The following is a 57,671-nucleotide window of genomic DNA, read 5'->3' as shown; positions in this document are numbered from 1 at the left end:
GCGGGTAACTCGATCGTCAACAACTTACCCCAGACCGCTGCCGTGGTGCAGCCTAAGGCGGAATCGCTCCTAAAAGTCCTGAAGTGCGGGAGCGATCGCACATCAGATCCTGAGCTGGAGTGGTTCCCTTGCAGTGATGCTGGCGGTGGGCCAGTTGAAGACGCGATCGCTGCTAGTTGTGGTGACGATGACCGTGGGGCTGGTGCTGTGGCGGTGGCGCTATATGGGGTGATGGTGCTGGGTGGGGTAGCGATCGTGTTCGGGCTGCGGAGACCGGGTGCGTAATAAACTATCTCGAGCTAACTTTCTACTCTTCGCGTGCATTCGGTTGCGGCGGTCTCCCTCCTTTCTTCCCATTGCTTCTCGCAGCTCGAGCTTTAGCACTTGACTTCGACGCCCCGCCCCGCTTGCCCAGCTCAGACATCCATTGACGCATTCCAAAAAAGCCTTGTATCAGGTGAGGAATGCTCAGGTCAACGTCAAGGGTCTCCCACTGCAACCCCGTTCCCAGGGGAGTAACCCTTACCTTCGCAAGCTGCTGAGGAGACGCCTTTGCAAGCCCCTGTCCCAGCTGGCGTGGAAATCCGAACTCAGTGCCATTGTCGAAACACACGACGACCATATCTCTCGGTTCGTCATACCAAGCCTCTACAGCCCGCGGTTCGGCAGACGCCTCAGTTACCATCTTTGCGCGGGACAGCTTATCCAGCATCTGCGCTTCTTCAAAGGGTGCACTAGACATGTATCTCCCTCCACCGCTCGAGCAACTGACTCTGGTTTGCTTCATGAGCCTGAGTGCTCTGAGCGCGTTCTTATTGTCCATCTGGACATCCAGAGGTTCCGGCCCGTCTTCGAGGCTAGAGATATCAACCCTCATCTCCATGCCTGCCTTGTAAACGTGAACGTGGGCTGGCTCGTGGTCGTTTGGGTACACGCGAACTTTAAACCCATCCTTACGAAGAATTTGCACGTTCCTTCACCAGTGGGTACACCATAACCTAACTGCTTGGGTTTTAACGATCGACAATACAAGAGCCCATAATCGTAATTTTTTAATTCGAGAGGGGGGAAGCCAAACAGGACGGGGTGTTCGCCTATTTCCGGTTAGCAGGCGATCGCTTCTTGTTGCGAATAACCCGCGATCGCTCTCAGTAGTACAAGCAAAAGTAGTACGAAAACGCAAAATTCTGAAACCCCAGCAACGCAAAAATCCAAAATTTCAGCAACGCAAAATTCTAAAATGCCAAATTTTTGCGTTGCTGAAACGCCAGAAATGCCAATTCCGAGCTCAAACGAGTCGAACCACCCTACACCAGTTTTAAGTTGACTGCCAGTTACTCAACGCGGAGATCGCTCGCCACCTGCGCGATCGCGTCCTATCTGGCACACTGGGAGCGATCGCGTTAAGCAATCTATGTCGCGCCAACCCCACGACGACCTCGCCAAACAGTTCCTCGCCGACCTCCTCGAACCCCTCGGTCGCGCCACCTCCAGCTTCGACGTCTTCGACGAGACCCGCCAGGTCGATGTCTTTTTCGTCCCGGCTTCCCCCTCAACAGACGCGCCGTCGTTGTTGGGCTTATTCGGTCGCATCGGCACCGTACCCTGTGCCCTCGAAATCTTCCGGAACGCCCCCGAAGACAGCGACATCGAAGACAGCCTGAATAAGCTCTACGGTCTCCGTGCCGACCAGCGCCGACGGTCCGATCGCGGTGAGGATACGCCCGCAGAACTGCCCCAGCTCTGGGTACTCTCGCCCACCCTTTCGGATGCCTTTCGCGATCGCTTCAGCGCGACGGCTCGACCCAACTGGCTACCGGGCATCTACGCCGGACCCGAGGGCTACCGCATCAACCTCATCGCCATCCACCAGCTCCCGGTAACGCCAGAAACCTTGATGTTGCGCGAGCTGGGTCGCGGGCGAGTGCAGCGTGCGGCGATCGAGGAGGTTCGCGCGCTACCGGGGTCGCCGACCGTGGCGCGGGTGCTGGAGCTGCTTGAGAACTGGCGCTACACCATCGAGGTCCGGCAAAATAGAAACCAGGACGACGAGGAAGTGCTCATGAACTTGTCACCCGCATACTTACGATGGCGTGAAGAGACCAGACAAGAGGCGCGCCAGGAGAACGCGCGGGCAAGCGCCGAGAATCTCATGCAGCTACGTTACGGCACCCTCGACGACGAATTGGCTCGGGCGGCTACCGCGATCGCGCAGTTTCCAGAGACCGAACAAGCGCGAGCCTTACTAGCGATCGCTACTCAAACACGCGACGAGTTCTTAGCCCGCTTCGGACGTTAAGCACACTTGCTAGAAACAAGCACTGCTGCCGCACGCTGTCTGTGGTGGAGTCAAACGGGCGATCGCTACTGCACGCGCGTGCCCCCCTCTTCTGGTAGGGTGACGGCAATGTTGCAGTGGGTGAGTTTGGTCTGTGGCGGAAACGAAAAGCAAGGAAGAACCCCTTGGCGGGCAGGGGCTTCGGGAAACCTTGGAAGCGCAGCGGAAGCAAGTTGCCGTGGAGCACCACCAGGCAACCGGAAAGCTCGTGTACCTGCAGTGGGGAGCGGACGGAAAACCGGAAGACTCAGGAGATCGTTATTGGCTAGAGGTTGAGGAACAAATATCCCAGAAACATTTCTGCCGCCGGTTCTTCTTCGACAGCCTTTCATTCACAAAGGGTTTCTGCCGCTGGTTCTTCTTCGATTTCCTTCCAGTTTCGTTGATTTATGAACGTTTAGTGCATGCTAGAAAGAGTGGATTCGCGTTGTGGCTGCTGGGAATTCACTTTGCCGCCTTTGGCTTGGCACTCAGTCGTTACGAGGCTCGTCGGGACGCAGTTGAAACGCGCTTAACGGTTATCACAGCTCAACTTGCTACTGACTCTAGACTGACAACCATCGAGAGAGCCGTGCAGCTACAAAGGGACCATCGAATCCCACTGGATCCAAACAATGTGCAGGAGTTCTGGCGAGTCTATATCTCTCTTTTTGGGGAAGAGCAGCAGAACAAAGAAATTATTTATGAAATCGGGGGACTGATCGCAGCAGAAGCTGTTAGTGAAGTTGGGCTAAAAAGAGCCAACCTGGCGGAAGCCAAGCTGGCTTTTGCCAACCTGGAGGGAGCCGACCTGGTTTTTGCCGACCTGGAGAAAGCTAGCCTGGTGGGAGCCAACCTGGCTTTTGCCAACCTGGAGGCAGCCAACCTGAAGGAAGCCAACCTGAAGGAAGCTAGCCTGGTGGGAGCCAACCTGGAGGACGCCTTTCTGGTTTTTACCGACCTGGAGAAAGCTAGCCTGGTGAGAACCAACCTGGAGGAAGCTGACCTGGTTTTTGCCAACCTGGAGGATGCCAACCTGGTGGGAGCCAACCTGGTGGGAGCCAACCTGGTGGGAGCCAACCTGGTGGGAGCCAATCTTAAGGGAGCCAATCTTAAGGGAGCCAACCTGTTGAGAGCCAACCTGTTGGGAGCCAATCCGAGGGGAGCTAACCAGGGGGAATCAGAGCTGCGGGCACCCAACCTAAGCGAAGCCGCCCACCTCTGCCACACCCACCTCCCCTCGGGCATAGTTTCCTTCAGAGACTGCCCAGACCAGGCACCAGATGGGCACAAGGAACCACTGCCCTATGACAAGAGCCCATAACTGTCATTATCAGTATTACCAGTGACCCCCCCGATCGCCAAAGCACGCAGACCCCTCCTCTGGTAGGCTGGCGGGGATGTCGGGGAGAGGAACAGTAAGTGAGCTGGCGAGATAGCGGACCGGACAAGCTCGACGACTTTTGGAACTGGATAAAGAACCCACACAACCGTAGCTTGGCCGATCGGTGGAAGGATTCTGCTGCAGCTAAGCGCCACCGCGCGACCGAAAAGCTTGCCTATCAGTTGTGGGAGGCAGACGGTAAGCCGGAGGATTGCGGCCATCGCTATTGGCTTGAGGCTGAGAAACAAATAGTCCAGAAGGATGTTCGCCGCTGGTTTTTCTTCGATTTCCTTCCGGTCGGGTTGATTTATGACCGGTTAGTGCACGCCAGAAAGAGTGGATTCCTGTTGTGGCTGCTGGGAATCCACTTTGCTGCCTACAGTTTGGCACTCAGTCGTTACGAGGCTCGTCGGGACGCAGTTGAAACGCGCTTAACGGTTATCACAGCCCAACTTGCAACCAACTCTAGGCTGACGGCTATCGAGAGAGCCGTGCGGCTACAAAGGGACCATCAAATCCCACTGGATCCAAACAATGTCCTGGAATTCTGGCGAGTCTATTTCTCTCTTTTTGGTAAAGAGCGGCAGAACGAAGAAATCATTGATGAAGTCCGGGAACTGATCGCAACAGAAGCTCGCTCTGGAGCCAACCTGGGGGGAGCCAACCTGGTGGGAGCCAACCTGGAGGGAGCCAACCTGGTGGGAGCCTTCTTGTGGGCAGCCAACCTGGAGGGAGCCAACCTGGTGGGAGCCAACCTGGAGGGAGCCAACCTGGAGAGAGCCAACCTGGAGGGAGCCAACCTGGAGGGAGCCAACCTGGTGGGAGTCAACCTGGAGGGAGCCAACCTGGTGGGAGCCAACCTGGTGGGAGACACTCTAGGTAAAGCCAGTAACCTCTGTTTCATCTCCGGTTACCCGGGCGCAATTTTCCGCGGATGTAGACCAGAAGTCAGATGAGCACGAGGAACCACTGCCCTGCGACAAGAGCTCATAGCAACAATTAGCGGGATTAGCCCCCCCTATGCCTGGCGAGGTGTCAATCGCGCGATCGCATCAAGCGGACACCCGCCGAGATCGAGGAGATGACTGTTGGCGTTTTCCCCTCCGAACCAGGGGGCGATCGTCGGAGTGTTGAGCGATCCATTCCAGGCAGCCAACAATTACATCTGCGTGGCATCTGCGGTCTTCTCCAGGCAGTTTGCAATGGCAATTCAACTGCAGGCGATCGCCCGCCCGCAGGCGATCGAGCAAGCCTAGCAAGGCGTAGACCACTTTTTCGGAGGTCGGTTGCTTCCAACTTGGCGCAAGGTACGGATAGCCAGTTTCCAAGATCTCGTCACATGCAAATTCTTTGTCGTGCACGATCGCGATCGGAGCGACTACCTCGTGCCCCCGGCCTCGAATCGCCGCACGCAGCAGCGACTTAAGCCAGATCCGGTAGCACTCGACAGACCTTTGGCGCAACCGCTCATCGCCCTGGAGATCGAAGGGATTGCCCAGATCTGACCGGCGATGACAACGCCTAGGGTCGCAAGAACCTGCCGCACGCTTTGCCTCCCGCTGCCAATGCTTTTGCTCTCTGCAATCGCCCAGCGCAGCCTTGGTTGCAGCACTAATGTACTGAATTCGTGTTCCAAGGATTCCCTGCTGGCGGTGAGACAGTTTGTAAAAATCTTGCACTCGGGCGATCGGGGGTCCTGTTCGGGCAACATTCCGGGGGTGGGAACACCCCGAGCTGTTCATAAATAAAGAGATTCAAGCTAGGGGCTGCGGTGGTGGTCGAAACGGGGCTGCAATATGTGGAGCAGTTCGGCACAGCAGCCGGGGTGGCAGCGTTCATCAAAGCGGCTGGCAAGAGCTGCAGTTCTCGCACGGTCGAGAATTGGGCAGCTAAGGGGCAAGTCGAGCACGGCAGGCAGGGGTGCGGGCTGATTGGCACTCTTAAGGAGGCGATCGCCCAGTTGGTGACAACACATGAGGGACAAAAGAGCCCGTCAGCCCCAAAGCGGGTCATAAACCGCGCGCCTTTCAACACAAGAACCTCGATGCGCCAGCAGATCAATTGCGTCGACTCAGGTAGCTATTGAACATGCTTTCCCGAAAAACTCGACGTACCGCCCTCGCTCGCGACGAGGATGGAGACTCCACGCATCAGGGAATCTCGGCGGCGCGAACGCTAGGCTTGCCCTTGCCAAGATTTCCCCGAACGGGGGCGGGCCGATCGCGTGAGGCAGAGTATTGTTGGGGTATAGCGCGATCGCCACCTCGGTAGCCCGAACAACTGATTCGTAAACTCCACCGAAGTCCGCAGATAGTAAGGGAGCTTCTGAGGTTTGGACGTCGCCTAAGCTCACTCAGAAGCTCAGAGCTTGCAGGCGATCCAGTCCCTTAGGGTTTACTTTACGAACTAGCTTTATCCCGACGGCTCCGGATCCGTTCGAGAGCGACCCATGTTCAAGCAAATTGTCGTCTGGCTCCAACGAATCAAGCTCTTGCTGCACCAGCATCTAAACCAGTATCGTCAAGAGATATCCGCCGCGATCGACCGCGCCCGCCCGCTTGTCTGGAGCGTAGTACCCCACGTAGTCCCCCAACCCACAACCCATCCCAAAGGCTGGTTGCATCTGCATCACGAACTGATGCGAGATGCGAGTTGGTCGTTAGAGTACGTCGTCACGATTCTCAGCTCCAGTCTGATCGCAACCTTTGGTTTGATTTCTAACAGCACCGCCGTCATCATTGGGGCAATGCTGATCGCACCGCTAATGACGCCGCTTAGGGCTCTTGCGTTCGGCGCTCTTGAAGGCGATCCGCGCTTGTTTTACAAGGCTGCCGTTGCAACGCTCGGCGGCACGGCTCTCGGTTTTTTTGTGGCATACGGCACCGGCGAGCTGCTCGACGTCCAGGAGTTTGGCTCGGAGGTCCTGTCGCGCACGCAGCCAAATTTGGTGGACTTAGGCATCGCGCTAGCTGCCGGTGGGGTCAGCGGCTTTGCAAAATTACGCCCGCAGGTCAGTGACACACTGGCCGGCACCGCGATCGCCGTGGCGCTGATGCCGCCACTCTGCGTGGCCGGATTGACTCTTTCCCAGGATCTCTGGGCATTCGGTCGCGGGTCGATATTGCTGTACGCGACCAACCTGCTAGGCATCGTGTTGGTGTGCATGATCGTGTTCGTCCTTTCCGGATACGCCCGCCTTACCAACGCATTCTGGTGGACGCTGGCACTAACACTGCTCCTTTTTACGCCGTTGGGAACGAGTTTCGCTCGCCTTCTCAAACAAGATCGACTGGAAAACGCGATCGCCGAGACGCTAGTCCGCCGCACGGTCACGATCGGACAGCCCGAGGTAGAGTTGCTGCGGACGCGGGCGGATTGGACTGCCAATCCGCCGCTCGTCTATCTCAGCGTGCAATCGGCGGTGGAAATTACGCCCAAGCAAGTTCGCCTAGTCCAGGAGTTTGTCAGCAGTGAAATCGATACCGACTTACGTCTGATTTTCCTCGTCAGCGAGACAGAGGAAATCACCGCGGAAGGCGAAGAAGAGTTACGAAAAAAGGACCCACCGGCAATTGAATAACGGCTGCTTGGAAGTTATCGCAAACCCGACGCTAGCACGACACCACTTTGAGCGGCCTCTCCGAGTTACCGTGACGGACATATTCAAGAGCTAGGTGCGGCGAAAATGAAGCTCCTCAAAAGTATGGAAGACGCATAGTACAGGGGCTTGGCCAACCGAGCGGAGAATTCGCACCGAGCAACGCGAGTGAGGGAAAGTCGGCTGGGTCGGTTTAAATCTCAAGATCGTGCCCCGGCTTCCGGTCAACGTCGAACCGATACGAGGACTTTTCCACCTTCATCAGCACAAACTGAGCGCAGGATAATATTGGGAGGTCGCGAGTCATATGCAAAAGCTGGCGGGATTGGATATGAATGAACGCGGCTGCGTAGTCAACGGACTGAGGCATTCATCCGATAAAATTGCGGCGGTTTTCTGAAGCATGCTGTTAAGTTGACATTGCCCCAGCGATCTTTAGGTCGAGATATCTACCCTTAGAAGTAGTAGGAAAGGTTGCGGAAGACAAACGCCGCCCCCGTCGTTTATCCTGAGGGTGCGCGTTTACCGAACTTTACATGCGCAGCGCGCCACGTGCCATCCGGATAAAGCGCCCGTTAGGGTGCCCAGTAGAAGTACCCGATGAAGTGCATTATCAACCGCCGCGCTCAATTCTTTGCCAGTCACCGCTACTGGTTGCCCGAGCTGAGCGATGACGAAAATCGAGCGAAGTTCGGGACGGGCAGCCGCTTCCCCGGTCACGGTCACAATTACGTTCTCTACGTCTCCCTAGCCGGCGACATCGATGGCTGTGGCATGGTTATGAACCTGTCCGCCGTCAAAGCCGCGATCGCCGAACACGTTACTCGACAGCTCGATAATACCTACCTGAATACGGTCTGGCCGGAGTTTCAAGCCGCCTTACCCACCACCGAGAACATCGCGTACGCTATCTGGCAGCGACTCGTGCCGCACTTGCCGCTTACGGCAGTGCGCCTTTACGAACATCCCGAGCTCTGGGTCGATTACCGAGGCAACGACATGCAAGTTTCCCTCACGCACAAAACCCACTTCAGCGCCGCCCATCGTCTCGCCCGCTCCGACTTCAGCGAGGCTGAAAACTACGCCACCTATGGCAAGTGCGCCCGCCCAAACGGTCACGGCCACAACTACCACTTGGCGGTCACCGTGACCGGCGATATGGACCCACGCACGGGTATGTCCGTCGACCTGGGCGCGCTGATTCAGGCGATCGACGATCGCGTTACCGAGCCGCTCGATCACACCTTCTTGAACCTGGACATTCCTTACTTTTCCGAGGTCGTGCCGACTGCTGAGAATATCGCTCTCTACATCGCCCGCCTGCTGATGGCCCCCGCGCGGGACTTAGGCGTTACCCTCGAAACCATCGAACTGATCGAAAGTCCCAATAACTCCTGTACCATTCACTGCCGCCAGCTTGCCCCCGAACTTGCCTTGAGCGAAGCACCAGAGCCGCGTTTCGCCGTCCATTAAGCGCGATCGCGATCGCCGTACCGAACTGCGTTTTAGGTGTCGTTGGAAAATCCTTCGCGCCAGCCACTGAAGGTTCTGAGGCTTCTGATAATATAGGCAGAAAGCTGGCCGACCTCTAAAGAGGGCTAGCATCCGGCATATTAAGATGTCTCGACTTAGAAAAGGATAGGTCAAGCATGGTGGATCCCAACGTTCAAGCTGCGGCGCAGGAGTTCGAAGAACAAAAACCCGCATTCGCAAATGCAGATGTGGGCGGCATGCTCACCTCCCCAAGTGCATCGGCCCCCTCCACCGATCAACCTTGGAAGGTATATGCAGAGACGACGAAAGATATATTAGGCAACCTGCGCGGTTATGTCGTCGAGTTCTTCGTCGAGTTTCGCGAGCCTCTCGTCACGCTGCTACTTATCTTGCTGGCAGCAGTGGCGGTTGTCATGACTCGGGCGCTGCTTGGGGCGCTTAACAGTTTCCCATTGCTCTCCCCGCTCTTCGAGCTGATCGGCTTCGGTTACAGTGTCTGGTTTGGATTCCGCTACCTTTGGAAGCAAGACACCCGCCAAGAGTTGTGGGCAAATCTCGGCAAGCTTGTTGATGAAACGTTCGGAAGCAGTGCTGCATCCTAGAACCGCAAACTGCCGTGCGGTTCGCGATGCTCCGAATGAAAATGAGCGAATGCCAGTAACGTAATATCACTAATCGCGATAGAGTTCTAACTCTCTCGCGATTTTATTGCTGCTTGTTATTTTTTGTAATTTTTTATCAACGTCGAAACCGATCTCGATACGCTCGGGCGAAGCGGTTGCACGTTTACAAGTGTTGAAGATCTCGCTTCAAGATCTGTCCGATTAAAGCTGCAGCCACTCACGGTAGCGCTGGTAAAGTTGATGCGCGGCGGGGTATGCAGAGTTCGGACTGAGAAAGTGGGAGAACTCAAAGGTTACGAGTTTATTGATGCCCGCGCGATCGCCTTGTTCGAGTTTGTAACGCAGCTTGCGAAAGTCGATCGGGGGAAACTTGATAGGCATATCGCGATCGAAACTTTCGACATTACTCCAGGATTGCAGCCCGTACCGACGGGCGAGGTTGCAGTTGGCTTCTAGGTAGTGGGGCAGCTCGGCAAGCGGCACGTTGCCGTCTTGGAACGCAACGATATCGACCAGTCCCTCGATACGGGCAAATACCGATTCCCATTCCTGGATGTGGCGCTCGAGGGAAATCGCTTCGGTCCCGAACTGCTTGATGCCTTTGATATATGGCGAGATCAGAATGGGGACGTCGCACAATCCGCACAGGTGTCGCGACAGATCTTCGTAGACGTGCATAACGTTATTGTCGTAAGTATTAATTTCGTGGCAGAAGTACCAGCCGCCAAATGCCTTGCGATCGCCATAACGTTCGTAGAACTCGTCGCAGAAGGCTTTGTTGATCTCGATTTCCTCCCGATACTGGCCGCTGTGCCAGTAATGCCCGGAATCGTAAGTTCCGAAGAAGAAACGCATGTTGCAACGTTCGGCTTCGGTGAGAAACAAATCCACTAAGTCGGTGTAGACAGGCAGAATGCCGACGCGATCGCTTAGCACTTCAGAGGCGAAGGTTGCCTGGTGTTTATAGCCCGCGCGAATAAGAATCACCGTATCGATACCGATCGCCTGCATGGCATCGAAATCCCGCGCCCACTCTTTCGCACCCCAGTTCTGGGCCGGGATGTCGTGAGTGATTTCGTCGATAAACGTACCGGTGATATGCAGCATGAAAACCTTGTGGCAAGCGCTCCAGATACGGATACCTTACCGCTCTAGAGGCAATTGCCAACTGCAGCCCTTGCCCCGGCGCTGATGAAACTACTCACTTACTGTGACTGCAGCATAATTAACAGTCGGCAACAGTTCCAACAATTGCGGCGTCTGCGGAGGGAGCAGCATGCGCTTCGGTCGGTACAACTCGCTGCAGTGCCGTGGCGATCGCGATAAACTCGGGCAGAGGTAAAAGCGCTTGGCGGGCGACGCCTTACGAGAGGATTGCCAGCATTACGTTCGACGATCGATGAGCATGGTTTAGGAGTGTGCGGGCGAGCGCGCCAAAAAACGATGAAACGATACCTTAAACGCTATCATTTGGTGCTGTTCGTAGCGCTCGTTTTGGCAATTGCCGGGTGGCGCTGTCGCTCTGTCATGCTCGTTCCAAAGGCCGTTCTCGTCCTAGGTGGTGCCGAGGAGCGAGAACGCTACGCCGCCCAGCTGGCTAAGCAATATCCCGAACTGCCGGTGTGGGTATCATCTGGCAGCCCCGCATGGTATGCCGAGCTAATTTTTAGCAACGCCGGTGTCGCGCGCGATCGCTTGCACTTAGACTACCGAGCGGTCGATACCGTCACCAATTTCACGACCCTCGTCGGCGACTTGCAAGCCAGCGGTGTCGACAGCGTCTACCTTGTTACCTCCAAACATCACATGCCGCGCGCACGTCTGGTTGGCGAAATTGTTTTAGGCAGTCGCGGTATCGCTGTCAAGCCGATTGTCGTACCATCGGTTAATCCGCCAGCCGAACCTCCACCTAAAACCCTGCGCGACACCGGCCGAGCCTTGTTCTGGCTGACCACCGGTCGAACGTGTGCCGCTGGTGATGTTCACCATACAAGCACAAGCAATCCCTCCGGTGGGCATTGTCAACTTAACGGTGTGCTTCAGAAAATCGACACTAATTATCGCGGGGAAGCATCGGATCGTTGACTACGCCACCCCGTTCATTCCTGTCAATTCCCGCCAACTTTCACATCGCTGGCTTATGACCTCCCAATATCTGCTCGCTCAGTTTGTGCTGACTGAGTGGAAATGTCCTCGTTTCGGTTCGAAGGTCAACCGGAAGGCCCTGGTCAACCGGAAGGCCCTGGGTTTGACTTGGAGATTTGAACCAACCCATTCGCCTTTCCCCACTCGCGTTACTCGGTGAAAGTTCTCCGCGCGGTCGATCGAGCCCTCGTGCTATTACCCCCCCCTTTAAGCAGCTTCTTTTTCGAAGCACCGCAGCTCTTGAGTTTGTCCGTGACGATAGCTCGGGGAGGACACTCCTGGGGCTTGAGGGTTTTGCGCAAGAAATTGTCGGCGGCTGCCTCGTCTTGTCGTCTCTGCATCAGAATGTCGATGACCCGACCGCGCCGGTCGACAGCTCGCCAGAGATAGTACGACTTGCCGTTGATTTTGATGAGGTCTTCGCCAAGAAGCCACCGATCGCAGGTCTGGGGCAACGGCGGCGAATTTTTGTTAGCCTCTGCTTCGGCAAACTTTCGGCACCACTTCCGAATCGACTCGTAGGCGACCTGGATGCCGCGGTCGACCATCATCTTCTCCATGTCACAGAAACTGAGGGGGAAGGAATCCGACGAGCCAAACTCAGTTGGAGATGATTTCTGCGTGGAAGTGCTAGCTCTAGTAGGAGATATTGCTCATCGGGCAAAGGTCTCACGAACCGAGACACAAGGCAACACGGATGAGTTATCAATCCCATCGCGAGGCATTCGTCCGGCCGTGGCTTAACTTTAGTGTCGCCGGGCGTAAGCCAGATTACGACAGCGATCGCGCAGATTTCGACGCAATTAATGGGAAGATATGCCGCTTGCCGATGCTGTTTCCCCACCGCGTCTGTTTAGGACCGAGCGACACTCGTCTGCGCGTTCTCCACGAACCGGGCATCGATACCGGCGCGCTCGCACCGCAGTTCGACTTGAGCGCGTTCGACGCGCCGGACCTATTCTTCGGGGAGCTGGCAGTGTCTGCGGCAGCTACAGCTGGCAACCAAACAACCGTTACCGACGCAGGACGCTTCGGAGCAGTCGAGATCGTGCAATCTATAGCAAATGGTTGGCGATCGCGTCATGAAAACATTGTCACAACTCGTGCGTGCGCCACGTCATCAGGTTGTGGCGAGGATACACGAGCGATGTTGCCAAGCTGCGAGATTACTATCCGAGCTCGCAGCTTGGTAACATTTCTTGTTTTTGTCGCGTTTGTGCCGAGCTGCGATGGTCTGAAGGACTTGTGGATTCAGAGCTTACCACGGCAAACGGGAACCATCCCACGAGTAAAATTCACCCGAGCAGTGGGTATCGAGTCCGTCGATAACCGTGCGTAACTGCGCGACCGTCTGTTCGATCGGGAACAACTTCTCCGGCGGCACGTTTTTCTGAAAGGGCTGAGAAAGGCGCGTGTTCGTCGTGCCGGGGTGCAGCGCCACCACTATCGCCTGGGGACTCTTGCGGCGATACTCGTTCGCGATCGTCCGCACGAACATATTCAGGGCTGCCTTCGACGCGCGGTAGCCGTACCACCCCCCCAAGTGATTGTCGCCAATGCTGCCGAGCTTGGCCGAAATCGTTGCCAGCACGCTGCGTTCGTCGTGGGTCAAGAGCGGCAGTAGGTGCTTGGCCAGCAGTGCGGTCGGAATACTATTAATCGCAAAGTAGCGCGACAGGTGCTCGGCATCGAGCTGGCGCAGGCTCTTCTCCGGACGCAGTTCTGCATCGTGCAGGATGCCCGCGCAGTTAACAACTAAATGCAAGCGATCGCATGTTGCGCCGATCTCGGCAACGGTGGTGCGGATTTGGGCTTCATCTGTTGCATCGAGGGGCAGGCAGAATAGCTTTCCCTCAGAGCGCCGCTCGCGATCGCGCAGATCGATTGCTGTTTCCGGGTGACGAAAGGTCGCAAAGACGCGCGCGATCGCCGGATCGCCCAGCAAGCTATCCACAAATCCCAACCCGATCCCGCGGTTCCCCGCGACGATCAACGTGTTGGCAGGCGATCGCTCGACCATCGATTTAGCATTCCCTCGTTCGTCACGCTTGCCATCCTAACGGGAGCGACCCCAACCCGATTCCGCAACTGCCCGCTGCGATCGGGCGTCGGTCGGCGATCGCCCGATTGTGAGCGCAACATCCCCCGCGAATCTCCAGGGCGCAATCGGCAAGCAGTTCTAACCAAACGGCGATCGAGACGTCTGTCCAGTCGGGAAGCTAGCGGCAGCCATAAGCGGCTAATCGATAGGTTGCTGATGGTCGATTCGTGCTGCTTGCGTCGACTCGCAGGCGGGAAGGCTGACCGGTCTGGGCGGAACCGCTCAGACCGTGAAGTTGTTGCTCGAATAACATCAAGCCTTCGCGCAGTATTTCCACGTTGGATCTGTTTGGATAGTCCAAGGTCAGGGTAATGCGGTACTCCGCCGTCATTAACGCCTGAAGTTGGACGATGTAGGACGAAAAAGGTGGACTTGCAGGTACGAGAAAGTTAGTCTTGCGATTGCCGCGACCGGCGATGATATTAACGAGCGGTACTCCCGACAACAACGAACCGCCCCCAGCAACCACTTCGTCGGTGCCCGACTGCTCTTCCAGCAACGGCGTGCAAGTACCATTATCTGGAACGCCTACCCCCGAGACAACTGAGGGCAAACCTTGCTCGACGCGCACGCACCGAGAGTTTTGTGGGAAACTCCTACACAATTGCTCCAGAGACACTTGTTGGGCACGGGCGGGCAGACTCCAGGAGAGCGCTACACCGGTCAAAATCAACTTATAAATCGAACGCATTGCAGATAATTCGGGACTGACCGCTCTATCAAAGCACTTCTCGATCCAACTTTGCCAGACGTGCCATCGAGTGCATAGTGCTGCTGCTGCCGTGCTGCTAAGCGATCGCCTATGCTGACTCGTATCGCATCTTCGGTTCCGCTTGTCGTTGTCACAAGCGTTTGATTTATGTCCTTGCCAGTGGAAAAACATTCCCCGATCGAAACCGTTCGCCCGCACCGAGCACGGTGGTGGCAGCGTTTCAGCGAAGCACCCATACCAGCAAGCGAATTAGAGTCAGCATTTGAAAACGAATCAAACTCTAAGTTTGAGTTCTTTTTGATGCTGGGATTGGCAACAGCAATTGCAACTCTAGGACTAATGCTAAATAGCGCGGGTGTCATTATAGGTGCCATGATCGTCGCACCGCTGATGAACCCTATCCTCGCACTGTCCTACGCCGCAGTTACTGGCAGGCGACGTTTGTTGCTGGACAGCAGTGTCATGCTGTTGCTTGGTATTGCATACACGCTTGCAATCTCCTACGTCATCGCGTTTTTTTTGGAAGCCGATCTGACGAACACTGAAATTCTTTCGAGATCGACGCCAACCCTATTAGATTTAGGCATCGCTCTTGCTGCGGGCTGTGCGGGTACCTTTGCTAGAACGCGTCGGTCTATTGCTAATGCTTTACCTGGGGTTGCTATCGCCGTAGCCTTGGTACCACCCCTCTGTGTAACTGGCATCGGGCTTGCTTTATCCCCCGAGGCACTACTCAACCTCCAATACCGAGGTTTGGAAACATCGTTCTCGCTCGAGCAAGGGGCTTTCGTATTATTTTTAACAAACTTAGTGGCAATTATTTTCTGCGGAGGACTGGTTTTTCTCTCTCAGGGCTATGGGAGTTTGCGAAAGGCTTCGATCGGCCAGACTGGAGTCATCCTTTTACTCCTCCTGATTATTCAACTGCTCGGATTCTATCCGCTTCAGAAGCGCGCGCTTGAATTCGATCTTATTCGCAGTTTGCGCGCGCTAGCTCAAGAAAGACCCGAATACTTTGAAGCTGAGAGCACGGGATTTCAGGTAGTGGAGGCAGATAAAATCCTTCTATGGATTTCGTTGCGGGCACCAAAGGGATTATTCGATGGCGAAGAAGTACGCCTAATAGAGGCACGTTTATCTGAAGACTTACACCGCCCAGTCGAAGTTGTATTGCGCGTCACACCCTATGAAGTCATCGATGGCACCAGTCCGTTAGCAAGCCCGCCTCTGGAGGGAAAAGAGATGGAGTGACGCGATCGCTAGACCGCCCCAGATTGGTCAAGATTCCCAAAAAGCGCAGGTCCTTATCGCGATGCGCTTTGAGCCGAGCGACACCGGCTGCCTAAGGGGGAAAAAGCCAAGCCTCCTATCAGCCGCATCTCCGCGATTGTGAACGGTCGCTCGGCTAAGCCCCACTTCATTGCTGGCGTACTCCCTTCTCTAGCGATGGATGCACTTGCACTCGGTTGTGCGGAAATCCCGGTAAAGTCACACTGCGTCGGTGTCCAGCTACCTTCTTCGTATAACGTTTTGCTTCCGAAGGTAGGCGCTGCATCGACGCCGCAGAATGGCATTGAAGGTATACAGATGATTTTCATGTACTTCCCCTGCGCCGCTGATGACCCCGAACGGATGCTCGGCTTTGCACCTCACACGTCGGGGGTTGCCCCTGGGACTTCTTCACCGCGCAGACCACTTCCAGCCCCTCGCGCCAAAGTTTCCGATAAGCTATTCCCCAATCCCTAGCTCGCATCAACCTTTCATGAGCGATCGCCCACAGAACCAGGCTTTAGCGACGCTCCCCATCTGCGAATAGTCGCACGATGTCCGCTGGAGATGCCCATTCCCAAAAGTCACCCATCGCCTAAGCTAACAACTGTGCTTTGCACCGACCACTCCAACTGCTAATCCAGCAGCAGCTCGCGCGCTCCAGTAGTCTCTTCGTCGACCCCGGACTTAACTAGCAGGGCAATTGCGTCCCAGCTTGGTGTAAGTTCTCGATCGCGCTCCACCGTTATCGCTGCTTGGTCGGGCACCGGCGGTGACTATGCCTAACTTTGGACTGCAAGTTGCTGCTCTAAAGGATGATGCTGGCGAGCGAGACGGACTCAACGAGCGCGCTGGCGCGAATGCCCAAGCCTTCGCGCGCATTTTCAAGCTGCGTTCGACTCGTTTGAGGAGAGTGCACAACTCCGACATCGTGTGCCTGTGCAACATTCAAGCGGCGGTCGCAATCGCGGTGACAGTAGCATTGGGCAGGGGGGACCAGTGGGCCGAGGGATCGGGCTGACATGAGGCAGAGCCGACAGGGACGATTTGGTTGCCTTGGCAGTAGAGAAATGACTCAGACATGAGCTCTGAAGCGCAGGAATAGACTCTATGTCAGCCTTATCCCTTCTCCCAATCGGTGTCCCGGTGTCCTTGCCCAGTAACATGCCATATACTACAACCGCACTAGCTCAGAGGTCGTAGCTAGAGCTGGTTGCGAATCTTGGGAGTGATTAGATAGCTGTCAATATTCGAGTTTTGTAGTCACCGACCCACTTGAAAGCCCCTATATATGGGGAATCCAAGATATGCCCTACAATTTTGCCAGTGCTTGCGGCTGCCTGATAGGCTGATAGTGAAAAAAGGCCGAACATTTCGAGGAGACTGGAATCTTGTCAGGTCAGTCAGGGCAAAGCTTACAAGCAGTGATCGGCGGCATTGTCGCAGCACTTGTCGTCCTCGTAGGACTCAATTCCTTTGTCATCATCAATCCCGGTCAAGCCGGGGTGCTGAGCATTCTTGGCAAAGCCCAAGACGGTGCGCTTCTGGAAGGGATCCACTTCAAACCTCCGCTGGTTTCGACCGTGGACGTGTACGACGTAACGGTACAAAAGTTTGAAGTGCCGGCACAAAGCGCAACTAAAGACTTGCAGGATCTCACTGCAAGCTTCGCGATTAACTTCCGTCTCGACCCGACGCGCGTCGTCGATATCCGCCGTACCCAAGGCACGTTGGGGAACGTGGTCTCGAAAATTATCGCGCCGCAAACTCAAGAGGCATTCAAGACCGCAGCTGCACGCCGTACGGTCGAAGAAGCCATTACCAAGCGCAGCGAACTGAAGGAAGACTTCGACCTAGCGCTCAACGAGCGTTTGGAAAAGTACGGCATTCTCGTTCTCGATACCAGTGTGGTCGATCTAAATTTCACGAAAGAATTCGCCCAAGCTGTTGAAGACAAACAAATTGCCGAGCAGCGGGCGCAGCGTGCGGTCTACATCGCTCGCGAAGCCGAGCAGCAAGCCCAAGCCGAAATCAACCGTGCCAAGGGTAAAGCCGAAGCCCAGCGACTGCTTGCCGAAACCCTGCGCGCTCAAGGCGGTGCACTGGTGCTGCAGAAAGAGGCGATCGAGGCCTGGCGTCAGGGGGGATCGCAGATGCCGCAGGTCTTGGTTATGGGCGGCAATAGTAACGCCAGCGTGCCATTTCTGTTCAACCTCGGCGATCTGAACGACTTGGGCGATCGCCCCGGCCCCGAGGAAACCTCACCCTCAGGCGCATCCTCTCCTTTCGAGCGCGACAGTAACAGCAGTTTCGGTACCTCATCGCCCTCATTGGGCGCATCGAATACCCCGCCGCCGTTCCGTGCGTTGGACGCTAGCTCGCGTTTTAGCCCGTCGAGTTCGAGAAGCTCGAACAACTAGGTGGGCGCGAAACAACATCGGTGCAGAAAAAACAGTTCCCGAGCTTCTTGCCGGCGGAAGCGGCCGCATTAAGCGAGCCGACATCGCTCGCGATCGCCGAGCAGATCGAGCGCTTGGACGTGCCGACGCCGCTATACCCGCAGCCAATTCCAACCGCGTATGTGCGGCAAGGGCAACGCAAACCGCCGCTGCTCCTGCTGCACGGTTTTGATAGTTCGCTGCTGGAGTTCCGCCGTTTGGCTCCACTCCTGAGTACCGAGCGCGAGGTATGGGCTTTGGACCTCCTCGGTTTTGGCTTCACGGAGCGGGTGCCGGGCTTGCGTCTAGGTCCCGATGCGATCGCAGAACACTTGCGGGCTTTCTGGCAAACTGCGATTGCAGAGCCGGTCGTGCTCGTGGGGGCCTCAATGGGCGGCTCGGCAGCGATCGCCTTCGCACTGGCGCATCCCGAAGCAGTGGCGCAGCTGGTGCTAATCGACAGTACGGGTATTGCTAGCGGCCCGGCTTTGGGAAAGTTTTTACCCCTGCCGGTGGCAGCTCTAGCGGCGGAGATTCTGCGACCCCCGCGCGTCCGAGCCGCCATCTGTCGGGCAGCATTCCACGATCCCAACTCGGTCACCGCCGACGCCGAGCTGTGTGGATCTCTGCACGTGCGCATGCCAGGCTGGCGGAGGGCACTGGCGGAGTTCACGCGCAGCGGTGGATATGCCTCCGTATTACCCAACCTTGGAGCGATCGCGCCGCCGACGCTGATCGTCTGGGGACGAGGCGATCGCATCCTCGGCACGAAAGACGCCGATCGCTTCGCACGCGGCATTTCCAACAGCAAACTTGTATGGATCGAGCGCGGGGGTCACGTGCCACACGTTGAAGCAGCTGCAGAAGTAGCAGCAGCAATCCGCTCCTTCTTGGGCGTTTAACGGGGTGTAGAAATCATTCGCAGGTGGGTTGGCATTGTCGGCCGGCGTCACCATAACCACACCTGAGGCGATCGCGTTTTGCTCCGCGCGCGAAGACCGACCATTAAGATATTCCAAAGCAATTGAGAGGACTTTTTTGGAGGGTTTGACTGCTATGTCAGCTGGTGCCACAGCGATCGCCGTAGAAGATTTTGCCGAGCTGCTTGCTACCACGGCTTGTGATTCGGAGTCGGTTCAGCTAGTGGACGTGCGCGAGCCACACGAAGTTGAATTGGCCGCCATTCCCGGTTTTACCCATCTGCCACTCAGCCAGTACGAGCAGTGGTCCGGTCGGATCGGTCAGTACCTCGATCCAGATCGGCCGACCTTAGTTTTGTGCCATCACGGCATTCGCTCTGCCCAGATGTGTCAGTGGCTAAGGTTACAGGGGTTTGCGAATGTTAAGAACATAATCGGCGGTATCGATGCTTACTCCGCGCGCGTCGATGCTAATGTCCCACGCTACTAAGCCCGGGGGAGACAGAGATGGGCTGGACATTGGGGCTGATGCGGTTGCATCACGCGATCGCTGACAACTACAAACGCTCGCTCGCACCTTTATGATTAGTTAACATTCTGCATTCAAGCCGTTTGTTGTCCCCAACGTGCCGCCATGCCCTCCCGACCTCCCAAGTTGAGCGATCGCCATCAGCAGGTGCTCTCGGCTACAGTCCGTCACTACGTCGCAACGGCCGAGCCTGTCAGCTCCAAGGTGTTGGCTAGCGAGTACGACTTCTCAGTCAGCTCGGCAACGATCCGCAACGCGATGGGGTGGCTGGAAAAAGCCGGTCTGCTCTATCAACCGCATACCTCCGCCGGGCGCGTCCCGTCGGACTCAGGGTATCGGATTTACGTCGATCGCCTGATGACACCCGATCTCGCGTTCGGGCCGGAAATCGAGCAGCTGCTGGCACAGACCCTTCAAAACGGGAGCGGCAGTATCGAAGCTCTGTTGCAAGGGGCTACCCAGCTGTTGTCAACCCTGAGCGGCTACGTTGCTTTGATTACCCGCCCGCGATACCCTACCCGATGCTTGCGGCACCTGCAGCTCGTGCGTGTTGATTCCGAGCGAGTCATGTTGATTCTCGTGACCGATGCTTACGAGACGCGGTCGGTGCTGCTGCAGCTGCCGGTCGATGGTCCGGCAACAGGCGCGGCGACAGGCGCAACGATCGAACTTGCCGACGGCGAGTTACAAATGTTATCGAACTATCTCAACAGCAAGTTGCGCGGGCGATCCCTAACGGATTTGGCAACACTCGACTGGGGCGAACTCGACCGGGATTTCCAGACGTCAATGGAGCTGTTGCGCCAAGTCCTCGTGGGGTTAGTGCAAGAACAAGCTGCCGTTCCGTCCCCAGAAATTGTCGTCCGCGGCATCGCTGAAGTCCTACGACAGCCCGAGTTCTCCGAGCTGCATCAGGTACAAATGCTATTGCACCTACTCGAAGAGGAGCAAGACAGGTTGTGGCCGCTGGTGTTTGAAGTGCCACGTCCGGACGCTCCTGCCCGACGCGTGACGGTGCGCATCGGGTCGGAGAATCCACTCGGACCGATGCAGACCTGCACCCTGATTGCCGCCAATTACTCCTGCAACGATACGCCTGTGGGTAGTGTTGGCATTATCGGTCCGACGCGGATGCTATATGAGAATGCGATCGCCCTAGTTGAGACAGCTGCCGACTACCTGACTGAAGTGCTGCGCGTCGATTAGCCGGCAAATTGGTAGGCAAGTCGGCGTCGCGATTGCTGCCAATCCTCGCAGGCTTAGTATCTCTGCAGCATTGTTCGGCAGGTGAAGATGACCAACAGCATGCAAGCGCACAGCAAATCGGCGATCGGGCGGGGACTAGGCTTGATAGTCCTCTGGCTAATCTTCGCGACCTATGCCTTCCGCTTCGCACCACCAGTCGATTTCAAAGCAACATTTGTGTTGATTCGGGACCTGGTCGTCTTCAAAATTGAGGGCATCAACCCACTGGTCGCAGCGCTGTTTTACTTGATGGGCATGTGGCCGCTCGCATACGCCTGTTTGACCCTCGCAGACGGGCGCGGGCAAAGACTCTGGGCGTGGTTCTTCACGGTTGCATCGATGGCAGTGGGTGCCTTTGCACTATTGCCCTACTTGGCATTGCGATCGCCGAACGCGACATTCCCAGGGAAGAAAGGGATTCTCATTCGTCTGCTCGACGCACGGCTTACGGGCATTGCGTTTGCAACGGGGGGATTTCTGTTACTGGGATTTGGTTTATTGAAGGGCAACTGGGTGGATTTCGCAGAGCAGTTTCAGAGCAGCCGATTTATTCACGTGATGAGTCTGGACTTTTGCGTTCTTTGCCTGGCGTTCCCCGCGCTGCTCGGTGACGACATGGCGCGGCGAGGTCTGCGGTCCTCGCGAGTGTTTTGGGCGGTGAGCTTGCTACCGATAGTAGGTCCGTTGATGTATTTGTGCCTGCGACCGGCATTGCCCGAGCCCGAACGCCACCCCCAAGCAGCCAGTGTCCGCTCGTCTCCAGCAGAACCAACAGCTTAATTGCAGCTATTTCAGGCTCGACCGATTCAAGCGATCTGAACTCAGCGCGCCGGCTGGGCACCTCGAAAAATTGCTGGATTGTGGCGTAGCGGCGGCTGAATTGCCCGTGCTGCAATGTCGACTTAATGTCGTGAGTGAATCGATCGATGCGCATCGCGACGGCAGTGTCTGAACCCATATTGATGCGAGGTTCGGTTGCGATCGCGCCCGAAAGCCAAACTTACGCAAAGGTAGACGATCCGATGTCTGGTGGAACGTCCTGCCAGCGGTTGGGACCGACGGCACGTAAGGCTTCAGCAAGGTCGATGTCGCCGGTGTAGAGGGCGCGACCGACGATCGCGCCGCAGACTCCGATCGGTTCCAGTGCCAGCAAACTCAGCAAATTGGAGACCGAACCGATGCCGCCCGACGCGATCGCCGGCACGTCGATCGCACTAGCCAGCGCGCGCAGCGCGTCGAGATTCGGGCCGGACAGAGTCCCGTCGCGGTGGATGTCGGTGTAGACGACCGCTGCTGCTCCCCAATCGGCTGCTTGCCGGGCGAGGTCGGTTGCGGCGAGTTCGGACGTCTCCAGCCAGCCTCGCGTTGCCACGCGGCCCTGCCGCGCATCGATGCCTACAATAATTTGCTCGGGGTATTCTTCGCATAAATGCGCGACGAGTTCCGGTTGCTCGACAGCGATCGTGCCAACGATCGCCCGCGAAACGCCGAGGTCGAATAGTTGCTTAACGCGATCGCGATCGCGCAAGCCGCCCCCAACTTGGACGGGAATCTCGATCGCGCGGACGATCGCCGCGATCGCGTCGTGGTTGATCGGCGTGCCTTCCTTAGCACCATCGAGGTCGACAACGTGCAGCGATGCTGCCCCAGTCGTCTCCCAGCGACGCGCGACAGCAACCGGATCGTCGCCGAACACTTGCGATCGTTCGTAGTCGCCTTGGTAAAGACGCACGCACTGGCCGTTGAGGAGGTCGATCGCGGGGATTACGTCCATAGGATGCTGGAAAAGCTTGCTGACTCTGTCTATCTAGTGCAGTGTAGCCGGTTGCGCCGGTGGAAACGGACCGTTCAACGAGAGGGCACCTAGATGAATTCGCTCTAGACCGAAGATCGCTACAAGAGCATGGGCATTTCAGCCGACGGCACGCCAGAATCCCGCGATTTTTCGAAGAGTCCACAATATAAACTGCTTCGGGTATTACGAACGGTTGTGGTCACGCATGCAACGTTCGGCGTCGTTAAGGTAGACAGAATCCAAAAACTACTCCAAGATCGTTTCCAAGTCCCCCCAGGAGAGTAAAGGCAGGGGATCCAAGCATGTTGTCAGCGTTCATTTTACGAATGCAATGAGAACGTCCTTCAACCTGTAGACCCAGGCCCTTGGAGTGCACGAGGGTAATTCACGCTATAAATTCAGTTCGACCAGATGATGCCAGCCGTGAGGTGAGCCGCGATCGCGTCCGAATGTGCAGGGACTTCGATGCTCGATCCCAACAACTTGAAGGGATTTACTCGCCCCAATGTTGGCAGCGCTCCAGGAAGCGAGCGGGCAGTTCGGAACGCGTGCCCCAGTGGAGATGGATGTAGGATGCGTGCAGCTGTGCGGTTTGCCAACCTTCCATTATCAGAGTGGACGCAGCCAGTCCCTGCGTCCGGAAAAGCGGTCGATCGGGGGCAGGACCGAGCGTCGAGCGGTGAAACTCGTGTCCCCAGGCTACTTCACCACAGCGGAAGAGTGGACTGTCGCGCAGGGCGATCGCCTGCCGGTAGCCAAGGGTGAGGCGCGCGCCCATCGTTGCTGTTGCCGGTAACGCACCTACCATCTCCCAAACCCGACCGGAGAAATCGACGAGTTGCCGACACAGAAACATCAAACCACCGCACTCGGCGTAAACGGGCATGTTCGACACGATCGCCGCGCGCAAGCAATCCCTCAGCGACCGATTGGCGGCAAGTTCGGCCGCAAACACCTCCGGAAACCCACCGCCGAGATATAGCCCTTGCACATCCGGCAGTGTGTCTGCCGAGAGCGGACTCCACTCGACAAGTTCGGCACCCAAAGCGGCAAGGAGATCCAGGTTGTCGGGGTAGTAAAAATTGAAGGCGCGATCGCGGGCGATGCCGACGCGGGCGGGGAAGCGAACGCTCGCTGTCGTGGCGGCATGCGATCGTTGGGGAGCGGCTAGTAGCGGCAGCAATTGCTCCCAGTCGAACCGGGTTGCTGCTAGGTCGCTCAGGCAATCGCGCAACTCGGCTAGGTGGGCTAACTCGTCGGTCGGGACCAACCCGAGGTGCCGATCGGGAATCGCGATGCGGTCGTCGCGGCGCAGGACACCCAAGATTGGGACCTGCAAAGGTTCTAGCGCCATGCTCAATAACTCGAGGTGGCGATCGCTGCCAACGCGATTCAAGACAACGCCAGCCACGCGCACGCGTGGGTCGAAGCTGCAGAAACCGCTGACAATCGCCGCAATCGAACCGGATAGGCGCTGGCAGTCGAGTACCAGCAGAACCGGCAGCTCGAGCAAGCGGGCAACGTGGGCAGTGGACGCAAAGTCGGGGACGTCTGCGATTGGGACACCATCGAACAAGCCCATCACGCCTTCAACCAGCGCCCAGCGCGCTCCCCAGCAGTGGCGCGCGAAGCACTGCTGCACGTAGGTCGCGCTTGTCAGCACCGGGTCGAGATTGCGACAGGGACGTGCCGTCATTGCCGCGTGGAACATCGGGTCGATGTAGTCCGGACCGACTTTGAACGCTTGCACGGACCCGTATTGTGCCAAGTAGGCAAGCAGCGCCAGTGTTACCGTTGTTTTGCCCGCACCGCTGCGATCGGCACCGATTACCACTGTCATAAGTCCCTCACGACGCTTCGGGCGTGCGATCGCATGTTCGATGCTGTCCGAACGGTTGCCTATTAACGGGTTAATAAAGTCACCCGGTAGGTTTTGTCCCAGGCGAGCAGGCGGGTCAATTTGGTTGCCAGCCTGAAACAGGCGGCGGCTCGAGGTCTGCATGCAGAACGCAAGCCAAGATTAGAACGTAGAGCCAGTAACCATAGCAAAACTTGATGTAATCGAGCCGATCGAGATCGCCAAGGTTGAAGTTGTCGAATTCGATATCGGCATAGTTGCCCACTCGCGGAACGATCGCCATCTCTCTTAACGAGAATTTTACGGATCAGTGGCTGAAGCTTTCAGGGCAAAAGTCTATCTGAGAGCGAGACTCTAGAGAGCGAGACTTCCGGGGCTTGGTAGGCAACGATACGCGAAGCAATCCGGCGCTTTCGTTCCGCGATCGCCGCTGGTGCGATCCCATCCAATCGCCTGCCTTTTAATCAACCGGACCGACCTGCGCGCGAAACAGTAACTTGTCGCCCCAGCGATAACCGGCATAGCGGACCCGAACGCGATCGCCAGGTGCGGCAGTACCTTCAAGCAGCTGGTGCCATTGCGGGTCGTAAGGCAATTCGCTACCAACAGCAGCAATTGACTCCACCTCCCAGCTCCGAAGCAAATTGTCGATCGGTGCGGTCAGCGGCAGCAGGCGCGCGGCAGGTAATTCGGGATTGCGCTGCACGCCCGCGATCGCACTCGGCCACTGGCGCAGCCAGGGTTCGAGGAGATGCAAACTAGTGCGCTGGAAGTTTTTCTGTAGTTCTGCGTGCTGCCGGAGCAATTGCTGCTGCAGGATTTGGCATTCGCGTTGCATATCGGCAACATTTGGCTCCGGTCTCGAGACCCGATCCGGTTCCTGCAGCACTGCTGGTTCCGACGCCGATTCGCGACCAGAGGCGAATTCGGCGAGCAAATCGGTAGTTGGTATCTCCAGGACCCGGGCCAGCCGCTGCAGTGTCTCGACCCGCAGGCGATCGCATTGCCCGCGCCGGAGGTAGCGCAACTGCCGCTCGGAGACCCCAGCCTGCTGGCAAATTTGCCGCAAACTGAGCAAGCCCACCTGTCGCGCGCGATCGCGCAGCAATTGAGTGCGGTCGATTGAGTTATAGGTAATCGTTTCGGGCTGACTCATACATTACTGACTCATACATTTTAGGAGAGCTCGGGAAGCTATCTGCACAACAACGTTAGTACTAGCGCATCGGTGCACTTATCACAATAATTAGCGAATTAGCGCTGACGTCAATTGGCGCAGACGTCTCCTCTTCAGCATCGGCGCAAAGGCAATCCGTACCGAGTCAGCTCAGCGATCGCGTTTATGCCAAGTGGTGCTGAAGAACGGATTTGGGCGCGCGCCGCACGCGACATTCGATCGTTTCTTTGCCGAGGCGCTGGTGCGCTTCGTAGCGGTGGCAACCGGAGAAGCCGTAGTACCGACCTTCAACTTCCAGGACGTCGATCGGCTCGCGCAACCCCTCCTGCGCGATCGACTCCATCAGCACGCGAACTTTCTCGGGATCGTTCTGGCGCGGGAGCGGGCGGTGAATGAGGTTGAGGGGAATTTCGCGGATTGCTCTCATGATTACTCCTAGACGCACATCGACACAATTGCGATCGGCACCTCCTTAAGCGTAGTCGTTATGAGTTTGAGTTGCAAGCACTGTGTCAGTCACTTGGGTGCGGGCACAGTACTTGGCGCGCGATCGGCGAGGGTGAGAGACTGGAGTCCTCTATTGCCGTGCATCTTGGCGGTATTCGGTAGTACCTTTTTATGAGCTGCATGCACGACCTTCCAGGCAAGCGCGGTTGTGTTGCGACAATAGTTGTAGTTCCTTCGCGTTGTCCGCTAGCAACATGAACGTCATGCCCGAACGCGCCATCAAACTCGACCAATTCCTCAAACTCGTCGGTGCTGCAGGGACTGGCGGGCAGGCAAAAATTCCGATCCAAGATGGACTCGTCAGCGTCAACGGCGAAGTCGAAACCCGTCGCGGACGCAAGCTCCACAGTGGCGATGTCGTCACCATCGGCGATCGCGCGTTCCCCGTCACACTCGATTGAGTCGGCCAGCGCGTCAGATGCGGCAGCGGGCAATTCGGTTGCAAACATTTAACGCGATCGTTGCATTTCGCGATTCAGTTAAGGTAGATTGGTATTTCGTGTCGAATTGGGCTCGGTCGGAATGCCAAAGATGAAGACCTGCCGTGCGGCAGCCAAGCGCTTCCGCACCACGGGCAGTGGGAAGATCCGTCGCCGTAAGGCAAACAAGAATCACCTCCTGCAGCACAAGAGTTCTCATCGCAAGCGTCGCCTGTCACAACTGACATTGGCTGATGACAGCGATGGCAACAATATCAGCAAGATGCTGCCGTACATGAAGTAATCTCTCGGTAGGGCGTGAGCGGCTGGAGCGTGCATCGCAGCTCTGCAGACGTCCATACCGACATGACAAGGATTTAACTCGCACGGTTTGAAAGGAACGTAAAGCGATGAGCAGGGTCAAACGGGGGAACGTCCGGCAGAAACGCCACAAGAAGATCCTCAAGTTAGCGAAAGGATTCCGGGGCTCTCACTCCAAACTATTCCGCACCGCCAACCAGCAAGTAATGAAGGCGTTGCGCAACGCCTACCGCGATCGTCGGCGCCGCAAGCGCGACTTTCGACGCTTGTGGATCGCGCGCATCAACGCTGCCGCTCGCTTGAACGGCATGAGCTACAGCCGCCTAATCGGAGCGTTGAAGCAAGCCGAGATCGGACTCAACCGCAAGATGCTTGCCGAGCTAGCCGTCCTCGACCCGGCTGCATTTGCCAAAGTGGTCGAAACCGCTGCTACCAAGTCCGACGGCTAGGGATATTATCAGTCCGAACCCGGCAGAACTCGGTTCCTCTTGGAGCCGGGTTTTAAAGCGTTCTCTCGTCGTTGTGGCTCCCGTTATGATGCATCGCCTACTGCGCACCAGCATCGCCGCGCTCTCCACCACTTTCATTGCATCAAGCGCGGCAATTGCGGCCGACCTCGAAGAGATACGCGCGCGCGGCCGGCTCATCGTTGCTATCAACGATGATGCCCGCCCGTTGGCTTTTCGTGACGAGGGTGGGGAGCTACGGGGTTTAGAAATTGACGTGGCACGGCACCTCGCCGAAACCCTAATTGGAGACCGCCAAGCGGTTGAATTCTTGAATGTCAGCAATCGCGAGCGCCTGGGCGCTGTCCTCGAGGGTGACGCTGACGTGGCGATCGCCCGACTGAGTGCCACCCCCCCGCGATCGCGCCTCGTAGCCTTCAGCAACTATTACTATCTCGACGGCACCGACTTCGTCACTCGCAACACCGAGATCGCTGCTGTTTCCGACCTGCGCCGTGCACGTATCGCCGTCCTCGAGAACTCCGACACGATCGCGATCGTCCGTTACCGCTTCCCGAATGCAGACCTGGTAGGCGTATCTTCTTACCAAGCTGCCTTTGACTTGCTCGAAAGTGAAGCTGCGGATGCCTTTGCAGGCGATCGCAGCATCCTAACGGGGTGGGTGCAGGAACATCCAGAATATCGCCGCCTTGATGCACAGCTGTCCGTAGCTGCCTTGTGCGTGGCGATGCCAAAAGGCTTACAGCACGCGCGACTGCATCAGTCCGTCAACCAAGCAATCGCTCGGTGGCAGAGCTCAGAGTGGTTGCGCGACACAACCCGGCGTTGGGGCTTGTTATAGGCACGCGGCGATCGCAACTCTATACACTGGAGCACCCAAAGCACCGGAAGCAATCACAATAGAAAATTGAACGCCAAGCTCTCCACCGTGCGGTTCAGCAAGGTGGAGAGCTGCATAGTCTGCCGCCTTACCATGAACGAAACGTTGCCTGCTATCTATATCATTGTTTTGCTCGTATTACTGAGTGCCGCTGGAATCTTTGTTTTCCGGCAAGTCTGGCGAACGCGCCGCAACGAAGGTCGCCTTTCGCAACTACAGTCCAAGCTGCGGAGTGAGGAGGGCACGCCCCAGGATTTTTACGAACTCGGCAGCATCTATCTGCAGAAAAAACTCTTTGTACAAGCCAGTAAAGTTCTTCAGCGCGCGCTCAAGGGTAAGGGCATCGAACCAGAGAATCGCGCCCTCGCCTACAATGCTCTGGGTTACGCCTACATCGCTCAGGAGCAGACCGATCTAGCCATACGGCAGTACAAAGAAGCCGTCAAACTCTATCCCGACTACACGATTGCCTGGAACAACCTCGCCGATGCTTACGAGCGCAAGAGCCTCACGGCTCAAGCCATCGATGCTTACGAGCACACGCTGGCACTCGACCCGAGCAACAGTGTTGCCAAGCGCCGCGTTGCATCGTTACGCAAGCGCATAGCGCCCAACAAGCCGGTAGATCCTGCCAGTTCCTAAGCGGATTTGCCCGGCGATCGCGACTGCAGTTCGATCCGGGGGCGGCGTTGGCTATGCTGATGCAGGAATAATGAGTGCGACCGCGAACGAGCAGCAAACCGTCATTCTCTTGCTCGTCGCCCATGTCTCAGGAGTATCACTGTCCGATGTCCGGTCCGGAGGCATTGGCAGTGCGATCGGAACGGGATCGGTATCGTATAGTGGTAATTTTTGCTCTAAAAACGGTCGCTAACCGCCAAGATCGCGAGGGTGAGTGAAGGAACCCACCGAGTTCGAGCGAACTAAGCAATCTTACTCTCGGTAATTGAATTCTTGTGCGGCTTCCTGCGGAATTTCGAGCTACCAGCTATGCCGCGAGACTTCGAAGCCATCTTCTGCGCAAGAACCTGGACTTTAACGAAATACGACGATCGAAACGCCGCGGAATGCTGAGGGTGCTCCAGCGACCTAGCGTCGCCGCGCTTGGAGTTTGCGATATACCTCTCGTAGTTCTACACGGTGATATGCCATCGCTACGAGCACGTGATAGAAAATGTCAGCCACTTCGCTGGCGATCGCATCGGGGTCGTCGTCTTTGCAGGCCATCACGACCTCAGCCGCTTCCTCGCCGATTTTCTTGAGGATTTTGTTGTCGCCGCCGGCAAGCAGTTTGTTCGTATAAGAACCTTCCGCCGGCCGTTCGCGGCGATCGCGCACAACAGCATACAGCTCCGAGAGCGTGTCGGCTGGCGGCGGGAGGGGGGGACTCTCGCCAGCTTGAGGCGAGTCAATGCGGTGAAAGCAACTCCGCTCGCCCAAGTGGCAGGCAATGTCGCCGATTTGCTCGACACCGACTAGGAGCGCGTCGCAGTCGCAGTCGTAGCGAATTGTCTTGACGCGCTGGAAATGACCCGAAGTCGCACCTTTGTGCCAAAACTCCTGTCGCGAACGACTCCAGAACCAAGTGTCCCCGGTTTCGAGGGTCTTGGCTAAAGACTCGCGGTTCATCCAAGCCAGCATCAAAACCGTGCCGTCGAGATAATCCTGCACGATTGCCGGCACGAGTCCGCGGTCGTCGTAACGAATGCGATCGAGGGGAACGGCACCGTTCGGAGCTGCAATCGAGTCGGACATCGGTAGCGGCGGTCTCCCGGACCGCAGGGGAAATCGGCTCGCGAATTGTAACGCAAATCTCGACGCAATCGCGCCAGCCGAGGGCGACTAACCGCATTTACTAAACGGAGAGCTTGACCAGGGCGGCTTTGACGCTTGGAGGCAACTGGCGCAGGATTCTACCTTGCTCGCGATCGACGGCAACAAGAGTCACGGTAGCGGTGGCAAACAGGTCGCGCGCGCTGGCTGCTTGGATGCGGCAGTCCCAATTGATGCGAACGCCATCCATCTCCAACATTCGGCACTTGACGATTGCGTGGGTGCCCATTGGAATCGAACGGTGGTAGCGAATTGCCAGTTCGACAACGGGTAGGTCGCAACCGAGGGCAACTAGCTCGCTGAAGTCGATGCCGATCGAGCGCAAGCATTCAACGCGAGCTTCTTCCAGCCAGCTCACATAGGCACCGTGCCAGACGTTTCCGGCGTAGTCGGTGTGGTGCGGATGGGCGCGGACCGGATATTCGAACCATGGCGCTTCGGCACGCGCCTGCAGGGCGTGGCTTTGGATGGCGTCAGTTGGCGGCAGTTGAGGCGGTGCGTCAGACACGGTAGGCAAGCTAAATCCTTCCTTTCAACTATACGAGCAGGCGATCCCATCTCATCACCCCGCTGGACGAACGTTGCCCCTGCGTCTTAACGCCACGAACTCCGGTACACCTGGATGGCGCGATCGATGCCTTTGAAGGTACATTCACCTGCCGGGGCGAACTCGTCATGGTGCCGCTGCAGGCGGCGATAGGTATCTTCCCCGATTACGCACTCTCCAGGCATGCAAACGGCTTCCAGGCGCGAGGCAAGATTGACCGTCGCACCCAATACCGTGTAGTCCGCACGCTGGGAGCTGCCTACGTCCCCCACCACGGACTTTCCGCTGTTGATGGCGATGCGGAGTTCCAGCGGTTGCGGCCAGACCTGTCGGGCGTTCATTGCCTCCAGACGCTTCAGCATCCCCCAGGCAGCTGCCACGGCGCGATCGGCGTGATCGGGTTGCGGCTCGGGCGCACCAAAAAACGCCATAATGCAGTCGCCGATGAATTTATCCAGCGTGCCGCCCGTGCTGAAAAGCGGGTCCAACATCTCCTCGAAGAAATCGTTGAGGAGCCGGGCAATTTCCTCCGGACTCAAGCGCTCCGAGAGCGAGGTAAAACCCACCAGGTCGGCAAACAGGACCGAGACATCGGCTTCCACCGGCGTAAAATTTTCCGAAGCACCCAAAGAGATCAGTTGCTGGACGACGGCCGGCGAGTGATAGCGCTCCAGTCGCTGGCGAATCTGCTCCTCATTCTGGAGCTTGCGCGTCAGCAACCATCGCTGAACGCTCGAAGCCACTAAGTTCGCAATCGTTGAAAAGAAACTCAGGTCTTGGTCCTCAGACGGATCGAGCTTGCTCAACCCGAGTTGCGCGTCAGCGTACAGCACGCCAACGATTTGCTTCTCGTCCCAAAGCGGCACTGCAAGTGCCCCGCTGATGCCCTTAGACAAGATGCTGTGCTCGCCTTCGAACCGCTCGTCTGTTTGAGCATCGATCGTCTTGAGCGCAACTTTCTCGGTAAATACTTGCTGGCAGATGCTGCGACTGATCCAGTCGCCGCTGTTGAGAGAGTGCAGCTCGCTCGGTGTCAAGGCCACAAGCTGTTTTTTTTTGCCGTTGCTGACTGCTGTATTGAGCGTTCGTATGCCCGAATATCCCTGCTGCCGGCCGGCTGCTTTAAACAACTCTAAGTTGCCCGTACCCTTTACGTCGATTAATAATGCTAGGCGTTCGATGCCCTTCATTTCCTGAAAAATAACGTCGCGAACGCGATCGAAAATTGCGTCGATCGACTCAGCACTGCTGAGCGTTTTTGCAATCTCGACAACGTACTTGAGTCGCGCATTAGCAATATGTTCGGTGCTGAAGGGATCCTTCTTTGCATCGCCCTCGATCCACTGTTGTTGCAATTCTTCAGCACTACGCAAGATTGTACGCACCTGGTCATCCGGCGATGTAGTCGGACCGGATGAAGCATCAACGGACATCTGTGGTAGCGTTGAAGTAGAATTGAGCAGATAAATAAAAATAAAAATGTTGCCGATTTGGATGACGTCACCGTGATTGATTCGCTGCACTGATTTGAGGCGAAATTGATTGAGGAGCGTACCGTTCGTGCTACCGAGATCCTCAACGAGCCACTCGCCCGCTCCTAGACGCATTAATCGACAATGGTGGCGCGAAACTTCCGAAAAGGGAAGGTACAGATCGCAGCCCGGCAACCGTCCGACCAAGAACTCGTCATTCACAATGTCTAGCATCCGCTCTGGAATGCCTTCCTTGTGAATGCGCAACTGAAGTTCGGCCGTTGTGTTCATGACGCGTGCATAGTCGGGCAGCCAAATAGTCCGAGCGGGTTGGCGACAGTTGTGCCGCATTGCCTGTAACGCAGGTATTGCATACAGCCGCGCTGGCAATCTGGTTGCATACACCGGAAAGCTGCTGGCAAAGGGAGCCACCAACGGACCTGCCTAGCGCAACTTCTGTCGCATAGTAGGCGTTCCATAAGATAACGCTATTGTGACATCAGATCGGTCATGCTCGCCTCCGCGATCGCCGCAAAATTCACCAAAATATGCTTGCGAGGTGATGCAGAGTATTTACGGTCAATATACGAAATCCCATAGAACAGGGTTATTTAGATCGAGACGGTCCTGGAGCGGCCGCGAGATCGCATCAAGTTCTTTTAGATCGATCGCTGACAAGCAAATGCGACTGGCGCCAGCGTTGTCTGTGACTTGCAGGGGCGATCGCGCGCCGGCGATCGCGGCGGTGTTGGGTTGGGCAACAACCCAAGCAAGGGCGAGTTGTGCGAGGCTGCAATGGTGGCGGGCAGCAATCGGGCGCAGGCGATCGACCGCATCGAGCGCGCATTGGAAGGTCTCACCCTGAAAGAGCTTGCCTTCGGCGCGGTGATCGCCTTCCGCAAACTGATGGTTGCGGGAGAACTTGCCGGCTAACAGACCTTGAGCCATCGAAGAGTAGGCTAAGACCGAGATATCGTTGGCAATGCAGTAGGGAATTAGCTCGGCCTCAGCATGCCGCCAAAATAGGGAGTACGGCGGCTGCAAACTGTCGATGCGGCCGTGTCGAGCGGCCTCAACCAGCTGCGCGCGGTTGAAGTTCGAGACGCCGATCGCGCGAATCTTGCCGTCGGTTTTAAGCCGAGTGAGAGCGTCCATCGTGTCAGCAATTGGCACGCGCTCGGTACCAAAGCTGCCGGCAGGCCAGTGGATTTGGTAAAGATCGAGATAGTCGGTTTGCAGGCGCTGCAAAGATTGCTCGCAGGCGGCAATGACATCGTCACGACCGAGGCGATCGGCGAAGACTTTGGAGGCAAGTTCGTAGCGATCGCGCTGTACTCCTGCCAAAGCTCGACCGATGACCACCTCGGAGTGACCCTTGCCGTAAACTTCGGCGGTATCGATCGTGGTCATACCGACATCGAGGGCCGCACGGATCGTCGCGATCGAGCCATCGTCTTCGATGCCAGCCCACATGGTCTTGCCAGTTTGCCAAGTGCCTAGCAAGAGCTGGCTAATGCGCACGTCTGAGGTGCCGAGGAGTTGTTTGTCCACGAGCGGTGAGATTGCTGAAGAGTTGCTACTGCATTAGAGCGCGTTCCAAACTCGCTCTCGGACCTTGATTCACAACGGTTTGCCTATGTGATGCCCTCGCACGTGCATTTAGGAGGCAGGCGGAACGCGATCGCTGGGAACAAGGAACAGCCGGTAAGCGACGATGAGTGCCGTGCCGAGTGCAGCAACCGCGAATAAAACTGCAATAAGATGCATCAGGGCTTGGAGAACGGTAGCGATCGCTGCAAACGCAAGAATAAAGGCGATCGTCTTTCCGACGGGTGATAGGTTCTCGAACCAGTTTCGCAGGCGCGCGGTCAACGAGCCACCTGAAGCCGGAGAGGTGGAGGGCACCGAAGCATTAATTTCGGCGTCCAGCTCTTGCAAGCGACGTTCCCAATCGGGACGATTTCCAGTAGCCATCGTGTTGAAGTGAATCGCAAGAGTTCAACTGTGATGTCGGGGGCAGCAGTCGCGCGACGAGCACTCAGCCCCACAGACTCTTGAATCTTAACGAATCGACCGTTGCGAGCGCGACCAATCTGACCGTGCTTCCAAGTGGCGCGGAGCCTCACATGCATCGAGGTGGGAAGCAACGCCGCGATTTCGTTACGAGTAGAAGCATGACGGTTTGCCGCGTCGAGTCGGCGTCCCGAAAAGAGATACATCTTTTGACTAGCACGTTGCCAATCCCAATCCCGACGACGCAGATATGGGCGGTGCTTAGTGAGCTAAACCGTTTGACGGCAAACGTATGCATTACCTGCTCGTGTATTACCTGCCTGGCGAACTCTACTTGAAGATATGAACGCAAGCAAAGTTACCGCTTAGAAGACGTGCAGCCCTCTTACGGCATGCACGAGTCCCGGGATGGATGCAGCAGTCCAGCTACCTTCACAGCGCCGATCGCCCGTGAATATAGCTCGCAATGTGTAAGCGTGGGGATAGCCCTCAGCTTCCAGCCACAACAATTCGCTTTCAAGTTCACAAGTCACCTGCTCGGCATCCATCAACACGTTAGCTAGCTGTCGAATGGTCTCATCGAGCTCTGCGAGCAAGCGACAGAAATCGTCTAACTCCGGCTCGGTCAATTCGATCGCCCAGTCATCGGTACCGATCAGTCCTAGATAGCGCTCGGCATGTGGGTCCCAGCCGAGTCGCCAACCGGGCCCTCTTCTAAGAATTCGCTCGCATGAGCCGCTGGCACGTTCGCGTGGCACTGGCTAGAGAGCGACCTAGTCGCCGATGATTTCCGGCTGGGTGAGCTCGTCGGACATTTCGATAATGGCGCGAATCGCGGGCTTCATCATCGGATCGTCGAGGCTGTCAAAGTCTTCATAACGGCGGCGTTTGGCGCGGCTGGCGACCTGGACGGTGATGCGATAGCGGTTGGCTGCAGCGAGCATCAAGTCTTCAGCTCGTTGAACGACTTCTTCAGAGTCGAAAGAAGTGGGCTTATACAGCATGCGAATTCTCTGGAAACGGCAAACAGTTCGGCATTCATCTTAGCGGCTCTGCTCGGGCGCGCGTGCGCTATCGGGCAAGAGCAAGTTTGGTGAAGGAATGTGTCGCGATGTAAACTTCTTCATAACATTTCGCGTGGAACAGCCAAGACCGATCTCAAAGAGGAGGGAGCAATCGCACTATGACCGTGACAGTGGAGATGCCGATACAGTTGGTTCGCAGTAAGGGACCCCACCTACAGCGAATAGCTGCAATCGGCGACAGTTTGATTTACGGCTTTGGCGACTCTGAAGGCGGTGGATGGGTGGAGCGCCTGCGCTGTCGGTGGCTGGACCCAGCTGCACCCGGACCGGCAGTCTACAACTTAGGCGTGCGCGGCGATCGCGTCGGACAGGTAGCCGCGCGCTTCGAGCGAGAGGTATGCGGGCGCGGGGAGCTAAGACGGCAGGTTCCAGATCTGGCGATCGTGTCGGTCGGGGTCAATGACTCGGCCCGGTTGGGACGACCAGACGGGCGTTTGTATACGCCGATTGAGACCTTCGCAACGGATTTAGAAAACTTATTGGCGATCGCACGGGACGTATGTCCGGTGTTGTTCGTAGGAATGGTGCCGGTGAACGATACGCGGATGCCGTTTGCCGGGAGCTTGTATTTTTCGTTGGCAGAGCAACGACGATATCGCGACGTAACGCGGGGGATTTGCGCTCGCCGGCGGGTGCCGTATCTCGACACATTGGCATTATGGGAGCAGCGCGGGAGGGCATGGTGGCAGGCACAACTTTGTCCGGATGGCTTGCATCCTAATGTGGGCGGCTATCGGGTATTACTGGCAGACGTGTTGGCATGGGAGGCGCTGTGCCCCTATGGATTGGTGGCGCCCGGACCGAGCGCGCTAGAGCGATTGCCGGCCGGGGTTGGTTAGGTAGCGACTCCAGCGAGCGTCGACGGTTGGTGGCAGGCAGGGTCTGCGACTGAAGCGGTCGTCTTCTTAACCGGGGGCAACTATGTTTGAGCCTGCCACATTATGCTCCCGTTATCTTTTCGACAAACTTAGCCAGTCGCATCATCCCTTCTTCCACAGACGCCAGATCTGTTGCGTAGGAGAGACGTATGCAACTGTCGTTGCCAAAGGCACTGCCTGGAATCGCTGCAACGCGATGTTTCTCGAGTAGTTCTTTACAGAAATCGAGCGATGTATAACCGGTATGACTGATGTCAACGAAGACATAGAACGCACCGTCTGGCCGGGGACAGCCCAGCGGCGGGATTGCGTCTAGGTGTTTCAGTATGGCTCGACGGCGCACGGCAAAAGCATTCAGCATCTCGCTCACGCAATCCTGCGATGACTCAAGTGCGGCGATCGCTCCGAATTGTGCAAAGGTGCAAACGTTGGAAGTACTGTGTCCCTGCACTGTCGCCATTGCCTTCACGATCTCTACGGGAGCGGCAATGTACCCAACGCGCCAACCTGTCATTGCATGGCTTTTTGCAAACCCGTTACTGATAATCGTCCGCGCTTGTAGCTCCGGGCTGACGGCGGCAATACTGAAATGCTTGGCATTGTCGTAGAGAATCTTCTCGTAGATTTCATCCGAGACCACGAGTATGTTGTGCTTGAGGACCTCGGCTGCCAGCGCGCGAATCTCGTCGGGCGCATACACCGCTCCCGTCGGGTTGGACGGCGAGTTAAGAACAAAAAGTTTAGTGTTGGGTGTAATCGCAGCGTGCAGCTGTTCGGGCACGATTTTGTAACCCGTTTCGGCACTTGTTGGCACAAACACCGATTTGCCACCTGCCAAGGCAACCATTTCCGGATAGCTCAACCAGTAGGGCGATGGAATGATGACCTCATCCCCCGGCTCGATCAAAACTTGAATGAGCTCGAACAGCGAATGCTTGCCGCCATTGGTAACGATGATGTTCTCTGGGGCATAAGTTAGTCCGTTGTCGCGTTCGAGCTTACGGGCGAGCGCCGCGCGCAGAGTGGGCTCGCCAGCTGCCGGCCCGTACTTGGTTTTCCCCTCATCGAGGGCGCGTTGGGCAGCTGCTTTGACGTGTGTCGGCGTATCGAAGTCGGGTTCGCCCGCGCTGAAACTGCAAACATCTATGCCTTCAGCTTTCATCGCCTTGGCCTTGGCCGTAATCGCCAGTGTCAGCGATGGCTTGATCCGATCGACTCGCCCTGCTAGCTTGATACCCACGCTGTTCTCCAACAAATTCGTCGCTCCGAACGCTCGATCTCAAAGTTCGATTCTTATTAGTGTGTCAAATTACTTTGCTTACGCACCGGCTGTTGGCAGGTCTGATACAGATTGTCGCGATCGCCTGTCCGGACTACAAATCTAAGTAGCGGTAGATCCTAGACTGATTGCCATGACAGACTTAGCAAATTGGCATAACTTACTAGAGTTTCCGCAATAATCGGGTTTCCTCTCCATCAATCTCAACTTTAGCGAGCACGAAAGTACTGCCTGCCGCACTCACCAAAGATTTGGACGGATTTAAGTAGCTAGGTCTAGAAGATTGGGCAAAAGCAGCTACTTTTAACTGCTACGGGTGGATAACCGGTAGAAACATTTTTTTAGCCCCGGGGATAGGCAAGGGAGAGTCTTCGATAGACCTGGTTTAGATCCAGACGAGCTCTGCCGCGCGATTGCCGCGCTGCCAGAGTACCAACAACAGATTGTTGCAGAGCGCTTGTTGGTGTAGGCGATCGACGCAGCTACAACATCTTTCCGGCCTGGCGATTGGCAGCGCTCTTGCTCCAATTTACCGGCTGTTGCGAAAGCCGATGAGATTGGGCTGACCGCAATCGAACTCTGTCGCGATCGCCCTGAGGCATTCCAAGGAGCTCTGTTGCCCTCGTCGCTAATGCCGCACCTGAATCGCCCCTGACTATCTGCAATCGTGTCTGCTGCTGCCGAGTGCTAATTGGGAAGCAAACGCGGGTGAGGGCAGGTGCATTCTGCGGCAGCATCCCCGTCAGGGGGCAACGGACGGGTTGCCCTCATCTCTTCTACTTTCGGGCAGCCACACGATAAATGTTGTTCCTGAAGGATTGCCGGCTGCATCCGTTCCCGTGGGACTGACAAGTTGAATCCATCCGTGCATCTGGTCTACAAGTTCCTTTGCGATCGCCAATCCCAATCCGCTGCCAGGAATGTTGCCGGTCGATTGCACCCCACGGTAGCGCCGTTCGAAGATATGCTCTTGGTCTGCCGTTGGGATGCTCGGCCCGTCGTCGCCAATGGCAATTCCCTGGAAGTTGACGTCGTTGGGCGGGAGCAATCCGGCGCGCACATCAACCGCACCGCCATCGAGTGCGTATTTAACAGCATTATCTAGGATGTTGCTGATGACTTCCCGTAGAGCCCGAGCATCTGCTCGTGCAGGGGGCAAGCAGTCGGGAACATTATATTTTAAGGAGATCCCGCGCTCCTGCGCGATCGCTTCGGCTGCCGACAGCAACGGTGAGAGAATCGCGGCCACGTCGACAGGCACTAGGGTCAGCCCGGGCAGCAAGTACGTAGCGACAGCCTCTGATTCCTCAACATCAGTTGGGTCCATCGCTTCGGTTGCTATTGTCGCTAGTGCTGGGGGAGCGCCTGTATCTATTGCCGGGGAAGCGCCACCCTCCGAGACCGCTTCTTGAGCCATCGCGTCAACATAATGACCGAACTGTCCGAATAGTTCCTGCAGGCGATCGCTCTCGCGACCAATCGCTGCAGCGATCGAGAGATTCCGCGCGCGGGCTGCTGCGTCGGGGGCAGCACCGTCCAACCGCCGGACGAGTAACTTCCCAAACGTGCGCAAGGCCGCCAGCGGATTGCGCAATTGGTGCAGTAGGTCGTCGAGACGATCGCCATGTCGTTGCTGGCGGCGTTGCAGATCCTGCAGGGTTTGCTCGCAATGTCCCCGCCGTTGGTCCATTGCACCGGCTAGTGCTAGGGTATCCGCCGTCCGCTCCAAACGGGCGAACTCCCGATCGCCCCAGTCCCGGTCCTCGCGCCCGACCACTAAAATTCCGAGTACTGCATCTTTGTAAAGCAGCGGTAGGACGAGTTGGCGATCGGTGTCGGCAGCGGGCCCGGTTGCCGCGCGTTCGCGCTCGGTATTGGTAGCTGCAGGCAGCGATCGCCTGGCGGCAGTGAGTAAACGCGTAGTTGGCAGCAGTTTGTCGTCGTCGACACCATCTGCAGCAGGCAGTAACGGCAGGCGATCGGCTTCGCGAGCCGGTGCAACCTCGGGGTAAGAGGTAATGGGAATGAGCTCGCGGGCACCCGCTTTGGGTTCGCAAGCAAGGTAGACAGCCCCGCGTGCTGCCCCTAAATCCTGCACCAGCCCAACAAGCTGCGATTGGCACAACGAGACAAATTCGGAGCTGGCAGAGAATAGCGTGCGATTGAAACGAGTCACAAACCGATGAGCCTAACTGGCAATAACGCTAGGACTGACAAGACTTTATTCCCCGGCAAACAAGCACCATAAACGCTCGCGATCGATGCGGCAAGTTGTTACGATTTGTTAAAATTTCTCGATGTGAATTTTGGCTTCATCTTATCTTAAGCTTCTCAAAGTTCCGTTGTAGCAGGCGCTACGGACAATGTTCTTGCTTGTAACAAGGGGATTGATCTTTACAGTTGAGTCTGGTTATACTACTCGCGAAGTTTGTAACCGCCACTACAAACTCATAGGGTAAAGGAGGTAGGAACTTGGCAAGGAAACGCAAGCGCAAGAGCCGTCGTCGTCAGGAGGGACGGAAGATTCTCGCCCTAGTCCCGCAATACAACATCGAGAGCGGGGAAGACAAGCCGGTTACGGCAGCACGTAAGTACATCGCTACACAAGGTATAGCTCCCCCGGCATTGCTAGTCGTCCGTCGCAACGAACATACTACCGACCGATATTTCTGGGCTGAGAAAGGGCTGTTTGGCGCCCAGTACGTGGAGGAGAACCACTTTCTCTTCCCGAGCCTGCAGTTTGTGAAATCGCTTGAAGAAGAAGTCAAGGAAGTTGCCGTCGTGGGTGCAGCACGTAGTTAACATTCTTATTTCCCGCGCTAGGGTTCCAACCTCCGTACTAGTTTGCGATCGCTTGCTATGTCCGCCCCGTGCGGGCACTCATTATATGAAGGGGGAGGGCGGCAAAACGGCTTTTCATCTTAAGCTTTCCGAGCTCCCTCGTCGGGCCCGCTCTTTTGAAATTCAGCTATTGACCTGCTGCTTCGTCGATCGGCTGGGTGTTAAGTAACCCAGTTTGGGACTGCCGTCCGCGCGGTTTCTTTAAAGGTGGAGCAAGTTAAGGATAATCCCAACCATTCCCCTAGGATTTCCAGGTCTGCATCGAATAAGCTTTCAAGGTCGATGATAACCTGTGGGTCGAGCTTGGGTTGAGTCTTCAATGTCCACGATCGCCGCACGCGATTGCGCCACGTTTTAGGAACTAGACGCCGACGCAATTCTGTTAAGAGCGGATTGTCTAAGAGGAACTGGCGGAGCGGGGTGCGCCGCCAGCGCTCTTTGGAAACATTTTGGGCGTCGAGGTCAGCCCATGTGGGGGTACCGCGATAGTCGAGGAAGTGGCAGATGCGAGTGAGTTCGTCTTGCGGGGCGCTGAGCAGACGCTCGAAAAAGACGGGCAGAATGCGATCGCGGCCCAAGGTGTCGCGATAGGGTTGCAGCTGGTAACTGTAGCGGCTATATGCGACTAATTCGGGGTGTTTGAGAACGGCGACGTTAATGTCGGTATCGGCGGCGATCGCCCCTACGCTCCATTCATGTGCGTACTGGGAAACCAGGCGTTCGATCGGATGGCGCATGATATAGACGAGCTTGATCTCCGGCAGGGATGCGTGCATGCGCCCGACGGTCTGCGGATAGGTCGGGAGTTTAGTGTAGTGAGTGCTGGATTCGCCGCAGAGATCGCCCGGTGCGGCAGCAGCAAAGAGCGAGCAATACCAACCCCATCCGCGCGCGTAGTGCTGGTCGTCGCTAAAAAAGTCAGGTTCCTTGGGGTCGGTCATGAAGATGCCGGGTTGTCGTGCCAGTTGCTCGTGTAGCGAACTGGTGGCGCACTTCATGGCTCCGATAATGATGAAGTCCGGTTGACGCATGTCAGCGAAGGCGAGTTCGAGATAAGCCAGAATGCCTCATCCTACCGTTGATGCTTCTCGGCGGCTAGAACCTCCCATTCCCTTTGCTGAGGAGGTTCAAAAGAATTTCATACCTGTAACTTAGAGCCAATTATTGACAGTCACAGAGACAGTCAACAGCAATCGATGAGCGGGTTGGACGCGAAGAAATTACTACGACGGTTATGCTTGCGGGCGATCGCGGTACGATGGTGCAACCGCAACATTTCGTATGATCTGCCGACGCCCTCCCGTGCTGCAAGGCGTTCATGTGTTGTCGGGGATATCTTCGGGGCGGTACTTACCGCCAAGGCTCGGATCGGACCAGTCGCACTTAAAGCCTTTTGATGTCGGTACAAAATCGTTCCAGGGCTTAGGCTCCACGGGGTCATCTGAATAAACAATTTCGAAAAGACCGTCCGGGCGAACTTTTCCAATGCGGACAGCTTTCTTGAGGTGATGGTTGGCATTGATGGTGACCGGACCTTCCGGAGCGTCGAAGGTCTGACCGATCGCGGCACGGCGAACGGCAGCAATGTCGTAAGCGGTTTGAGCCTTTTCCACAGCTTGCTTCCAGAGGTACACCATAATGTACGCTGCTTCCATCGGGTCGGTCGTCACGCGATCGCTGCCGTAGCGCGCTTGGAAATCGGAAACCCACTGGCTGTTTCGGGGCGTATCGACAGTCTGGAAATAGTTCCAGGCAGCATAATGGCCGATCGAGTATTCGACGCCGATCTGCCGGACTTCTTCCTCAGCGATGCTGACCGACATGACCGGATGGGTATCGGGACCGAGCCCCGCCTCGCGCAGCTGACGGAAAAATGCCACGTTGCTGTCGCCATTAAGGGTATTGAAGATGACGCCGCCTTGGGGAAATGTCTCCTGAATTGCCGTCACGATTGCTGCGACATTGGTGCTCCCGAGCGGTAAATACTCCTCGCCCACAACCTCGCCGCCCTTCTCCTTCAATTGCTCGCGAACGATCGCGTTTGCCGTCCGCGGAAATACGTAATCCGAGCCGACTAGGAACATTCGAGTGCCCTTGTTCTCCAACAGCCATTCGACAGCAGGCTCAATTTGTTGGTTGGGTGCCGCACCCGTGTAGAAAATATTCTGCGAGCATTCCTGCCCTTCATACTGGACCGGGTACCAGAGCAGGTGATCGCGCGACTCGAACACCGGCAGCACCGCCTTGCGGCTAGCCGACGTCCAGCAACCGAAAACCGTCGCCACGCGATCCACATCGATCAGCTTTGCTGCCTTAGCTGCAAACTGCGGCCAGTCCGACCCCCCATCTTCTTCGAACACATCGAGCTGCTTTCCGAGCACGCCGCCAGCTGCATTGATTTCCTCGATCGCCAAGCGCTCGGCATCGACCACTGCGGTTTCGCTGATGGCCATCGTACCGCTGAGCGAATGCAGCAACCCGACGCGGATGCCAGCATCGCTGCCTGAAGGTTTCGGCTTCGGGGCAGATTGCACCTCTAGCGAGTTGCTGTTAGCGTTACAAGCTTTTAACAACATGCTGGTGCCGGCAGTTGCCATGCCATATCCCAGAAACCGACGGCGGTTAATACGTATGACCACAGTAGTCTTCCCTTCTACGAGCCTGCATGAAATCGATCGAAACAAGCGAATCTCAAGTAAATCTTAGGGTAAAAACAACGGATGCGAACTGGCATCCATGAGCTTGATTTAGAGCTGAATAAACGGTCTCCAAACTAAATACGTAATCTCCCGGATTGCAAAGCGTATTTTTTCTGAGCTACGAAGTGAAAACTCCGAGAATTTACATAGCCTAAGATAAAAATCGATCGCAAAGCAGGATCGGTTTTTTCTCGCCGTATCGAATATTCATCTAGTTATTCTGCAAGAAAAATTTAGCTTCTATGTCCAGGCAGAATCCTGCTTTGACTTCTTTCCAGATCGTCCAAAGCCATTTCTGGCATGAGTTTAGAGAGTGCCTGTAAAAATAAGGATTAAACCACGAGTCGAGTCAGCATTAACGGCAACTTCGTCAAGTAAATCACTGCTTCGCTCTCAGCTATTTTCCGGTCGTAGTCCTTGATGAACCGACGCTGTTTCCCCATTGCAGCAAGGTTCTTGGCACTACCTATCCCCGGAGCTGCACCACAAAACCCTCTTACTTTCGGCACACTACTATCAAGCTGATGCCTAAGGCTTAAGCCCTTGCATCCAGCTTTTGCTGACGGCATTATCGCCAGCGTTATCCACGCCGCCAGCCAGAAAGTGCAATTCGCTCACAACCAGGAAGTCGCTATTGCAAAGACTAAGCTGGGAGGCTGTGAAGGAAGATTTGCAAGAGCGTCTGGGCGCGCTTGCTCGTTGAAGCAGCAGCTCTACGATTCGCTTCTCTCTGACATTCAGCCAGTTAAGTGACTCAGCACTGTTAAACATTGGCGCACGGGTACGAGCGATCGCGTTCGGAGCCAACCTTGCTTCGAGTATTGCTAGGGAGGAAGGTGGAAGGACTTGGCTTTACAGAACTCCGCGCACGGGAAACCTGCAACAAACCATTGCTTGAACATAAGTATCTAACCGCGCATCTTACCCTAGAGCAACACATTCTGGGCGGCCGAACAACAGCTATTTAAGTTACTTTACAGTTTGCCTCAGCAGCAGGAACCACTTTACTTAACACCCACTTCTTGGTCGATTGAAGTTGTGTTGCCGAGATCGCAATTTTTTTGACGATCCGTGCGAACGACTCCACTGCCTGCAACACTCACTTACACGAGCTTTCTAGCGTCTTCTGCATTAGTAGATCGATGCACGTCGATTTTTATCGCCAAAAGTCCGCCAGTAAGAAGCTAGGGTACTCATGTATACTCAAGCTCTAGGAAGAACATTTTGAGGGTCAAGGGTTTTGGAAGTTTATGGGTTTGATGTGGTTATCGTTGGCGGGGGTCCAGCAGGGTGCAGTTGTGCGATATATACATCGCGTGCTGATTTAAAGACAGTCGTCCTTGACAAGAACCCAGCAGTGGGAGCGTTAGCCATCACCAATAAGATTGCCAATTATCCAGGAGTGGTAGGTCATACCAGCGGAAATGAATTACTCGATATAATGCGAGAGCAGGCTATCTCCTTTGGAGCCTCCTATCGTCGAGCCCAAGTATTCGGCATTGAGGCAAAAGGAGGATTGAAAAAAGTTTACACTCCCGAAGGCGTATTTGTTGGACGAGCGCTGGTTCTAGCCACGGGTGCTATGGGTCGCAAAGCTTCAATTCGGGGTGAATTAGAGTTTTTAGGACGGGGCGTAAGCTACTGCGCAAGACGCGATGGTGCTTCTTACCGCCAGAAAGAGGTTGTCGTTTCCGGACTTAACTTAGAGGCAGTTGAGGAAGCACAGTTTTTAACGAAGTTTGCATCCACCGTTCACTGGTTGACGAACAAGGACCCGCAGCAGAAAGACGTCCATGTTCGGTCACTACTGAATCAGCCTAATTTGAAGCATTGGAACTTCACTCGCCTGCTTTCAGTTGAAGGCAATGAGGCAGGGGTTACAGGTGTTTCGATTAAAACCAGGGGAGAAGCGGACCCAGTTTTCTTGCCGGTGAAGGGGGTGTTCGTATACCAAATTGGCTCGAGACCGATCACAGACTTCATTGGCGGACAAGTAGCACTTAATGAGGGTGGAGGTGTAAAGGTAGATGATACGATGATGACTAACGTAGAGGGAGTATGGGCAATTGGCGAAATCCGAAATACGCCGTTTAAGCAGGCAGTGGTAGCAGCAGGAGATGGTTGTGTGGCAGCAATGGAGATCGATCGATTACTCAACAAACGCAAAGGGATCAGACCAGACTGGGATCATTCCTAGCTGCGAAAGTCTACAAACAGGTCACGGGTCAGAGGCACGAAGAGTCGCTACTGTTCCAAGCCGTCTTTCTAAGAGGAATTCCAGAGCAACCTGAAGCGCCGAACTGCAGTCCGCTGCATCGCTTCCACCCAAGCGAGCTCGAGCAAATTCCTGTCTTGCTTCGTGGAGCATAACTGATATGTTGTGGAGACGATCTGGAGAAGTTGGACCTAACTTCACTGCTTTTCGTCGGCAGAGATGAGCACTGCCTCAAGAGCTGTCTGACTCATCAGTATCCTGGCAAAGGGACCGGATTCTTTCCGGTCTTCGTGTTGGCGAACCCGTTGGGGATTCATTTTCAGTATCTTCACTGTTACTAGGCTCTGGACAAAAACAGCTCGATGGTGAGAGAAAAGAAATGGACTCTAGGATGAACGCATAGCCATGTCAGCCCCAAAACGCCCCCGGTCCGGTTGCGAGGCACCCAGTCCAAGCCGGTTCGGCAACTACCCTTCGATGTGGTGCGCTTTTGCGTTCGCGACGACACGAGCAACCCGTTCTGAGCCCCGATGGGGCTGATGCTTGCCGGGACCGCGGGCTGACCTTTCTCGGGCGCACCAGGACTACCAGCTGTACTGTCAACGATTCGGGCAAGAGCGCCCTTCCGGTTTCTCGAGCACCCCCCCACTGCTGACTACGGCGTTCCAGACGCCGGAGGTGGGTCGAAAGGTAAACTGAGGCGATTGAGCTGTGTGGCACAAGGTCAGTTGTGAGCGGGGCGGCACTTGCTTAGTATTTTCCGGTGCCTTGGCTACGGTCTGCTTAAGTCCAGGAGACGTGAGTGTGCAAATAATCTGCAGGTGACTTGCGCGGGTGCCCGCGCCGCCGACATAGTTGGGGCAACGGCGAGCAAAATCCCGAGGTCGGACAGCTAAGACAAATATGCTGTTTCGTAAGAGCTCCCCGGTGATGAAGAGTCATCCATCGCGGTGCCGTTGAGCGAAGTAAACAGCGTCAACTTCAGCCAGCGTTATTAAATGGTACTGATGACCTTACTGAGCCGACTGCAGTGACGTTATCGTTTGTCAAAGTCCAGTATATTTACGGGTACTCTCTAAAGCTGGTTGTGGTTGATGCAGCAAAGTGGTTTATATTCGGCTAAAGTCAATATTTGCACTATGCGTCTTTACGATTAGAATGATATTTGCATTTCGTAAGCGAGATAACACTTCTGTACGTTTTTTTACGGATAGGGTGATATGGGATGCAGAAGACGTAGACCTTTTCGCTCGCGACCCAGCTCTTTATGACAGCTGTCACAAGTGCCGCCGCGAATGTACTTCTTAGTTCGTCAGCCACAGCAGCAATGAAAGCTTTGCACGAGATCGTTGCCAAGCGTCAGTCTGGGTGTGTGACCTTAGGCGATCCTAAGTGTGGCGTTTCGGCATGGAAAATTTATGTTGGCGCCGGGAAAATTCATTACGCAACAGCAGCCTTTGGTTGTGAAGAGCGACTGCCCTATCTGCTCGAGCGATTCGGGATTGCTGTCGACTTCAAACAGCTAGCAGCGGCTCCGTCCGACTACAATTTCCTTTGTAAGTTATGGCGGACAGAGGTGCTGTCGCTCCAGCAGCTTCGTCGCTTGTTGTACCTGGTGACACAGGAAGCGCTGATTCACTGCGCTGCGCTACCGCCCGTCAAAATAGATATCTCGAGGAGGCTGGGACTCGATCCAATCTTGATTGCGCTGCCTCTTCCGGACACGATCGCTCCGGTTCGGCAATCAGTTGGGAGATGGATGCAACTTCACGGCGATGTAGAGTCACCGCTGCAACGCTTCCATACGCGCGAACCACAGCAGCTCTACCACGAACTGCTCACCTACGCTGCTAAAGACGACGACTACATTCGGACGCTGCTCCCCGCCCTACGCCAGCAACAATGTCTCTACAGCATTGCTCGCGCGCTTAGAGCCGACCCGCTGGCGATCGCGAGTGACTTACAACCCTGCATTCGCTCGGGAGCGATTGACGTTCTCCCCTACTCGGCAACTGCATCAGCAGTCAATCGCCCCACCATTGCCTGTATCGACGACAGCCATACCGTTCAACGCCAAGTCAGGCTCGTGCTGGAAGCAGCGGGTTATCGCGTATTGGGGCTGACCGACCCCGCGCGGGCGCTCAGCATCCTTGCCCGCGAACGGCCGGCACTCGTGTTGATGGACATCACCATGCCCGACATTAGCGGCTACGAATTATGTAGACTGTTGCGCCAGTCGAGTTTATTGAGCGCAGTGCCAATCGTCATGCTGACCGGTCGCGACGGCGCAATCGACCGCCTGCGAGCGCGCATGGTCGGCGCAAGCGACTACCTTACGAAGCCGTTTGACCCTCAACGCTTGCTAAGCTTGGCGAAGCATTCGATTGCATCTGGAGGGAAAGACGCACCATGAAAACCGTTTTCGTCGTTGAAGATAGTCGCGCCGAACAGCGTTTGATTGTCTCGCTGCTCCAGCAAAGCGGGTATAATGCCATGCCCTTTGATTCTGCAGAGGCTGCCAAGCAGGGGTTGGTCGCTGGGAGCGCTCCCGACTTAGTCGTCTTGGACATCGTGATGCCGGGCTCGAGCGGGTTAGATTTGTGCCGCTATCTGCGCGAAACGCCCCAGTTTGCCGACATCCCGGTCGTGTTCTGTTCGTCCAAAGATCAGGACTTCGATCGCTTTTGGGCGCTGCGTCAGGGTGGGAACGCTTATATTACCAAACCCTTCACCCCCAAGGAACTGCTCCAAGTCGTTCGCCAACAGCTTCCTTAGCCTCAGACTGTCGTCACTTGCGTCGACTTCTTGCCGCCTGCAGCGCCGCTGCCACTCTGTCGTACTGCCATGCCTACTACCGATTATTTCCAACTCGAACTTGCATCTGGCGTGCGCGTAGCGGCCGCGATCGCGTCCGTTGTGGAAGTGACTGGCTGCTCGCGCGGCGAAGTCTGTCCGTTGCCGGGTGTACCGAGCGCGCTGCTCGGCGTTCTCAACCAGCGCGGGCGACTGTTGTGGGTGCTCGACCTCGGGCGGCTATTGCGTTTACCGCCGACGAGTGAATTGCCGCGACCCCAGGACCGGTTGACGCTGGTTATCCTCGGCGATCGCCAGGGACGCGCGCGCCTTGGCTGTGTGGTTGTCGCGCTGCGGGGTGTTGTCGGGCTCGACCGCGAGCAACTTAAGCCGCCACCCGCGCGCCTGCAAGCTGACGTGCGCCCGCTCGTCAGCGGTATGGGCATAACGCCCGACGGTTTGATTGCCGCGATCGACGTCGATGCAATCTTGGCGTCTCTCCAGCACGTTTCTCCTGCGGTTTACTCACAGGTATCCCGATGACTAACGCTTCCGATTCCCCAAAACCTAACGGACAAATCAACGGGCAAGCTGCTGCCGCGTCTGCTCCCAGCGAACTCGATTACGACCGGCTCGTGACCCAAATCGGACAGGCAAACGCCCTGGAAGAAGCTGGCGAACTTGATGCTGCTAGACGGATTTATCAGTCGGTTGCGCGTGCCGATCCGGGCGGGGGGCTCGGGGCGAGTGCGCGCAAAGCCCTCGAAGCCTTGGATGTGGAACACGGGGTGGTTGATGCAGCAGCGCTCGAGCCTAGCGCGATGCTTGCTTCTGAAGTGGCTGCCGCTCCCGCTCCAGCCGCACCTCTGCGGCGCGGTTGGTTTAACAATTTGCCTATCGGTCAGAAACAACTGCTGACGCTGGGTGTTTCCGAGCTAATATCCCTGTCGCTAGTCGGTGTTAGTTCGCTGTTGCTGTATTTCGGCCTGCGCGATCGGCTCGTTCAACAAAGCGTTTCCGAGTTGGGGGTTGCCGAGATTTCTTACAACCTCCAAATCGACCAGATGGCCTTCGGCTTCCGCGGTCAGTCGGAAAACACGGCAATCGTTGAAGCGGCTGTCAGCGGTAGTGCCGGCGATGGGACGGTCAAAACCATCTTGCTTAGCGAAATTTGGAGCCGCGAAATCGAGTTTGCCACACTCGTTGATACGTCCGGACGCGTTGTGGTCGATGCAGGCCAACTCTCACCCGGCAGCGAGTTTAACCCGAATGGCTTGGTGGAGAAGGCCTTAAAAACCGGCGAGCAGATCAAAACTACCGAGCTTCTTTCCTATGAAGAACTTGCAGCCACGAGCGCGCGCTTAGCTGAATTGCGCGCTCGCGAACGAGGTGTCGATCCTGCCGACGCACCGGATTTTTTGGTGCGCTACACGGTCACGCCAGTTCGCGCGCCGAACTCGGAGATCGTTGGCGGGCTCGTCTCGGGCGATGTGGTCAAGCTGCCAGTCGCTGCTACGACCAACGAGTCTTTCGGAGACGGCTATAGTGCGGTGTATTTGGTGGCGCCCGACGACATGTTCGAACTGGAAACCTCGCAGCTGCTTCGAGCCGATCTCGGGAACGAGGAAGCCAGTATAGAGTCGCAAGCAAACTTTCCGATACCTGACGACACAACTATTCTGCAGTCCGCGATCGACGCACCGACCTCTCTCATCGACAATTTTTGGATCGATCTGGACAATCGAACCTATGCGGTAGCAGCCCAGGCAATCGTCAACAATGCTAATGAGCCTGTTGCCGTGCTCGTGCGCGGCACGTCGGTCGCTGCCCTCAACAAGGAACTGCAGCGATCGCTACTCTTCTTGCTCGGCGTCGCGGTCGTAGCTATTTTGGCTGACATGCTGTTGGCGCGCGGTATTGCTGGCGCGATTGCCCGCCCGGTAGGGATCTTGCGCGATACGACCCAACGATTTGTCACTGGCGATCGCGCCGCACGCGCGGCGGTCGTGTCCGGTGACGAGATCGGCGAATTGGCCGAATCATTCAACGAGATGGCTGATAGTATTACCGCTTCGGAAGCTGCCACGCTGGAGCAGTCGAACCTGCGGCAACAAGAAGCTAACTTCCAGCGCCAAGAACGCGAGCGCTTGCAGCAGAGTGTCCTACAGCTGTTACTAGAAATCGAAGCGGCGAAGCGTGGCGACTTAACAGTCCGCGCCAACGTTGAAGAAGGGGAAATGGGCTCTGTTGCTGACGCCTTTAATTCCACTATCAACAGCCTACGAGAACTGGTAACGCGCGTGCAGCTTGCCACCGACCGCTTGCAGCAATCCGCCGCCGAAAGCGCAGGGTCCGTGCAGTCTCTCTCGGGTGAAGCTATGACCCAAGCGCGCGCGATGACGGCAGCGCTGACCGCGGCCGAAGAGATGAGTCGCTCGGTACAGTCGGTGGCAGATTCGGCACAGGAAGCTGCGGCGATCGTGCGGCAGACTCGGGAGTCTACCCAAGCAGGCGAAGCGGCTATGGACCGCACCGTCGAGAACATCGATAACATCCGCTCGATCGCGGCGGCCGCCTCTAAGAAAACCAAGCGCTTGGCGGAGTCCTCGCAAGAGATCTCAAAAATTATCGGGATTATCTCTGGTATTTCCGAGAAAACGAACCTCCTGGCGTTTAACGCCTCGATTGAGGCCGCCCGCGCCGGCGAACACGGTCAGGGCTTCCGCATCGTTGCCGATGAAGTCCGCCGCTTGGCAGAACGAGTCACGTCTTCAGCGAAAGAAATCGAACAGGTGGTCGAGAGCATTCAAACCGAGACAGCAGAAGTGCTGCAAACTATGGAAGCGACCACGGAGGAGGTGGTTGCTGGCACGCAGTTGGTCAGCAGTACCAAGCAAAGTCTGCACCGCCTCGCAGAAATCGGGCAGACCGCGGACGAACTGTTGCAGTCGATTTCAGCCAGTGCCGTTTCTCAGGCACACACTTCTCAAACAGTGACTGGAGCGATGCAGCAAGTTGCCGGTATTGCTCAAACAACATCCGGTGAGTCGCAAACGGTGGCTGTCGCCCTGCAAGAACTGGTCGCATTGGCATCCGAGCTGCAGCAGTCGGTATCGAGATTCCGGATCGACGACTCACCAGCAGGCGCAGTGGCGGGAACGAGCGGGAGCGATCGCGTGGAGGGACCTTCCCGACCAGACGAGCAGGCAGCAACGCTCCAGTCGGCGCATCCGTAATCGATACGAGAGCTCAATCCGGAGGACGAGATTATGGTTCTGGATGCGAACAGTCTTGAAGCGATCGCGCGCGAAACCCGCAACTGTTTCCTGTTTGAGGACGCGCCCGACTACCAAGCCGAATTAACGGGCGGTCTCGCGCAGCTACAGACGGGGCAAAATACTGCAGCCGCGATCGCGAGTTTGATGAAAGCGGCACACTCGCTCAAGGGGGGAGCGGGCATCGCACAATTTCCCGAACTCAGTCGCCTGGCACATAAGTTCGAGGATCTGCTGGAAACGTTCGATCGCGTACCGGATCCGGATGCCGCCTACCGCCTCCTCGAGCGCGGCGTGGCTCAGATCGATGTCGCGCTTGCCGCTGCTGCCCGCGCCGATAGCAACGATCCGCTGGAAACGCCCGCGCTGACGTCCATCTGTGCGGAGTTCGATGCGTTCGTCCGGGCATTGCCGAGCGCGCCACCTCCCCAGTTAGCGGCTGCGGATGTCAGTAGTGCCAGACCCTACCCGCACGTCGTCAAAACCGCGCTGACCGTCGATCTAGAGGACTGCCTGCAGCGCGCGGACGCTGCCCTACAGTTGCAATTGTCAGTTGCCGAACTCGTCCCGGCGCTCCAGGGATTCTGCGACGAATGTGCCTTACTCGGCGAAACGCTCGAGCAGCAATGGCTTAGTGCCGCCGTACTGCCGCTGAGCAAAGCAACCGAGGCACGTCTGGCCGCCCTCCCTGCGATCGCCGGCAAGACAGTCGCTCACGTCCGCCAGCAACGCGATCGGGTCCTGAGTGCAATGGTCGAATCCGCATCGCCCGCATCTTCACCGGGAACGGCAGCAAAATCTGTCGCCAAAACTGTATCTGCAGCTGTAACAACAGCACCGTCGTCTGTTGCATCCCATCCGGCAGACGTGCCGGGGTTGCAGGCACGGATGCCGGTCGCGCGACTCGATCGCCTCAACAACACGCTCGGGGAACTACTCGTTGGCTACGAGCGCTTTGTTCTGTTCGGGGAGCAACTGCAGCAAACCAGCCTTTCGCTCAAGCGCCGTGCCGAGCAACTTGCTCCGATTAACGACCGCATTCAGACACTCTACGACCTCCTGGCAACGGACGCGCGCGTCAATCGCGCCGACGCGAATGGCGATCGCGAGAGGACGGCTGGAACGCGCGACGACTTCGACCCGCTGCAACTCGATCGCTACAGCGACCTCCACCAACCGCTCCAGGAATTGCAGGAGCTTATGGTGCAGGTCCAGGAAAACCGCGCCGACCTCGACGCGATCGACCGCGACTACCAAGAATCCCTTGAAGATCTGCGCGCGGCCCTCAGCCAGATGCGCTCCGACCTGACCGACGCGCGTCTCATCCCGTTTCGCACTGGCGTCGAGAAATTCGATACTGCCCTCCGCTCGCTCAACCAGCGCTACCAAAAAGATGCCGTCCTACAGGTCAGCGGTGAGGATACCCTCGTCGATCGCGTCGTCCTGGAACAGCTGCAGGCACCACTCAATCACCTCTTCCGCAATGCCTTCGACCACGGCATCGAAACACCTGCCGAGCGCATTGCCACCGGTAAACCCCCGACTGCGACTATCCGCCTGAGTGCCAACTTGCAAGGTAGCCGCGTAGAAATTGCGATCGCCGACGACGGCCGCGGTATCGACGAAGAGAAAGTTTGGCAAGCAGCGATCGCGCGGGGGGTGCACCCACCCACCCACCGTCCGTCCCGCCGCGAAATCCTCGACTGCATCTTTGCACCAGGACTGAGTACTGCCCGCGCCGCCACCGATCTTTCCGGGCGCGGAGTCGGTTTGGACGTCGTGCGCTTACAAGTCGAACGCCTGCGCGGTTCGGTGCGCGTGGATACCGAACTCGGGCGCGGCACGCGTTTCGTGCTCGCCCTGCCAGTCGCTCTAAGTATTCTGCCGCTGTTGCTGTGTCGGTCCCAACAACGCGCCTTTGCGATTCCGTCAAGCCAGGTTTTGAAAGCCATTAGCCTGAGCGGCAACCCCAACAGCAACTCGTACGACCGCGCTGCTCCAGACACGGCTCTGCTGCCCGAGATTCTCTGGGAAAACCGCAGGCTTCCGGTCAATTCGCTGGCTCAATTGCTTCCTTACGCCGAACCAAACGCGAGCAACGCCAGTCCGGCGTTTGTACTGGTGCTTGATGTTGGCGATACGCCTATTGCCGTCGCGATCGACGCCCTGGAAGCCGAGCGCGAACTCGTCCTCAAACCCTTCGACGGGACGGTCCCCGTCCCGCCCTACTTGTCTGGTTGTACCGTGCTGGGGTCGGGCGAAATCGTACCAGTGCTCAACCCAAGCTACCTCGGTGATTTGCTCGCGGGCGATTCCCCCGCATGGGTACCCTCTTCCCCACCCGCACCATCGGTTACCACCGTCCTGATCGCCGACGATTCAGTAGCCATACGGCGGTCGCTCGAGCGCATACTCGAGCAGTCGGGGTATCGCGTGGTTGCCTGTCGGGACGGGAAAGAAGCCTTAAGTGCCCTCGAACAGGCGCTCGAACCATTCGCTCTGGCGATTACTGACATCGAAATGCCCCAACTCGACGGCTTTGGGTTGTTGCAGGCGATCCGCGCCCACGCCCGCTGGCAAGATCTGCCCGTCGTGATGCTGACCTCACGCGACAATCCCCGCCATCGCGAGACAGCCCGACGTCTCGGTGCGACAGACTATTTCGGTAAACCGTTCCGACCCCAGGAACTCGTTGCCGCGATCGCCCGTTGGAGCAAACCTTCGAAGTAGTTGCGGTATCGGCGATCGCGGCCACCGATGGGCTCAGTCGTTAAGATTAGGGTATCGGGGCAATAATAAGCCACCTTAGTAAAAACGTTTTGCATCGACCGTAGGGGGTCCGATCTTATGCTCCCGCTGATGCCGATTGTTCTGCTCATCCTTGCGTTTGGCAGCACTCTTTGGTACCAACGCACGGCTAATGACATCTACCGCGCGTTAGCAGTTAGCTTAACTTTGCCCGGTCTGATCTGGGGCTTTGCGATCGCGCATTGGTCTATCCACCTCTTCGGTTTACTGCTGCTGCTCCGCTTTACGCGCCCGACCTATTGCAGCGCCTGTTCTGGTGACTAGCCCGCTTACCATGGCAGGACGATTCGGGATGCTTGAATCTTTATAATGCCATTGATCGAATAAGTTAAATATTTTCGGGTTCCGATACGCTTCAGTTCGGTCCCGATTCGAAAATTAACTGACGGTTTTTTCGGCAGCTTCTTTTTTGAGACAGCCCGAATTTCTCGCGAAATTTCCCAGCAAAATGGACTAAAACCAAGGAAGTTCTGCACGCCACTATCTCGCACTCATTGCAGAGACTGGACTGATGGTTTGAAGCACTCAAATCTGTCATCCACCGGATAGCAGAGCACGAAGATTTCGGCCGGACTCTCTCCGATCGCTAAATTCTATCCACCCGATCGGAAGTTGCGTCTGAAGCGCCGTCATCGTTATGCCAAGCAGGCGCTAGAAGCGAATCTAGTATTTTTGTTGGGAGCGATTTCTTGGATCTGCTAGACTTGGCTCGCAGTTGAGGTAGTCCGAGTGGTTCTTATACCCGAGGACGCAAGAGAACGGACACCAGCAAGGACAGTACTGCGATGAACGGACGACGAGTGATAGCTGCATCGGGGTTGATGTTGGTCGCGTGGTGGACGAGCGCGAGTACCACCCACGCTCAGAGCCTATCGCCACTAGCGTTTCCTGCCTCTCCGGACCAAGGAGTAAATGAAAATACGCAGCCGCGTGACTTCTTCGAACTTCCGGTGACCAGTGCAACCGAATTCGAGCGTATCGAGTCGCCGTATACGCTCGGTCCGGGAGACCTGTTACGGGTTGAGATCTTTAATGTGCCCGAATACAGTGGAACCTATCTGGTATCAGTGGATGGGACGCTTAGCGTGCCGATTATCGGGTCATTTGACGTAGAGAATTTGACGGTCCCCGAGGCAACAGAATTCATTATCGAACGGTTTACACCCGTCCTCCAGCAGCCGATCGTTACCGTCAGTGTGGCAACTCCGCGGCCGCTTAGAATTGCCCTCGGGGGCGAGATCGTTCGTCCCGGCACGTATACGGTTTCCCCCTTAAATGAAGGACAGTTCCCTAAGCTCAGCGACGTCATCAAGCAAGCCGGCGGACTGACGCAGGCAGCAGATGTCGGCGCGATCCAAATCCGGCGTTTCTTTCAAGGGCAAGAGCGTATCATCCTCGTCGATCTCTGGAAGTTACTCCAAGAAAGCGAACTCGCTCAAGATGTATCGTTGCGCGATGGCGATCGCATCTTTATTCCGGACCTCGACTCATTGAACCTCGCTCGCCAGCGCCGTTTATCTGCTGCGAGTTTTACCCCAATTGAGCAACAACCAATCGAAGTCTCGCTGGTGGGAGAAGTCTTTCGTCGCGGTCCCTTTTCTCTGCCTGGCGGCAGTCCGACCAACCCGGTAACCGTAACAGTAGCGATTGGTGAGGCAGGGGGGATTACGAACTTTGCCGACGTTCGCAACGTTGAGGTCCGGCGACTCACGAGTACCGGCGAAGAGCAGGTGATTCCGGTCGATCTTTGGAAACTCATCTCAGAGGGCGATCTCCGCCAAGACATCATCCTACAGGCCGGCGACGCGATCGTCGTTCCGCGCGCTGAGAATCAGAAGATCGATGAAGCTGAAGCGCTCGCTACGGCCAGCTTTGCACCTGAAACGATCTCCGTGAATATCGTTGGGGAGGGACGGGGCAGAGGAACGGTCCAAATTCCTGCAAATACCCCCTTGAGTCACGCCTTGATATCAACAGGAGGGTTCTCGAATCGGGCACGCCGCGGTTCTGTGAAACTAGTGCGTCTTAATCCCGACGGGACGGTCACGCGCAAGAAGTACAGCGTAGATTTCGACGCGCCGATTGACGACGAGGAGAATCCGCGTCTGCAAAACAACGACACGATTGTTGTGAGTCGCAGCATTTTTGCTTTAATCTCGGATTCTGTGGCATCCGTGCTCGACCCCGTTGGGCGGGTGTTCGCTGTCGGCCGCATCTTCAACGACAATCCGTTCGAGTAGCAAGTTCGTATCAAGGACGGGTCACTTGCTTTGCCTGAGAAGTTGGACGACCTATGGTGACGACCTATGGTATTGAAGCTGAACTTCGGCATCCCTACATTGGTTGGATCTGAGAGTCAGCTGCTTGAAGCTCTGCCGTATCAAATCTGCATAATCACTTTCATGCCGAATTTGGAGGGCGTTCATCACATCCAGCTTCCTCAATATCGGACACCGAGATGAATGGCAGTGACTGAAGCCAAAACCCAGTTGCAAGAGGGGTTGAGGGCTTGACATCTTTGCTCCGGCAACCTCAGCTCAACAGCAGGATAAGGGTGGAGATCGGCTCAGGACCTTGCCGTAATGTTCCGAACAACACAGGAGGACCGCTGCTCACGCGCCTAAAATCCCAACCTGGATTAGTTCTCGTGGATTCGAGCTTCCTGAAGTCAGTGCCATAAGGCAGAGTTATTCGACACCGAGATGTTTCGCCGATTATTTTTCAGTAGTGTTTTGGCGGATTCTATATCGAGCTGAAAAGTTACGGTTGGCACCTTCCAAGTCGAAGCTTTGAAGCATTCTGCGGCGATCGCGACCCGAAGAGTTTGGACTGGCGCGTCACTAGTGCAACGCCATCGTCAGCAAACCTTGCTGACCTAACAGCAGTTCGCGCAACAGCGTACAGATGCCTACCCAGATAACGGGGGAGATATCGACACCGCCGAGGGGCGGGATGACTTTACGAACGGGAATCAGCAGCGGTTCGGTCGGCAGTGCCACCAACACAAACGGGAAGCGACGCAAGTCAGCCTGAGGGTACCAGGTCAGGACGATGCGAAAGATAAAGGCGATCGCCAGCAACCCGAACAGGAGGTTGAGGCTCAGAAGCAAGATACCGGTGGATGCCATCGGACGGAATGTAGTGACGGTAAGCGTTTGTACTCGGAATCGATTTTAGCGCCCGCCGCGCGGCCGGCAGCTTCTCCGACACACACCCTGACTTTTGGCAGGAGAGCCTCTAAAATCAATTAATAAACGCGAACGGAACTTTACATTTAACGAGGTTTGTAGCTCCCATGACTCCGTCTCTGGCTAACTTCCTTTACAGCCTGCTGGCTGGTACGCTCATTGTGGTCATCCCGGCGACAATTGCCCTTTCCTTCATCAGCTGGAAAGATCGCATCCGCCGCTCCCGGTAAAATTCGACCGGATATACACTCCCTTTACGAACGGCAAAGCTCCTCAGATCGCAACCTGGGGAGCTTTGTTTTAACGTTGGTGCCGGCTTCGCTTGCGCTGGAGCTGCCCTGGGAGCTGCATCCACCTGAGTCGCAGATGCTTATGACCCGCTACATCGGGCTTGCTGAAAAAGGCTGGAATTGTTTCAGCGAGAAGGTTCCAGCGTTTTTTGCGTCTGAGAAGTGCAAGGTTATGGTTGCTAGAGCCTCAAAACCCTTGCACTTGAGCCGAGATCTAGGGGCGAAAATCTGGGGCTAGATGGCGAAAGCCTGATTT

At 56.4% G+C, this 57,671-nt stretch carries 55 protein-coding genes and 1 pseudogene (1 of these 56 running past the window's edge); 32 read left to right on the top strand and 24 right to left on the bottom strand.

Annotated elements, in window-relative coordinates:
• A protein-coding gene (locus tag KR51_RS13355) for a hypothetical protein (RefSeq protein ID WP_022608563.1) crosses the window boundary here: on the top strand, positions 1-285 show its 3' portion. It extends 24 nt beyond the left edge of the window; only the last 285 of its 309 coding nucleotides appear in the window; its start codon lies beyond the left edge, outside the window; it ends in the stop codon at positions 283-285.
• A gap of 22 nt (positions 286-307) precedes the next feature.
• On the opposite strand, the gene KR51_RS13350 is transcribed toward KR51_RS13355, so the two are convergent.
• On the bottom strand, positions 308-970 hold the full coding sequence (locus tag KR51_RS13350; protein WP_022608561.1) for a DUF2442 domain-containing protein: 663 nt from the start codon (positions 968-970) through the stop codon (positions 308-310).
• A 444-nt stretch (positions 971-1,414) separates the two neighbouring features.
• Between KR51_RS13350 and KR51_RS13345 the strand changes: the two genes are divergently transcribed.
• The 3 genes from KR51_RS13345 (at position 1,415) to KR51_RS18920 (ending at position 4,657) form a co-directional block, all read left to right on the top strand.
• Positions 1,415-2,299, top strand: a complete 885-nt coding sequence (locus KR51_RS13345) for a hypothetical protein (RefSeq protein ID WP_022608560.1) — start codon at positions 1,415-1,417, stop codon at positions 2,297-2,299.
• A gap of 133 nt (positions 2,300-2,432) precedes the next feature.
• Positions 2,433-3,641 carry a pentapeptide repeat-containing protein gene (locus tag KR51_RS17645; RefSeq protein WP_022608559.1) on the top strand — a complete coding sequence of 403 codons (1,209 nt, stop codon included), beginning with the start codon at positions 2,433-2,435 and terminating at the stop codon, positions 3,639-3,641.
• Positions 3,642-3,739: 98 nt separating this feature from the next.
• Positions 3,740-4,657: a pentapeptide repeat-containing protein gene (locus KR51_RS18920; protein WP_022608558.1), complete on the top strand. Its 918-nt coding sequence runs from the start codon at positions 3,740-3,742 to the stop codon at positions 4,655-4,657.
• Positions 4,658-4,753: 96 nt separating this feature from the next.
• Here the strand turns inward: KR51_RS18920 and KR51_RS21340 are convergent, their stop codons facing one another.
• Complete coding sequence (locus KR51_RS21340) at positions 4,754-5,443, bottom strand: DUF4326 domain-containing protein (protein WP_022608557.1); 690 nt, start codon at positions 5,441-5,443, stop codon at positions 4,754-4,756.
• A 707-nt stretch (positions 5,444-6,150) separates the two neighbouring features.
• Between KR51_RS21340 and KR51_RS13320 the strand changes: the two genes are divergently transcribed.
• The 3 genes from KR51_RS13320 (at position 6,151) to KR51_RS13310 (ending at position 9,395) form a co-directional block, all read left to right on the top strand.
• A complete protein-coding gene (locus KR51_RS13320; protein ID WP_022608555.1) occupies positions 6,151-7,281 on the top strand; it encodes a DUF389 domain-containing protein in 1,131 nt (376 codons plus the stop codon).
• 618 nt (positions 7,282-7,899) lie between these two features.
• Positions 7,900-8,772 (top strand): 6-pyruvoyl trahydropterin synthase family protein, encoded by an 873-nt coding sequence (locus KR51_RS13315; RefSeq protein ID WP_022608553.1) that lies wholly within the window; start codon positions 7,900-7,902, stop codon positions 8,770-8,772.
• Between the two features lie 176 nt (positions 8,773-8,948).
• Complete coding sequence (locus KR51_RS13310; RefSeq protein ID WP_022608552.1) at positions 8,949-9,395, top strand: CAAD domain-containing protein; 447 nt, start codon at positions 8,949-8,951, stop codon at positions 9,393-9,395.
• A gap of 222 nt (positions 9,396-9,617) precedes the next feature.
• Here the strand turns inward: KR51_RS13310 and KR51_RS13305 are convergent, their stop codons facing one another.
• Complete coding sequence (locus KR51_RS13305) at positions 9,618-10,523, bottom strand: DUF4434 domain-containing protein (RefSeq protein WP_022608550.1); 906 nt, start codon at positions 10,521-10,523, stop codon at positions 9,618-9,620.
• Between the two features lie 336 nt (positions 10,524-10,859).
• Between KR51_RS13305 and KR51_RS13300 the strand changes: the two genes are divergently transcribed.
• Positions 10,860-11,501 carry a YdcF family protein gene (locus KR51_RS13300; protein WP_022608548.1) on the top strand — a complete coding sequence of 214 codons (642 nt, stop codon included), beginning with the start codon at positions 10,860-10,862 and terminating at the stop codon, positions 11,499-11,501.
• Between the two features lie 209 nt (positions 11,502-11,710).
• Here the strand turns inward: KR51_RS13300 and KR51_RS20310 are convergent, their stop codons facing one another.
• Positions 11,711-12,112 (bottom strand): DDE-type integrase/transposase/recombinase, encoded by a 402-nt coding sequence (locus tag KR51_RS20310; protein WP_198016788.1) that lies wholly within the window; start codon positions 12,110-12,112, stop codon positions 11,711-11,713.
• 146 nt (positions 12,113-12,258) lie between these two features.
• On the opposite strand from KR51_RS20310, the gene KR51_RS19820 reads away from it, so the two are divergent.
• On the top strand, positions 12,259-12,900 hold the full coding sequence (locus tag KR51_RS19820; protein ID WP_022608546.1) for a hypothetical protein: 642 nt from the start codon (positions 12,259-12,261) through the stop codon (positions 12,898-12,900).
• On the opposite strand, the gene KR51_RS13290 is transcribed toward KR51_RS19820, so the two are convergent.
• Both KR51_RS13290 and KR51_RS13285 read right to left on the bottom strand, forming a co-directional pair.
• Positions 12,820-13,581 (bottom strand): SDR family NAD(P)-dependent oxidoreductase, encoded by a 762-nt coding sequence (locus tag KR51_RS13290; RefSeq protein WP_022608544.1) that lies wholly within the window; start codon positions 13,579-13,581, stop codon positions 12,820-12,822. The two genes, KR51_RS19820 and KR51_RS13290, sit on opposite strands and share 81 nt — an antisense overlap.
• Before the next feature lie 199 nt (positions 13,582-13,780).
• Positions 13,781-14,353 carry a hypothetical protein gene (locus KR51_RS13285; RefSeq protein WP_022608542.1) on the bottom strand — a complete coding sequence of 191 codons (573 nt, stop codon included), beginning with the start codon at positions 14,351-14,353 and terminating at the stop codon, positions 13,781-13,783.
• A 321-nt stretch (positions 14,354-14,674) separates the two neighbouring features.
• Here KR51_RS13285 and KR51_RS13280 point away from each other — a divergent pair, with 321 nt between their 5' ends.
• Positions 14,675-15,625 (top strand): DUF389 domain-containing protein, encoded by a 951-nt coding sequence (locus tag KR51_RS13280; protein ID WP_198016787.1) that lies wholly within the window; start codon positions 14,675-14,677, stop codon positions 15,623-15,625.
• 653 nt (positions 15,626-16,278) lie between these two features.
• On the opposite strand, the gene KR51_RS21015 is transcribed toward KR51_RS13280, so the two are convergent.
• The gene (locus KR51_RS21015; protein ID WP_269634913.1) at positions 16,279-16,410 is read right to left on the bottom strand and encodes a hypothetical protein; all 132 of its coding nucleotides are present in this window, start codon (positions 16,408-16,410) and stop codon (positions 16,279-16,281) included.
• A 624-nt stretch (positions 16,411-17,034) separates the two neighbouring features.
• Between KR51_RS21015 and KR51_RS13270 the strand changes: the two are divergent.
• From KR51_RS13270 to KR51_RS13250, 5 genes and pseudogenes are all read left to right on the top strand, one after another.
• Positions 17,035-17,868, top strand: a pseudogene (locus KR51_RS13270) (prohibitin family protein); the annotation flags it as partial.
• Between the two features lie 215 nt (positions 17,869-18,083).
• On the top strand, positions 18,084-18,983 hold the full coding sequence (locus KR51_RS13265; RefSeq protein WP_022608535.1) for an alpha/beta fold hydrolase: 900 nt from the start codon (positions 18,084-18,086) through the stop codon (positions 18,981-18,983).
• A gap of 154 nt (positions 18,984-19,137) precedes the next feature.
• Positions 19,138-19,491 (top strand): rhodanese-like domain-containing protein, encoded by a 354-nt coding sequence (locus tag KR51_RS13260; protein WP_022608534.1) that lies wholly within the window; start codon positions 19,138-19,140, stop codon positions 19,489-19,491.
• A 144-nt stretch (positions 19,492-19,635) separates the two neighbouring features.
• Positions 19,636-20,736: a heat-inducible transcriptional repressor HrcA gene (hrcA, locus tag KR51_RS13255; RefSeq protein WP_022608533.1), complete on the top strand. Its 1,101-nt coding sequence runs from the start codon at positions 19,636-19,638 to the stop codon at positions 20,734-20,736.
• 87 nt (positions 20,737-20,823) lie between these two features.
• Entirely contained in the window at positions 20,824-21,555 is a 732-nt protein-coding gene (locus KR51_RS13250) for a hypothetical protein (RefSeq protein ID WP_022608532.1), read from the top strand.
• Between the two features lie 220 nt (positions 21,556-21,775).
• Here the strand turns inward: KR51_RS13250 and hisA are convergent, their stop codons facing one another.
• The 5 genes from hisA to KR51_RS13225 form a co-directional block, all read right to left on the bottom strand.
• Positions 21,776-22,549, bottom strand: a complete 774-nt coding sequence (hisA, locus tag KR51_RS13245; RefSeq protein ID WP_022608531.1) for a 1-(5-phosphoribosyl)-5-[(5-phosphoribosylamino)methylideneamino]imidazole-4-carboxamide isomerase — start codon at positions 22,547-22,549, stop codon at positions 21,776-21,778.
• A 514-nt stretch (positions 22,550-23,063) separates the two neighbouring features.
• Positions 23,064-24,410, bottom strand: coding sequence for a cobyrinate a,c-diamide synthase (locus KR51_RS13240; RefSeq protein WP_022608530.1), 1,347 nt, complete (start codon positions 24,408-24,410; stop codon positions 23,064-23,066).
• Between the two features lie 115 nt (positions 24,411-24,525).
• On the bottom strand, positions 24,526-24,711 hold the full coding sequence (locus tag KR51_RS13235; RefSeq protein WP_022608529.1) for a hypothetical protein: 186 nt from the start codon (positions 24,709-24,711) through the stop codon (positions 24,526-24,528).
• Between the two features lie 177 nt (positions 24,712-24,888).
• Entirely contained in the window at positions 24,889-25,584 is a 696-nt protein-coding gene (locus tag KR51_RS13230) for a helix-turn-helix domain-containing protein (protein WP_022608528.1), read from the bottom strand.
• A 184-nt stretch (positions 25,585-25,768) separates the two neighbouring features.
• Complete coding sequence (locus KR51_RS13225; protein WP_040656252.1) at positions 25,769-26,032, bottom strand: sulfiredoxin; 264 nt, start codon at positions 26,030-26,032, stop codon at positions 25,769-25,771.
• A gap of 259 nt (positions 26,033-26,291) precedes the next feature.
• Here KR51_RS13225 and KR51_RS13220 point away from each other — a divergent pair, with 259 nt between their 5' ends.
• From KR51_RS13220 to KR51_RS21010, 6 genes are all read left to right on the top strand, one after another.
• Positions 26,292-26,513, top strand: coding sequence for an RNA-binding S4 domain-containing protein (locus tag KR51_RS13220; RefSeq protein WP_408638124.1), 222 nt, complete (start codon positions 26,292-26,294; stop codon positions 26,511-26,513).
• A 121-nt stretch (positions 26,514-26,634) separates the two neighbouring features.
• Positions 26,635-26,835 (top strand): 50S ribosomal protein L35, encoded by a 201-nt coding sequence (gene rpmI / locus KR51_RS13215; protein WP_040656306.1) that lies wholly within the window; start codon positions 26,635-26,637, stop codon positions 26,833-26,835.
• A 106-nt stretch (positions 26,836-26,941) separates the two neighbouring features.
• A complete protein-coding gene (gene rplT / locus KR51_RS13210; RefSeq protein ID WP_022608523.1) occupies positions 26,942-27,301 on the top strand; it encodes a 50S ribosomal protein L20 in 360 nt (119 codons plus the stop codon).
• Positions 27,302-27,374: 73 nt separating this feature from the next.
• Positions 27,375-28,160, top strand: coding sequence for a transporter substrate-binding domain-containing protein (locus KR51_RS13205; RefSeq protein ID WP_232214613.1), 786 nt, complete (start codon positions 27,375-27,377; stop codon positions 28,158-28,160).
• Between the two features lie 132 nt (positions 28,161-28,292).
• Positions 28,293-28,841, top strand: coding sequence for a tetratricopeptide repeat protein (locus KR51_RS13200; protein ID WP_022608519.1), 549 nt, complete (start codon positions 28,293-28,295; stop codon positions 28,839-28,841).
• Between the two features lie 122 nt (positions 28,842-28,963).
• Entirely contained in the window at positions 28,964-29,098 is a 135-nt protein-coding gene (locus KR51_RS21010) for a hypothetical protein (protein WP_269634912.1), read from the top strand.
• A 190-nt stretch (positions 29,099-29,288) separates the two neighbouring features.
• On the opposite strand, the gene hisIE is transcribed toward KR51_RS21010, so the two are convergent.
• From hisIE to KR51_RS13165, 7 genes are all read right to left on the bottom strand, one after another.
• Positions 29,289-29,954 carry a bifunctional phosphoribosyl-AMP cyclohydrolase/phosphoribosyl-ATP diphosphatase HisIE gene (hisIE, locus tag KR51_RS13195; protein WP_022608515.1) on the bottom strand — a complete coding sequence of 222 codons (666 nt, stop codon included), beginning with the start codon at positions 29,952-29,954 and terminating at the stop codon, positions 29,289-29,291.
• A 100-nt stretch (positions 29,955-30,054) separates the two neighbouring features.
• Entirely contained in the window at positions 30,055-30,549 is a 495-nt protein-coding gene (locus KR51_RS13190) for an acyl-CoA thioesterase (RefSeq protein ID WP_040656251.1), read from the bottom strand.
• A gap of 77 nt (positions 30,550-30,626) precedes the next feature.
• Complete coding sequence (locus KR51_RS13185) at positions 30,627-32,483, bottom strand: adenylate/guanylate cyclase domain-containing protein (protein WP_232214619.1); 1,857 nt, start codon at positions 32,481-32,483, stop codon at positions 30,627-30,629.
• 147 nt (positions 32,484-32,630) lie between these two features.
• Entirely contained in the window at positions 32,631-33,602 is a 972-nt protein-coding gene (locus tag KR51_RS13180) for an aldo/keto reductase (protein ID WP_022608509.1), read from the bottom strand.
• Between the two features lie 108 nt (positions 33,603-33,710).
• The gene (locus KR51_RS13175; RefSeq protein WP_022608508.1) at positions 33,711-34,025 is read right to left on the bottom strand and encodes a hypothetical protein; all 315 of its coding nucleotides are present in this window, start codon (positions 34,023-34,025) and stop codon (positions 33,711-33,713) included.
• Positions 34,026-34,429: 404 nt separating this feature from the next.
• Complete coding sequence (locus KR51_RS13170; RefSeq protein ID WP_022608507.1) at positions 34,430-34,822, bottom strand: DUF1818 family protein; 393 nt, start codon at positions 34,820-34,822, stop codon at positions 34,430-34,432.
• Positions 34,823-34,837: 15 nt separating this feature from the next.
• On the bottom strand, positions 34,838-35,065 hold the full coding sequence (locus KR51_RS13165) for a DNA-directed RNA polymerase subunit omega (protein ID WP_198016791.1): 228 nt from the start codon (positions 35,063-35,065) through the stop codon (positions 34,838-34,840).
• Between the two features lie 182 nt (positions 35,066-35,247).
• Between KR51_RS13165 and KR51_RS13160 the strand changes: the two genes are divergently transcribed.
• Positions 35,248-35,988 (top strand): GDSL-type esterase/lipase family protein, encoded by a 741-nt coding sequence (locus KR51_RS13160; protein ID WP_022608505.1) that lies wholly within the window; start codon positions 35,248-35,250, stop codon positions 35,986-35,988.
• Positions 35,989-36,088: 100 nt separating this feature from the next.
• Here the strand turns inward: KR51_RS13160 and KR51_RS13155 are convergent, their stop codons facing one another.
• Together KR51_RS13155 and KR51_RS13150 are read right to left on the bottom strand one after the other, a co-directional pair.
• Positions 36,089-37,261, bottom strand: a complete 1,173-nt coding sequence (locus KR51_RS13155; protein ID WP_040656302.1) for a pyridoxal phosphate-dependent aminotransferase — start codon at positions 37,259-37,261, stop codon at positions 36,089-36,091.
• Positions 37,262-38,048: 787 nt separating this feature from the next.
• Positions 38,049-39,482 carry a sensor histidine kinase gene (locus KR51_RS13150; RefSeq protein ID WP_022608503.1) on the bottom strand — a complete coding sequence of 478 codons (1,434 nt, stop codon included), beginning with the start codon at positions 39,480-39,482 and terminating at the stop codon, positions 38,049-38,051.
• A 296-nt stretch (positions 39,483-39,778) separates the two neighbouring features.
• Between KR51_RS13150 and KR51_RS13145 the strand changes: the two genes are divergently transcribed.
• Positions 39,779-40,108 (top strand): DUF3155 domain-containing protein, encoded by a 330-nt coding sequence (locus KR51_RS13145; protein WP_022608502.1) that lies wholly within the window; start codon positions 39,779-39,781, stop codon positions 40,106-40,108.
• 200 nt (positions 40,109-40,308) lie between these two features.
• On the opposite strand, the gene KR51_RS13140 is transcribed toward KR51_RS13145, so the two are convergent.
• Both KR51_RS13140 and urtA read right to left on the bottom strand, forming a co-directional pair.
• Positions 40,309-41,178, bottom strand: a complete 870-nt coding sequence (locus KR51_RS13140) for a sulfotransferase family protein (protein ID WP_022608501.1) — start codon at positions 41,176-41,178, stop codon at positions 40,309-40,311.
• A gap of 285 nt (positions 41,179-41,463) precedes the next feature.
• Positions 41,464-42,786, bottom strand: coding sequence for an urea ABC transporter substrate-binding protein (gene urtA, locus KR51_RS13135; protein WP_022608500.1), 1,323 nt, complete (start codon positions 42,784-42,786; stop codon positions 41,464-41,466).
• A gap of 1,300 nt (positions 42,787-44,086) precedes the next feature.
• Between urtA and KR51_RS13125 the strand changes: the two genes are divergently transcribed.
• The 8 genes from KR51_RS13125 to KR51_RS13090 all read left to right on the top strand — a co-directional run bounded on the left by KR51_RS13125 (position 44,087) and on the right by KR51_RS13090 (position 56,177).
• A complete protein-coding gene (locus KR51_RS13125) occupies positions 44,087-45,043 on the top strand; it encodes an NAD(P)/FAD-dependent oxidoreductase (protein ID WP_022608497.1) in 957 nt (318 codons plus the stop codon).
• A gap of 1,345 nt (positions 45,044-46,388) precedes the next feature.
• Positions 46,389-47,474, top strand: coding sequence for a response regulator (locus KR51_RS13120; RefSeq protein ID WP_022608496.1), 1,086 nt, complete (start codon positions 46,389-46,391; stop codon positions 47,472-47,474).
• Positions 47,471-47,836, top strand: a complete 366-nt coding sequence (locus tag KR51_RS13115) for a response regulator transcription factor (RefSeq protein ID WP_022608495.1) — start codon at positions 47,471-47,473, stop codon at positions 47,834-47,836. Before KR51_RS13120 ends, KR51_RS13115 begins: the two co-directional genes overlap by 4 nt.
• A gap of 69 nt (positions 47,837-47,905) precedes the next feature.
• Positions 47,906-48,397, top strand: a complete 492-nt coding sequence (locus KR51_RS13110; RefSeq protein ID WP_022608494.1) for a chemotaxis protein CheW — start codon at positions 47,906-47,908, stop codon at positions 48,395-48,397.
• A complete protein-coding gene (locus KR51_RS20305) occupies positions 48,394-51,090 on the top strand; it encodes a methyl-accepting chemotaxis protein (RefSeq protein WP_022608493.1) in 2,697 nt (898 codons plus the stop codon). Before KR51_RS13110 ends, KR51_RS20305 begins: the two co-directional genes overlap by 4 nt.
• Before the next feature lie 33 nt (positions 51,091-51,123).
• Complete coding sequence (locus tag KR51_RS13100) at positions 51,124-53,859, top strand: hybrid sensor histidine kinase/response regulator (protein WP_022608492.1); 2,736 nt, start codon at positions 51,124-51,126, stop codon at positions 53,857-53,859.
• A gap of 129 nt (positions 53,860-53,988) precedes the next feature.
• A complete protein-coding gene (locus KR51_RS13095; protein WP_232214612.1) occupies positions 53,989-54,201 on the top strand; it encodes a hypothetical protein in 213 nt (70 codons plus the stop codon).
• Positions 54,202-54,722: 521 nt separating this feature from the next.
• Positions 54,723-56,177, top strand: a complete 1,455-nt coding sequence (locus tag KR51_RS13090) for a polysaccharide biosynthesis/export family protein (protein WP_022608490.1) — start codon at positions 54,723-54,725, stop codon at positions 56,175-56,177.
• Positions 56,178-56,777: 600 nt separating this feature from the next.
• Here the strand turns inward: KR51_RS13090 and KR51_RS13085 are convergent.
• Entirely contained in the window at positions 56,778-57,065 is a 288-nt protein-coding gene (locus tag KR51_RS13085; RefSeq protein WP_022608488.1) for a YggT family protein, read from the bottom strand.
• 167 nt (positions 57,066-57,232) lie between these two features.
• On the opposite strand from KR51_RS13085, the gene psbX reads away from it, so the two are divergent.
• Positions 57,233-57,355: a photosystem II reaction center X protein gene (gene psbX, locus KR51_RS13080; RefSeq protein WP_022608487.1), complete on the top strand. Its 123-nt coding sequence runs from the start codon at positions 57,233-57,235 to the stop codon at positions 57,353-57,355.
• Positions 57,356-57,671: the final 316 nt, after the last annotated feature.

Origin of the sequence: Rubidibacter lacunae KORDI 51-2 (assembly GCF_000473895.1) — a bacterium.
In the GTDB taxonomy this organism is placed as follows: Bacteria; Cyanobacteriota; Cyanobacteriia; order Cyanobacteriales; family Rubidibacteraceae; genus Rubidibacter; species Rubidibacter lacunae.
Note: the sequence above shows the minus strand (reverse complement) of the source record. Positions and strands in the feature narration are given on the sequence as shown.

What these genes read in the sequence shown, in the direction of transcription:
- KR51_RS13280 (WP_198016787.1), top strand. Translation starts at nt 14,675, where the DNA reads ATGCTGGGATTGGCAACAGCAATTGCAACTCTAGGACTAATGCTAAAT.
- KR51_RS13095 (WP_232214612.1), top strand. Translation starts at nt 53,989, where the DNA reads ATGCCGATTGTTCTGCTCATCCTTGCGTTTGGCAGCACTCTTTGGTAC.
- KR51_RS13225 (WP_040656252.1), bottom strand. Translation starts at nt 26,032, where the DNA reads ATGAGAGCAATCCGCGAAATTCCCCTCAACCTCATTCACCGCCCGCTC.
- KR51_RS13235 (WP_022608529.1), bottom strand. Translation starts at nt 24,711, where the DNA reads ATGGCGATCGTTCCGCGAGTGGGCAACTATGCCGATATCGAATTCGAC.
- KR51_RS13285 (WP_022608542.1), bottom strand. Translation starts at nt 14,353, where the DNA reads ATGCGTTCGATTTATAAGTTGATTTTGACCGGTGTAGCGCTCTCCTGG.
- KR51_RS13090 (WP_022608490.1), top strand. Translation starts at nt 54,723, where the DNA reads ATGAACGGACGACGAGTGATAGCTGCATCGGGGTTGATGTTGGTCGCG.
- hisA (WP_022608531.1), bottom strand. Translation starts at nt 22,549, where the DNA reads ATGGACGTAATCCCCGCGATCGACCTCCTCAACGGCCAGTGCGTGCGT.
- KR51_RS13240 (WP_022608530.1), bottom strand. Translation starts at nt 24,410, where the DNA reads ATGACAGTGGTAATCGGTGCCGATCGCAGCGGTGCGGGCAAAACAACG.
- KR51_RS19820 (WP_022608546.1), top strand. Translation starts at nt 12,259, where the DNA reads ATGAGTTATCAATCCCATCGCGAGGCATTCGTCCGGCCGTGGCTTAAC.
- KR51_RS13345 (WP_022608560.1), top strand. Translation starts at nt 1,415, where the DNA reads ATGTCGCGCCAACCCCACGACGACCTCGCCAAACAGTTCCTCGCCGAC.
- KR51_RS13230 (WP_022608528.1), bottom strand. Translation starts at nt 25,584, where the DNA reads ATGAGTCAGCCCGAAACGATTACCTATAACTCAATCGACCGCACTCAA.
- KR51_RS13120 (WP_022608496.1), top strand. Translation starts at nt 46,389, where the DNA reads ATGAAAGCTTTGCACGAGATCGTTGCCAAGCGTCAGTCTGGGTGTGTG.
- KR51_RS13250 (WP_022608532.1), top strand. Translation starts at nt 20,824, where the DNA reads ATGACCAACAGCATGCAAGCGCACAGCAAATCGGCGATCGGGCGGGGA.
- KR51_RS21010 (WP_269634912.1), top strand. Translation starts at nt 28,964, where the DNA reads ATGTCTCAGGAGTATCACTGTCCGATGTCCGGTCCGGAGGCATTGGCA.
- KR51_RS13305 (WP_022608550.1), bottom strand. Translation starts at nt 10,523, where the DNA reads ATGCTGCATATCACCGGTACGTTTATCGACGAAATCACTCACGACATC.
- KR51_RS13290 (WP_022608544.1), bottom strand. Translation starts at nt 13,581, where the DNA reads ATGGTCGAGCGATCGCCTGCCAACACGTTGATCGTCGCGGGGAACCGC.
- KR51_RS20305 (WP_022608493.1), top strand. Translation starts at nt 48,394, where the DNA reads ATGACTAACGCTTCCGATTCCCCAAAACCTAACGGACAAATCAACGGG.
- KR51_RS13160 (WP_022608505.1), top strand. Translation starts at nt 35,248, where the DNA reads ATGACCGTGACAGTGGAGATGCCGATACAGTTGGTTCGCAGTAAGGGA.
- KR51_RS13315 (WP_022608553.1), top strand. Translation starts at nt 7,900, where the DNA reads ATGAAGTGCATTATCAACCGCCGCGCTCAATTCTTTGCCAGTCACCGC.
- KR51_RS13200 (WP_022608519.1), top strand. Translation starts at nt 28,293, where the DNA reads ATGAACGAAACGTTGCCTGCTATCTATATCATTGTTTTGCTCGTATTA.
- hrcA (WP_022608533.1), top strand. Translation starts at nt 19,636, where the DNA reads ATGCCCTCCCGACCTCCCAAGTTGAGCGATCGCCATCAGCAGGTGCTC.
- KR51_RS13175 (WP_022608508.1), bottom strand. Translation starts at nt 34,025, where the DNA reads ATGGCTACTGGAAATCGTCCCGATTGGGAACGTCGCTTGCAAGAGCTG.
- KR51_RS13085 (WP_022608488.1), bottom strand. Translation starts at nt 57,065, where the DNA reads ATGGCATCCACCGGTATCTTGCTTCTGAGCCTCAACCTCCTGTTCGGG.
- KR51_RS20310 (WP_198016788.1), bottom strand. Translation starts at nt 12,112, where the DNA reads ATGATGGTCGACCGCGGCATCCAGGTCGCCTACGAGTCGATTCGGAAG.
- KR51_RS13310 (WP_022608552.1), top strand. Translation starts at nt 8,949, where the DNA reads ATGGTGGATCCCAACGTTCAAGCTGCGGCGCAGGAGTTCGAAGAACAA.
- psbX (WP_022608487.1), top strand. Translation starts at nt 57,233, where the DNA reads ATGACTCCGTCTCTGGCTAACTTCCTTTACAGCCTGCTGGCTGGTACG.
- KR51_RS21340 (WP_022608557.1), bottom strand. Translation starts at nt 5,443, where the DNA reads ATGAACAGCTCGGGGTGTTCCCACCCCCGGAATGTTGCCCGAACAGGA.
- KR51_RS13100 (WP_022608492.1), top strand. Translation starts at nt 51,124, where the DNA reads ATGGTTCTGGATGCGAACAGTCTTGAAGCGATCGCGCGCGAAACCCGC.
- KR51_RS13110 (WP_022608494.1), top strand. Translation starts at nt 47,906, where the DNA reads ATGCCTACTACCGATTATTTCCAACTCGAACTTGCATCTGGCGTGCGC.
- rplT (WP_022608523.1), top strand. Translation starts at nt 26,942, where the DNA reads ATGAGCAGGGTCAAACGGGGGAACGTCCGGCAGAAACGCCACAAGAAG.
- hisIE (WP_022608515.1), bottom strand. Translation starts at nt 29,954, where the DNA reads ATGTCCGACTCGATTGCAGCTCCGAACGGTGCCGTTCCCCTCGATCGC.
- KR51_RS13320 (WP_022608555.1), top strand. Translation starts at nt 6,151, where the DNA reads ATGTTCAAGCAAATTGTCGTCTGGCTCCAACGAATCAAGCTCTTGCTG.
- KR51_RS13115 (WP_022608495.1), top strand. Translation starts at nt 47,471, where the DNA reads ATGAAAACCGTTTTCGTCGTTGAAGATAGTCGCGCCGAACAGCGTTTG.
- rpmI (WP_040656306.1), top strand. Translation starts at nt 26,635, where the DNA reads ATGCCAAAGATGAAGACCTGCCGTGCGGCAGCCAAGCGCTTCCGCACC.
- KR51_RS13260 (WP_022608534.1), top strand. Translation starts at nt 19,138, where the DNA reads ATGTCAGCTGGTGCCACAGCGATCGCCGTAGAAGATTTTGCCGAGCTG.
- KR51_RS13300 (WP_022608548.1), top strand. Translation starts at nt 10,860, where the DNA reads ATGAAACGATACCTTAAACGCTATCATTTGGTGCTGTTCGTAGCGCTC.
- KR51_RS13140 (WP_022608501.1), bottom strand. Translation starts at nt 41,178, where the DNA reads ATGCGTCAACCGGACTTCATCATTATCGGAGCCATGAAGTGCGCCACC.